This is a genomic window from Micromonospora sp. MH99 (genome assembly GCF_021442385.1).
Classification (GTDB): domain Bacteria; phylum Actinomycetota; class Actinomycetes; order Mycobacteriales; family Micromonosporaceae; genus Micromonospora.
This window is the reverse complement of sequence record NZ_MUZA01000008.1, coordinates 1-54835: the sequence shown is the minus strand read 5'-3', so window position 1 is coordinate 54835 and position 54835 is coordinate 1. Positions and strand designations below refer to the sequence as shown.

At 72.1% G+C, this 54835-nt stretch carries 61 protein-coding genes and 2 pseudogenes (1 of these 63 cut by a window edge); 31 read left to right on the top strand and 32 right to left on the bottom strand.

Going from position 1 to position 54835, the window contains the following annotated elements:
- Positions 1–128, top strand: the 3' end of a protein-coding gene (locus tag B0E54_RS06590; protein ID WP_234582361.1) for a LamG-like jellyroll fold domain-containing protein. Its footprint begins 4321 nt before the window's first position; the window shows 128 of its 4449 coding nt (coding positions 4322–4449); its start codon lies off the left edge, out of view; the stop codon is at positions 126–128.
- Between the two features lie 142 nt (positions 129–270).
- On the opposite strand, the gene B0E54_RS06585 is transcribed toward B0E54_RS06590, so the two are convergent.
- The 4 genes from B0E54_RS06585 to B0E54_RS06570 form a co-directional block, all read right to left on the bottom strand.
- Entirely contained in the window at positions 271–1560 is a 1290-nt protein-coding gene (locus B0E54_RS06585) for a hypothetical protein (RefSeq protein ID WP_234582360.1), read from the bottom strand.
- Between the two features lie 62 nt (positions 1561–1622).
- Positions 1623–2198, bottom strand: a complete 576-nt coding sequence (locus B0E54_RS32735; protein WP_234582359.1) for a TetR/AcrR family transcriptional regulator — start codon at positions 2196–2198, stop codon at positions 1623–1625.
- Positions 2191–2991 carry an alpha/beta fold hydrolase gene (locus B0E54_RS06575; RefSeq protein WP_234582358.1) on the bottom strand — a complete coding sequence of 267 codons (801 nt, stop codon included), beginning with the start codon at positions 2989–2991 and terminating at the stop codon, positions 2191–2193. Before B0E54_RS06575 ends, B0E54_RS32735 begins: the two co-directional genes overlap by 8 nt.
- A gap of 42 nt (positions 2992–3033) precedes the next feature.
- On the bottom strand, positions 3034–3954 hold the full coding sequence (locus B0E54_RS06570) for a proline dehydrogenase family protein (RefSeq protein WP_234582357.1): 921 nt from the start codon (positions 3952–3954) through the stop codon (positions 3034–3036).
- On the opposite strand from B0E54_RS06570, the gene B0E54_RS06565 reads away from it, so the two are divergent.
- Genes B0E54_RS06565 through B0E54_RS06555 form a run of 3 tightly spaced genes read left to right on the top strand, consistent with a single transcriptional unit; the run spans position 3953 to position 6084 of the window.
- Positions 3953–4309, top strand: coding sequence for a hypothetical protein (locus tag B0E54_RS06565; protein WP_234582356.1), 357 nt, complete (start codon positions 3953–3955; stop codon positions 4307–4309). The genes B0E54_RS06570 and B0E54_RS06565 overlap by 2 nt on opposite strands.
- A 1-nt stretch (position 4310) precedes the next feature.
- The gene (locus tag B0E54_RS06560; RefSeq protein ID WP_234582355.1) at positions 4311–5477 is read left to right on the top strand and encodes a glutathionylspermidine synthase family protein; all 1167 of its coding nucleotides are present in this window, start codon (positions 4311–4313) and stop codon (positions 5475–5477) included.
- Positions 5478–5496: 19 nt separating this feature from the next.
- Entirely contained in the window at positions 5497–6084 is a 588-nt protein-coding gene (locus B0E54_RS06555; RefSeq protein WP_234582354.1) for a CGNR zinc finger domain-containing protein, read from the top strand.
- Between the two features lie 18 nt (positions 6085–6102).
- On the opposite strand, the gene B0E54_RS06550 is transcribed toward B0E54_RS06555, so the two are convergent.
- Positions 6103–6909, bottom strand: coding sequence for a sugar phosphate isomerase/epimerase (locus B0E54_RS06550; RefSeq protein WP_234582353.1), 807 nt, complete (start codon positions 6907–6909; stop codon positions 6103–6105).
- Between the two features lie 76 nt (positions 6910–6985).
- The gene (locus B0E54_RS06545; protein WP_234582352.1) at positions 6986–7930 is read right to left on the bottom strand and encodes a Ppx/GppA phosphatase family protein; all 945 of its coding nucleotides are present in this window, start codon (positions 7928–7930) and stop codon (positions 6986–6988) included.
- Positions 7931–8010: 80 nt separating this feature from the next.
- Between B0E54_RS06545 and B0E54_RS06540 the strand changes: the two genes are divergently transcribed.
- Genes B0E54_RS06540 through B0E54_RS06530 form a run of 3 tightly spaced genes read left to right on the top strand, consistent with a single transcriptional unit; the run spans position 8011 to position 9426 of the window.
- Positions 8011–8808 (top strand): hypothetical protein, encoded by a 798-nt coding sequence (locus tag B0E54_RS06540; RefSeq protein ID WP_234582433.1) that lies wholly within the window; start codon positions 8011–8013, stop codon positions 8806–8808.
- 34 nt (positions 8809–8842) lie between these two features.
- Complete coding sequence (locus tag B0E54_RS06535) at positions 8843–9043, top strand: ribbon-helix-helix domain-containing protein (RefSeq protein WP_234582351.1); 201 nt, start codon at positions 8843–8845, stop codon at positions 9041–9043.
- Entirely contained in the window at positions 9043–9426 is a 384-nt protein-coding gene (locus tag B0E54_RS06530) for a type II toxin-antitoxin system death-on-curing family toxin (protein ID WP_234582350.1), read from the top strand. The genes B0E54_RS06535 and B0E54_RS06530 overlap by 1 nt, the downstream gene beginning before the upstream one ends.
- Positions 9427–9438: 12 nt before the next feature.
- On the opposite strand, the gene B0E54_RS06525 is transcribed toward B0E54_RS06530, so the two are convergent.
- Positions 9439–10017 (bottom strand): TetR/AcrR family transcriptional regulator, encoded by a 579-nt coding sequence (locus B0E54_RS06525; RefSeq protein ID WP_234582349.1) that lies wholly within the window; start codon positions 10015–10017, stop codon positions 9439–9441.
- 455 nt (positions 10018–10472) lie between these two features.
- Here B0E54_RS06525 and B0E54_RS06520 point away from each other — a divergent pair, with 455 nt between their 5' ends.
- Entirely contained in the window at positions 10473–11126 is a 654-nt protein-coding gene (locus B0E54_RS06520; protein ID WP_234582348.1) for an NADPH-dependent F420 reductase, read from the top strand.
- Positions 11127–11187: 61 nt separating this feature from the next.
- Here B0E54_RS06520 and B0E54_RS06515 read toward each other — a convergent pair whose 3' ends face one another.
- Positions 11188–11871: a response regulator transcription factor gene (locus tag B0E54_RS06515; protein ID WP_039906992.1), complete on the bottom strand. Its 684-nt coding sequence runs from the start codon at positions 11869–11871 to the stop codon at positions 11188–11190.
- A 23-nt stretch (positions 11872–11894) separates the two neighbouring features.
- Positions 11895–13154 carry a sensor histidine kinase gene (locus tag B0E54_RS06510; protein ID WP_374109251.1) on the bottom strand — a complete coding sequence of 420 codons (1260 nt, stop codon included), beginning with the start codon at positions 13152–13154 and terminating at the stop codon, positions 11895–11897.
- Positions 13155–13378: 224 nt separating this feature from the next.
- On the opposite strand from B0E54_RS06510, the gene phoU reads away from it, so the two are divergent.
- A complete protein-coding gene (phoU, locus tag B0E54_RS06505; protein ID WP_234582346.1) occupies positions 13379–14032 on the top strand; it encodes a phosphate signaling complex protein PhoU in 654 nt (217 codons plus the stop codon).
- 50 nt (positions 14033–14082) lie between these two features.
- Here phoU and B0E54_RS06500 read toward each other — a convergent pair whose 3' ends face one another.
- Complete coding sequence (locus B0E54_RS06500; protein ID WP_007465667.1) at positions 14083–14850, bottom strand: phosphoglyceromutase; 768 nt, start codon at positions 14848–14850, stop codon at positions 14083–14085.
- 153 nt (positions 14851–15003) lie between these two features.
- On the opposite strand from B0E54_RS06500, the gene B0E54_RS06495 reads away from it, so the two are divergent.
- Positions 15004–16287: an MFS transporter gene (locus B0E54_RS06495; RefSeq protein WP_234582345.1), complete on the top strand. Its 1284-nt coding sequence runs from the start codon at positions 15004–15006 to the stop codon at positions 16285–16287.
- 149 nt (positions 16288–16436) lie between these two features.
- Positions 16437–17726, top strand: a complete 1290-nt coding sequence (locus B0E54_RS06490) for an MFS transporter (protein ID WP_234582344.1) — start codon at positions 16437–16439, stop codon at positions 17724–17726.
- A 371-nt stretch (positions 17727–18097) separates the two neighbouring features.
- Here B0E54_RS06490 and B0E54_RS32730 read toward each other — a convergent pair.
- The 3 genes and pseudogenes from B0E54_RS32730 to mshA form a co-directional block, all read right to left on the bottom strand.
- A pseudogene (locus B0E54_RS32730) lies at positions 18098–18523 on the bottom strand (hypothetical protein); the annotation flags it as partial.
- A gap of 913 nt (positions 18524–19436) precedes the next feature.
- Positions 19437–19958 (bottom strand): YbjN domain-containing protein, encoded by a 522-nt coding sequence (locus tag B0E54_RS06475; RefSeq protein ID WP_234582341.1) that lies wholly within the window; start codon positions 19956–19958, stop codon positions 19437–19439.
- A gap of 105 nt (positions 19959–20063) precedes the next feature.
- Positions 20064–21428, bottom strand: coding sequence for a D-inositol-3-phosphate glycosyltransferase (gene mshA / locus B0E54_RS06470; protein ID WP_234582340.1), 1365 nt, complete (start codon positions 21426–21428; stop codon positions 20064–20066).
- A 205-nt stretch (positions 21429–21633) separates the two neighbouring features.
- On the opposite strand from mshA, the gene B0E54_RS06465 reads away from it, so the two are divergent.
- Together B0E54_RS06465 and B0E54_RS06460 are read left to right on the top strand one after the other, a co-directional pair.
- Entirely contained in the window at positions 21634–22398 is a 765-nt protein-coding gene (locus tag B0E54_RS06465; RefSeq protein WP_234582339.1) for an SDR family oxidoreductase, read from the top strand.
- Positions 22399–22414: 16 nt separating this feature from the next.
- Positions 22415–23215 (top strand): class I SAM-dependent methyltransferase, encoded by an 801-nt coding sequence (locus B0E54_RS06460; RefSeq protein WP_234582338.1) that lies wholly within the window; start codon positions 22415–22417, stop codon positions 23213–23215.
- A gap of 94 nt (positions 23216–23309) precedes the next feature.
- Here B0E54_RS06460 and B0E54_RS06455 read toward each other — a convergent pair whose 3' ends face one another.
- On the bottom strand, positions 23310–24392 hold the full coding sequence (locus B0E54_RS06455) for a UDP-N-acetylmuramate dehydrogenase (RefSeq protein ID WP_308195339.1): 1083 nt from the start codon (positions 24390–24392) through the stop codon (positions 23310–23312).
- Positions 24393–24461: 69 nt separating this feature from the next.
- Between B0E54_RS06455 and B0E54_RS06450 the strand changes: the two genes are divergently transcribed.
- The 8 genes from B0E54_RS06450 to B0E54_RS06415 all read left to right on the top strand — a co-directional run bounded on the left by B0E54_RS06450 (position 24462) and on the right by B0E54_RS06415 (position 32440).
- Positions 24462–25223 (top strand): maleylpyruvate isomerase family mycothiol-dependent enzyme, encoded by a 762-nt coding sequence (locus tag B0E54_RS06450; RefSeq protein ID WP_234582337.1) that lies wholly within the window; start codon positions 24462–24464, stop codon positions 25221–25223.
- Between the two features lie 200 nt (positions 25224–25423).
- A complete protein-coding gene (locus B0E54_RS06445) occupies positions 25424–26731 on the top strand; it encodes an ABC transporter substrate-binding protein (RefSeq protein ID WP_234582336.1) in 1308 nt (435 codons plus the stop codon).
- 73 nt (positions 26732–26804) lie between these two features.
- Positions 26805–27797 (top strand): carbohydrate ABC transporter permease, encoded by a 993-nt coding sequence (locus tag B0E54_RS06440; RefSeq protein ID WP_234582335.1) that lies wholly within the window; start codon positions 26805–26807, stop codon positions 27795–27797.
- Positions 27794–28627: a carbohydrate ABC transporter permease gene (locus B0E54_RS06435; RefSeq protein ID WP_234582334.1), complete on the top strand. Its 834-nt coding sequence runs from the start codon at positions 27794–27796 to the stop codon at positions 28625–28627. The genes B0E54_RS06440 and B0E54_RS06435 overlap by 4 nt, the downstream gene beginning before the upstream one ends.
- Positions 28624–30003 (top strand): GH1 family beta-glucosidase, encoded by a 1380-nt coding sequence (locus tag B0E54_RS06430; protein ID WP_234582333.1) that lies wholly within the window; start codon positions 28624–28626, stop codon positions 30001–30003. The genes B0E54_RS06435 and B0E54_RS06430 overlap by 4 nt, the downstream gene beginning before the upstream one ends.
- Before the next feature lie 19 nt (positions 30004–30022).
- Complete coding sequence (locus tag B0E54_RS06425) at positions 30023–31030, top strand: LacI family DNA-binding transcriptional regulator (RefSeq protein WP_234582332.1); 1008 nt, start codon at positions 30023–30025, stop codon at positions 31028–31030.
- A 98-nt stretch (positions 31031–31128) separates the two neighbouring features.
- On the top strand, positions 31129–31542 hold the full coding sequence (locus B0E54_RS06420; protein WP_234582331.1) for a RidA family protein: 414 nt from the start codon (positions 31129–31131) through the stop codon (positions 31540–31542).
- A 1-nt stretch (position 31543) separates the two neighbouring features.
- Positions 31544–32440 (top strand): GNAT family N-acetyltransferase, encoded by an 897-nt coding sequence (locus tag B0E54_RS06415; RefSeq protein ID WP_234582330.1) that lies wholly within the window; start codon positions 31544–31546, stop codon positions 32438–32440.
- Positions 32441–32458: 18 nt separating this feature from the next.
- Here B0E54_RS06415 and B0E54_RS06410 read toward each other — a convergent pair whose 3' ends face one another.
- From B0E54_RS06410 to B0E54_RS06390, 5 genes are all read right to left on the bottom strand, one after another.
- Positions 32459–33043, bottom strand: a complete 585-nt coding sequence (locus B0E54_RS06410) for a TetR/AcrR family transcriptional regulator (protein ID WP_234582329.1) — start codon at positions 33041–33043, stop codon at positions 32459–32461.
- 69 nt (positions 33044–33112) lie between these two features.
- Positions 33113–33844: an ABC transporter ATP-binding protein gene (locus B0E54_RS06405; protein WP_234582328.1), complete on the bottom strand. Its 732-nt coding sequence runs from the start codon at positions 33842–33844 to the stop codon at positions 33113–33115.
- Positions 33841–34971, bottom strand: coding sequence for an FtsX-like permease family protein (locus B0E54_RS06400; RefSeq protein ID WP_234582327.1), 1131 nt, complete (start codon positions 34969–34971; stop codon positions 33841–33843). The genes B0E54_RS06405 and B0E54_RS06400 overlap by 4 nt, the downstream gene beginning before the upstream one ends.
- Positions 34972–35085: 114 nt before the next feature.
- The gene (locus tag B0E54_RS06395) at positions 35086–35601 is read right to left on the bottom strand and encodes an O-acetyl-ADP-ribose deacetylase (protein WP_234582326.1); all 516 of its coding nucleotides are present in this window, start codon (positions 35599–35601) and stop codon (positions 35086–35088) included.
- A gap of 1 nt (position 35602) precedes the next feature.
- Positions 35603–36394: an EI24 domain-containing protein gene (locus tag B0E54_RS06390; protein ID WP_234582325.1), complete on the bottom strand. Its 792-nt coding sequence runs from the start codon at positions 36392–36394 to the stop codon at positions 35603–35605.
- Between the two features lie 200 nt (positions 36395–36594).
- Between B0E54_RS06390 and B0E54_RS06385 the strand changes: the two genes are divergently transcribed.
- The 5 genes from B0E54_RS06385 to B0E54_RS06365 are packed head-to-tail and all read left to right on the top strand — an operon-like array spanning position 36595 to position 41176.
- Positions 36595–37503 carry an ABC transporter ATP-binding protein gene (locus B0E54_RS06385; protein WP_234582324.1) on the top strand — a complete coding sequence of 303 codons (909 nt, stop codon included), beginning with the start codon at positions 36595–36597 and terminating at the stop codon, positions 37501–37503.
- Positions 37504–37515: 12 nt separating this feature from the next.
- On the top strand, positions 37516–38250 hold the full coding sequence (locus B0E54_RS06380; protein WP_234582323.1) for an ABC transporter permease: 735 nt from the start codon (positions 37516–37518) through the stop codon (positions 38248–38250).
- Positions 38251–38261: 11 nt separating this feature from the next.
- Positions 38262–39530, top strand: a complete 1269-nt coding sequence (locus B0E54_RS06375) for a sensor histidine kinase (RefSeq protein ID WP_234582322.1) — start codon at positions 38262–38264, stop codon at positions 39528–39530.
- Positions 39527–40168, top strand: coding sequence for a response regulator transcription factor (locus B0E54_RS06370; protein WP_255786558.1), 642 nt, complete (start codon positions 39527–39529; stop codon positions 40166–40168). The genes B0E54_RS06375 and B0E54_RS06370 overlap by 4 nt, the downstream gene beginning before the upstream one ends.
- A gap of 24 nt (positions 40169–40192) precedes the next feature.
- Complete coding sequence (locus B0E54_RS06365) at positions 40193–41176, top strand: YafY family protein (protein WP_234582321.1); 984 nt, start codon at positions 40193–40195, stop codon at positions 41174–41176.
- Between the two features lie 22 nt (positions 41177–41198).
- On the opposite strand, the gene B0E54_RS06360 is transcribed toward B0E54_RS06365, so the two are convergent.
- The 6 genes from B0E54_RS06360 to B0E54_RS06335 all read right to left on the bottom strand — a co-directional run bounded on the left by B0E54_RS06360 (position 41199) and on the right by B0E54_RS06335 (position 45521).
- Positions 41199–42113: an SDR family oxidoreductase gene (locus B0E54_RS06360; RefSeq protein WP_234582320.1), complete on the bottom strand. Its 915-nt coding sequence runs from the start codon at positions 42111–42113 to the stop codon at positions 41199–41201.
- Between the two features lie 46 nt (positions 42114–42159).
- Positions 42160–42897: an alanyl-tRNA editing protein gene (locus B0E54_RS06355; protein WP_234582319.1), complete on the bottom strand. Its 738-nt coding sequence runs from the start codon at positions 42895–42897 to the stop codon at positions 42160–42162.
- An 11-nt stretch (positions 42898–42908) separates the two neighbouring features.
- Entirely contained in the window at positions 42909–43796 is an 888-nt protein-coding gene (locus B0E54_RS06350; protein WP_234582318.1) for an alpha/beta fold hydrolase, read from the bottom strand.
- Entirely contained in the window at positions 43793–44107 is a 315-nt protein-coding gene (locus B0E54_RS06345; protein WP_234582317.1) for a DUF2516 family protein, read from the bottom strand. Before B0E54_RS06345 ends, B0E54_RS06350 begins: the two co-directional genes overlap by 4 nt.
- 71 nt (positions 44108–44178) lie before the next feature.
- Complete coding sequence (locus tag B0E54_RS06340) at positions 44179–44898, bottom strand: hypothetical protein (RefSeq protein WP_234582316.1); 720 nt, start codon at positions 44896–44898, stop codon at positions 44179–44181.
- Positions 44895–45521: a helix-turn-helix domain-containing protein gene (locus B0E54_RS06335; protein ID WP_234582315.1), complete on the bottom strand. Its 627-nt coding sequence runs from the start codon at positions 45519–45521 to the stop codon at positions 44895–44897. Before B0E54_RS06335 ends, B0E54_RS06340 begins: the two co-directional genes overlap by 4 nt.
- Before the next feature lie 112 nt (positions 45522–45633).
- On the opposite strand from B0E54_RS06335, the gene B0E54_RS06330 reads away from it, so the two are divergent.
- Positions 45634–46431 (top strand): alpha/beta fold hydrolase, encoded by a 798-nt coding sequence (locus B0E54_RS06330; RefSeq protein ID WP_234582314.1) that lies wholly within the window; start codon positions 45634–45636, stop codon positions 46429–46431.
- Between the two features lie 112 nt (positions 46432–46543).
- Here B0E54_RS06330 and B0E54_RS06325 read toward each other — a convergent pair whose 3' ends face one another.
- The 4 genes from B0E54_RS06325 to B0E54_RS06310 form a co-directional block, all read right to left on the bottom strand.
- Positions 46544–47503 (bottom strand): asparaginase, encoded by a 960-nt coding sequence (locus tag B0E54_RS06325; RefSeq protein WP_234582313.1) that lies wholly within the window; start codon positions 47501–47503, stop codon positions 46544–46546.
- A gap of 94 nt (positions 47504–47597) precedes the next feature.
- On the bottom strand, positions 47598–48425 hold the full coding sequence (locus B0E54_RS06320) for a 3-keto-5-aminohexanoate cleavage protein (RefSeq protein ID WP_234582312.1): 828 nt from the start codon (positions 48423–48425) through the stop codon (positions 47598–47600).
- A gap of 23 nt (positions 48426–48448) precedes the next feature.
- The gene (locus tag B0E54_RS06315; RefSeq protein WP_234582311.1) at positions 48449–49561 is read right to left on the bottom strand and encodes a folate-binding protein YgfZ; all 1113 of its coding nucleotides are present in this window, start codon (positions 49559–49561) and stop codon (positions 48449–48451) included.
- Positions 49558–49986 (bottom strand): Fur family transcriptional regulator, encoded by a 429-nt coding sequence (locus B0E54_RS06310; RefSeq protein ID WP_234582310.1) that lies wholly within the window; start codon positions 49984–49986, stop codon positions 49558–49560. The genes B0E54_RS06315 and B0E54_RS06310 overlap by 4 nt, the downstream gene beginning before the upstream one ends.
- 69 nt (positions 49987–50055) lie before the next feature.
- Between B0E54_RS06310 and B0E54_RS06305 the strand changes: the two genes are divergently transcribed.
- Positions 50056–50934, top strand: coding sequence for an aminotransferase class IV (locus B0E54_RS06305; protein WP_234582309.1), 879 nt, complete (start codon positions 50056–50058; stop codon positions 50932–50934).
- A 4-nt stretch (positions 50935–50938) separates the two neighbouring features.
- Here the strand turns inward: B0E54_RS06305 and B0E54_RS06300 are convergent, their stop codons facing one another.
- Complete coding sequence (locus tag B0E54_RS06300; protein ID WP_234582308.1) at positions 50939–51529, bottom strand: FABP family protein; 591 nt, start codon at positions 51527–51529, stop codon at positions 50939–50941.
- 55 nt (positions 51530–51584) lie between these two features.
- Positions 51585–51689 carry a small membrane protein MtfM gene (gene mtfM / locus B0E54_RS32605; RefSeq protein WP_305076120.1) on the bottom strand — a complete coding sequence of 35 codons (105 nt, stop codon included), beginning with the start codon at positions 51687–51689 and terminating at the stop codon, positions 51585–51587.
- A 12-nt stretch (positions 51690–51701) separates the two neighbouring features.
- On the opposite strand from mtfM, the gene B0E54_RS06295 reads away from it, so the two are divergent.
- The 3 genes from B0E54_RS06295 (at position 51702) to B0E54_RS06285 (ending at position 54590) form a co-directional block, all read left to right on the top strand.
- The gene (locus B0E54_RS06295; RefSeq protein WP_234582307.1) at positions 51702–52076 is read left to right on the top strand and encodes a DsrE family protein; all 375 of its coding nucleotides are present in this window, start codon (positions 51702–51704) and stop codon (positions 52074–52076) included.
- An 82-nt stretch (positions 52077–52158) separates the two neighbouring features.
- A complete protein-coding gene (locus B0E54_RS06290; protein WP_234582306.1) occupies positions 52159–52539 on the top strand; it encodes an SCP2 sterol-binding domain-containing protein in 381 nt (126 codons plus the stop codon).
- The gene (locus B0E54_RS06285; protein WP_234582305.1) at positions 52536–54590 is read left to right on the top strand and encodes a glycogen debranching N-terminal domain-containing protein; all 2055 of its coding nucleotides are present in this window, start codon (positions 52536–52538) and stop codon (positions 54588–54590) included. The genes B0E54_RS06290 and B0E54_RS06285 overlap by 4 nt, the downstream gene beginning before the upstream one ends.
- Before the next feature lie 19 nt (positions 54591–54609).
- Here the strand turns inward: B0E54_RS06285 and B0E54_RS06280 are convergent.
- Positions 54610–54835 (bottom strand): annotated as a pseudogene (locus B0E54_RS06280) (hypothetical protein); the annotation flags it as partial.

Below are 54835 nucleotides of genomic sequence, written 5' to 3'. Positions count from 1 at the left end.
CCGACTTCAACCGGGACGGCAAGCCGGACGTGATCGCCCGGGAGAACTCGACCGGGATCCTGTGGATGTATCCGGGAATCGCGGGTGGCATGCTCGGCGCCCGTAGCCAGATCTCCTCCGCCTGGTGAGCTGAGCACGGCGGCGGGCGGCTCCTCCGGGGCCCGCCCGCCGCCGTCCGGGCGCCCAGCCGCCCGCCAGTCCCCGGGAACAGGTCAGCCGGGCACGCCGCGCCACGTGCTGGTGACCGGGTCCCAGGCCACCGGCAGCCTTTCAGGCGCTGGTGGCGCGGACGTACGCCACGCACTCGTCGTGCAGTGTCGACCACTGCTCGCCGAACGCCTGCTCGGCGGCGACGTCGGCGGTCTTGCGCTCGTGCACCATGGCCTTGAAGAAGGCGAGCAGCCGCTCCGGTCCGAACCTGTCGACGAGGTGGCGGACGGCGAGGTAGCCGACCCCGTAGCTGCCGCCGACCCGCTCGGCGGGCGCGTCGTCGGCGGGCGTGACGCCCTCCAGCCGGCCGTCCCAACCGGCCCGGACCAGCTTGCGCACCTCGGCGAGCCCCTCGTACCTGTCGACCGGCTGGCCGCCCGAGCCGGCGAACTCGGCCAGCCCCTCGACGAGCCACCAGGTCGTCTTGCCCGGGTAGCCGCGTTCCGGCAGCGAGGCGGCGTGGGTCAGCTCGTGCCGGAGCAGGTCGTCGGTGCCGCTGCTGGTCAACCCGTCGGCGTTGAGCACCACCTCGTGATGGCCGCCGCCCACGGTCACCGCGTAGCCGCCGGTCCACTGTGGGCGTCCGCCGCCGTACCAGCGCTGCCACTCCGCCCGACCGGCGTAGAAGATCCGGTAGCGGTCCGGCGGCGAGCCGGTCACCGCGTAGGTGTCGGCGACCGCGGCGGCCGCCTCCGCCTGGGTCAGCAGGCCGGCCAGTTTCCCGCGCAGCGCCGGTGTGGTGGCGACGATGGTCCGGGCGCCGACCGCCACGGCCAGCTCGCTGATCTCCCATGGTCGGGTGCCGGTCTCGGCGGACTTCGACTCCTCCAGCGCGATCAGTCGCGGCTGGTCGCCGTTCTCCCGCCAGCGGGTGCCGATCAGCACGGGGCTCGGTCGGCAGCCGGGCGCCACGAAGCAGTATTGGAAGCGCACCAGCAGCCGCCACTCGCCGGGCTTGCCGACGACAGGTACGGGCAGGCCGCTCGGCTCGGCCCGCCACACCGTCACCTTCAGGGCGCGCAGCGCGGCGAAGCGACGGCGCAGGTCGGAATGCGCGGCGGGGTCGGCGACGGCGAGGAAGCCGGCCCGGTCGCCGCCGAGCAGCGCCGTGGACTGCCGCTGGAGTTGCGCTGTCATCCGGTCGGACAGAGCACGGGCGACGGCGGTGGCCGGGTCGTCGGTCGCGGCGGCGCCGGCCCGGCTGATCGTGGCCCGGCCGCCGGCCTCGCGGACCGCACCGACGATCAACGCCGCCGGAAGGCCGCAGCCCAGCAGCAGGACCATCACGACGAGCACGGTCCACAGCGGCCAGAGCCGCCGCGGTGCTGGCTGCTGCACCCCGTCAGTCACCCGCCGAAGGGTACGACCAAAGGGCGGATCGGGCGAGGCCGACCCGGGCCGATCGGACCGGGTCAGGCTCCCCGAGCCGGCCAGGAGCGGAATGCCACGTCCAAGCCGGCGACCAACTGGTGGTACGACCTGTCGACCTCGCGCGGCAGGCCGAAGCCACCGGCGGCCTCCAGGGCGACGAAACCGTGCAGGGCGCTGCGCAGCGCCCGGGTCGCGTCCACCGCGTCGTCGCCGGTGAGTCCGTAGCCGCGCAGCACCGCGAAGATGGCGCCTACCGCGCGTTCGCCCGCCTCGACGTGTTCCGGGTCGGACGGGTCGGGCACCCGCTGGGTGGCGGGGTAGCGCCCGGGGTGCCGGTGGGCGTACGCGCGGTAGGCGTCCGCCATCGCCCGCAGCGCGTCCCCACCGGAGCGGCCGGCGGCCGCCGTGGTCAGCTCGGTGGCCAGCTCGGCGCTGGCCAGCGCGGCGAGCTTCTGGCTCAGCGCGTCCGCCCCTTTGATGTGCTTGTAGAGGCTGGGCAGCGCGACTCCGAGCCGGCTGGCGAGCGCGGCGAGGGTGAGCTGGTGGTAGCCGACCTCGTCGGCCAGCCGGGCGGCCTCGCGCACCACGGTCTGCTGGTTGAGCCCGGCCCTAGGCACCGGCACACACCGCCAGGAAAGCCACCAGCTCGTCGGCGGTGGCCCGCGGCCGGTCGGCGTGCGGGTAGTGCCCGGCCTCCTCGATCATCCGGGCCTCGGCGACGCGGAACAGCCGGCGGGCCGCCCGCGCCTCGGCGCCCGGGTCGGGGAAGTCCGGGTCCTTCGCGCCCATCAGCACCAGCACCGGTTGGCGTACCTGCGGCGCGCGGGCGGTCCAGTGCGGCTCGACCGGCGCGATCACACCGCGGGTCGCGGCCATCCGGCCGGGCTCGCGCAGGTTGGCCACCATCGACCGGCGGTACGACGCGTCGTCGGCCGGCCGGTGCACGGGGAAGAGTGTGTTGTGGAACATCCCGAACAGTCGTGGACTGCGCAGCACAGCTCCCATCGCCAGCCGCAGCAGCGGGTTGAGTTTGGGCTGACCGACGAACGCGCCGATCTGCACGATGCCGGAGACCAGCTCGGGCGCGTCGGTCGCGGCGAAGACCACCGCCGCGGCGGCGGACGAGCTGCCGACCAGCACGGCCGGCCCGGCGTCGAGGTCACTGACGACGGCCAGCAGGTCGGCGCCGACCTCCGCCGGGGCGTACGTGGGCCAGCCGACGCTGGACTCCCCGTGCCCGCGTACGTCGACCGAGGCGACCCGGTGACCGGCGGCCACGAGCAGCGGCACGAGGTGTCGGAAGCTCGCCCTGTTCTCGCCCATGCCGTGGGCGAGGACGACGAGTGGGCCGTCGCCGTGCACCTCGTACGCGATGTGTCCGCCGTCGCACCGCACCTGGCTAACTGTCATAGCTTGAAGCTAAGGCAATTAGCCAGGCGCGTCAAGCGGCTCCTACTTCTTGGAGATCAGGGCCCGGCCGAAGAAGACCAGGTTCGCCGGACGCTCGGCGAGCCGACGCATCAGGTAGCCGTACCACTCGTCGCCGTACGGCACGTAGGTGCGCACCGTGTAGCCCTCGCCGGCCAGCCGGGCCTGCTCCTCGGGCCGGATGCCGTAGAGCATCTGGAACTCGAAGCGATCGGGCCCCCGGTCGAACCAGCGCGCCCGGTCCTCGCCGATCGCGATCATCCGCGGATCGTGGGTCGCCAGCATCGGGTAGCCGTCGCCGGACATCAGGATGTTGAGGCAGCGGACGTAGGACTTGTCCACCTCGCGGGCCGACTGGTACGCCACCGACTCCGGCTCCCGGTACGCGCCCTTGCACAGACGCACCCGCGACCCGGCGGAGGACAACTCCCGGCAGTCCGACTCGGTCCGCCGCAGGTACGCCTGGAGCACCGCGCCTGTCGACGGGAAGTCCTTGCGCAGCTTGGCCAGCACCTCCAGCGTCGAGTCGGTGGTGGTGTGGTCCTCCATGTCCAGGGTGACGGTGGTGCCCGCCGCGTCGGCGGCCGCGCAGATCGCCCGCACGTTGTCGTACGCCAACTGCTCGTCGAACATCTGGCCGAGCGCGGAGAGCTTCACGCTCACCTCGGCGGCCGGCGTCAGCCCGGCCCCGGAGAGCATCTTCAGCAGCTTCAGGTACTCGTCCCGGGTGGCCGTGGCCTGCTCGGGGGTGACGGTGTCCTCGCCCAGATGGTCGAGGGTGACGGCCAGACCGTCGTCGACGAGCCCGCGGGTCGCGCGCAACGCGTCGTCGGTGGCGGCGCCGGCGACGAACCGGCGAACGACGTCCCGAGTGTACGGGGCGGTCGCGACGAGCCGCTCGACCTGGGATGACCGGGAGGCGGCGAGGATGACGGAACGGAGCATGAGCCGAGCGTATCGCCCCTGCCAGGACCCCCGCCGAGGGGCGGCCGGGGCTGCGGTACTGGCGTCGATCGACTACAACGATGCCGTGGACCAACGCCCCCGCCGCCGACTCCGGTCGGCCTCCGTGCAGCTCGGCGCGCTCACCGCTCTCGCGCTCGCCCTCTCCGGCTGCAACATGACCTCGGACGACGACGATGACGACTGTGCCCTCGGGCCGGTCGGCGGCGGCGACACGGTCGCGCTGGCGATGCGGGTCACCGCGCCCGCCGCGGGGCGGACCGCCGGGGAGCCGACGACGGCCGCCCTGCCCGAGCGCGGCGGATTCGGCACCCACCTCGCCTCCTGCGGCGGCTGACGTGCGCCGCGAGTCCGTGCCACCCCGGCCCGACTGGGACGCCACCATCCGCGCGCAGGGGCTGGTCTACGTCGACACCGAACTGCCCGACGGCGGGATCATGTCGTACTGGGACGAGACCGCCGCGTACGCCTTCGACCTCGACGAGGTGCTGCGGCTGGAGGAGGCCACGGAGGAGCTGCACCGGATGTCGGTGGCCGCCGCCGAGCACGTGGTGGCGCAGCGCCGGTACGCCGAGTTCGGCATTCCCGCCTGGGCGGCCGACGCGGTGGCCCGGTCACTGCGCGAGGCGCCACCCACCCTCTACGGGCGCTTCGACCTGGCGTACGACGGCACCTGGCCGCCGAAGATGCTGGAGTACAACGCCGACACACCTACGGCGCTTGTCGAGGCGAGCATCATCCAGTGGTACTGGCTGGAGCAGACCCGCCCCGAGCTGGACCAGTGGAACAGCCTGCACGAGCGGCTGGTCGGCGCCTGGGCCAAGATCGGCGCCGGGCTGCACGACCCACTGGTGCACGTGCTCTGGTCGAACGAGGAGGAGTCGGGCGAGGACCACATGACGGCCGGCTACCTCGCCGAGACCGCCCGGCAGGCCGGCCTGAGCGTCGAGCTGCAGCCCATCCAGGAGATCGGCTGGGACGGCCGGCGCTTCGTCGACGCCGCCGACCGCCCGGTGACCACCTGCTTCAAGCTCTACCCCTGGGAGTGGATGCTGGCCGAGCCGTACGGGCCGCCCGCCCTGGCACCGGGCACCCCGACCACCTGGATCGAGCCGGCGTGGAAGCTACTGCTGTCCAACAAGGCGCTGCTCGCGATCCTCTGGGAGCTGTACCCCGACCACGAGTACCTGCTCCCGGCGTACCTCGACTCGCCGCGGGGCATGCCCGAGTACGTGGCCAAGCCGCTGCTCGGCCGGGAGGGCGGCTCGGTACGCATCGTGACCGCCGCCGAGGAGATCACCAATCCGGGGATCTACGGCGACGAGGGCTGGTGCTACCAGGAGTTCCGGGCGCTGCCGCAGTTCGCCGGCAACCGGGTGGTGCTGGGCAGCTGGATCGTCGACGGCGAGTCGGCCGGGGTGGGCGTCCGGGAGAGCGCAAGTCTGATCACCGACGGTTACGCGCGGTTCCTGCCGCACTACATCGACGCGGCGCGCACCCCGTGAGTCGTCTACCGTTGGGGGCGTGAACTTCGACGCGTACGCCCGGACCGGCGTTGACCTGGTCAACGCCCGCCTGGACGACCTCGACGACCTGCGGGCCCTCTTCCCCGACGACAACGCCTGGATGCGCGACGAGGTCGCCGATCGTGACGTCGCGATCTTCCGGCGGGCGCAGAAGCGGCTCCGCGACGTCTTCGAGTACGGCACCTCGGGGCGCGACGCCCAGGCGGTGACCGAGCTGAACGCGCTGCTCGAGGCGTTCCCGGTCCAGCCGCGCATCTCCGGGCACGACTCCAGCGACTGGCACATGCACGTGACCAGCCGGGGCGCGTCGGTCAGCGCCGAATACCTGGCCGGCGCGGTCTGGGGGCTGTCGGTCTGGCTCTGCGAGTACGGCAGCGCCCGCTTCGGGGTGTGCGCCGACGAGCGGTGCGGCAACGTCTACCTGGACACGTCGTCCAACTGCTGCCGGCGGTTCTGCTCGGAGCGCTGCGCCACCCGCTCGCACGTGGCGGCACACCGGGCCCGCAAGCGGGCCGCCATCGGTGAGCAGCTGCCGGTCGCCCCGCAGCCGACCTCGACCACCGAGTCGCTCACCCCGGTCAGCTGACGCCGGGCCCCGCCGGGGTCAGACGTCGACAGGTGACTGGGCGGGCAGGTGCTGGCGGGCGAACTCCAGCGCGGCGCGCAGGTCCGCCTCGCGCACCGCGCGGCTCTTCGCGCCCCGGGTCGCCACCTCGACGGCCACCGAGCCGGTGAAGCCCCGCGCCGCCAGCGAGGAGAGCAGCTCTCCGCAGGGCTGGGTGCCGCGCCCGGGCACCAGATGCTCGTCGCGGCCCTCGCCGGTGCCGTCGCCGAGGTGCACGTGGGCCAGGCCCGCGCCCATCCGGTCGGCCATCTCCAGCGGGTCGCTGTGCGAGGCCGCGCAGTGCGACAGATCCAGCGTGTACGACGGGTAGCCGGTGTCGGTGGGATCCCACCCGGGGACGTATGGGACGAACTGCCGGCCCGCCATCCGCACCGGGTACATGTTCTCCACCGCGAAACGCAGGCCGTTGAACCGGTCCGCGACAGTGGCCAGCCCCTCGGCGAAGTTGCGCGCGTAGTCCCGCTGCCAGGAGAACGGCGGGTGCACCACCACCGTCGGCGCTCCCAGCGTCTCGGCCAGCTCGGCGGCCCGGCGCAGCCGCTGCCACGGGTCGGGGCTCCACACCCGCTGGGTGACCAGCAGGCAGGGCGCGTGCACCGACAGCACCGGCACGTCGTAGTGCGCCGACAGGCCGCGCAGCGCGCCCGCGTCCTGGCTGACGACGTCGGTCCAGACCATCACCTCGACGCCGTCGTAGCCGAGCGCCGCGGCCAGTTGGAACGCCGCCGCGGTCGGCTCGGGGAAGACCGACGAGCTGGACAGGAGCACCGGAACGCGGGAAGTCACATCAGCCAGCGTAGCCCGGCTGTCGCGGGGCCATCAGGACGAGCACTGGCAAACCACTCGTAACCCGGCACCCTGGTCAGATCGGCTCCAGTTGATCGAGTCGACGGAGGATGACCCCCTCCCGCAGGGCCCACGGGCAGATGTCCAGCGTGTCCAGGTCGAGCCGGCGCATCACCGCCTCGGCGACCACCGCGCCCGCCAGCAACTGGTGGGCCCGACCGGCGCTGACCCCCTCCAGCTCCATCAACTGGGTCGGTGGAATGTGCCGGATGAAGCCGATGACCTGCCGCAGACCGCCACGGGTCAGGCTGCGCCGCGTCCAGAGCCCGGCCCCGGACGGCGCCGCGCCGGCCAGTCGGGCCAGGGTGCGGAACGTCTTCGAGGTGGCCACAGCCCGACCCCAGCCCACCTCGGTCAACTGGTCGACGACCTTGTCCAGCCGGCCGTCCACGTACTCCCGCAGCTTGTCGACGGTCTCGGCGGACGGCGGCGTCGCGCTGTCCGGGTCGACGCGCAGCCGCTCCCGGGTCAGCCGGCCGGCGCCGAGCGGCAGCGAGATCGCGACGTCCGGGTCCTCGTCGATCCCGGCGGCGATCTCCAGGGAGCCGCCACCGATGTCGAGCACCAGCAGACGCCCCGCCGACCAGCCGAACCAGCGCCGCACCGCCAGGAACGTCATCCGCGCCTCGTCCGCGCCGGAGAGCACCTCCAGGCGTACGCCTGTCTCGTCGCGGACCCGGGCGAGCACGTCGGCCGCGTTGGTGGCGTCGCGGACGGCGGACGTGGCGAACGCGATCAGGTCGTCCGCCTCCAAACCGGTGGCCGCTGCCTTGGCCATGCCGACCGCCTTGACCAGGCTGTCCGAGCCGGCCTCGGTCAACGCGCCGTCCGGGCCGATCTGCTCGGCGAGACGCAGGACGACCTTCTCCGAGTGCGCCGGCCAGGGGTGCGCGCCGTGGTGCGCGTCGACCACCAGCAGGTGCACCGTGTTGGATCCGACGTCGAGGACACCCAGTCGCATGGTGAAGACCCTAGGTGCAACACGTTCGTGCGGCTCGTCGGCCCACGGACGTCACCGCGCGTACGCTGGTCCGAGTGACGATGGAGCTCCGCGTGCTGGTGGACGACCCGGGCGACCCGCGCAGCCGCGAGGTGCCGCTGGACTTTCCCCGGGAGTGGATCGAGTTCGCCGACCCGGCCGACGAGACCCACCTGATCCGTGCCGACCTGACCTGGCTGCTCTCCCGCTGGACCTGCATCTTCGGTCGCGGTTGCCACGGCATCATCGCCGGCCGGTCCGCCGACGGCTGCTGCTCGCACGGGGCGTTCTTCACCGACTCGGACGACGAGAAGCGTGTCCGCAACGCCGTCAAACAGCTCACCCCGTCGACCTGGCAGCACTACCGGCGCGGTTTCAAGAACTGGACCGACGAGGACACGATCGACGGCAAGAACCCGGCACGCCGCACCGCCACCCAGGGCGCCGACGGGCCGTGCGTCTTCCTCAACGACGCCGACTTCGCCGGCGGGGGCGGATGCGCGCTGCACGCCCAGGCGCTGCGCGACGGGGTGCACCCGCTGGAATACAAGCCGGACGTCTGCTGGCAGCTGCCGATCCGGCGGGACCAGGACTGGGTCAAGCGACCCGACAACTCCAAAGTGCTGGTCTCCACCCTGTCCGAGTTCGACAGGCGCGGCTGGGGCGCCGGCGGGCACGATCTGGACTGGTGGTGCACCTCCTCGACGGACGCCCACGTGGGCGCCGAGCCGATGTACCTGTCGTACGGGCCGGAGCTGACCGCGCTGATCGGCGCCGCCGCGTACGAGCGGCTGGCCGAGCTGTGCGCCGCCCGGGTGCGGCAGGGCCTGGTCGCCCCGCACCCCGCCGACAATCTCTAGCCGATCTTGGTAGCAGCATTGCTACCATATGCGTATGGCAATGACCCTCCGGCTGGATGACGAACGCGAACGGCGACTCCGTCTCGTCGCGGACGAGGAGGGCCGATCCATGCACGCCGTCGTGGTAACCGCCATCGACGACTACCTGGCGCGACGGAACGCCAAGGAGTTCGGCGACCTCGCCGACGAGATCATCGAACGGCACGCCACGCTGCTCGCACGCCTGGCCGAGTGATGACAGAGGTCCGATATCCCACGCTCGTCGACGTCGCGGGCATCGCCCGCAAACTCGGCGTCGGCATCAGGGACGCCGGCCTCGTGGAGTCGGCAGTCGCTCGACCGCGGACAAGCGTCTTCGGCGAGGACGCCTACCCCGACCTGTGGACCAAGGCGGCGGCACTGCTGCACTCACTGGCCAACAACCATCCGTTCGTGGACGGCAACAAACGGATCAGCTGGATCGTGACGATCGCCTTCCTGCTGCAGAACCGCGCCGTCAGCATCGACCAGCTCGATGAGACCGACCAGAACGTCGCGTACGACATGGTCATCAGCGTGGCGGAGGGCCGCCTGACGGAGGTCGCCGAGATCGCGGCGGCGCTGCGCAAACTGTTCTGAGTTGAGCGCGCGTCAGCGCAACGCCGCGTCGACGAGCGTGCGGGCGCTGCGCCGGGCCGCGTCGGCGATCACCGGGTCGCCGTCCAGCACACCGCCGGCGAGCCCGCCGTCGAGCAGCAGGGTGAGCTGCCGGGCCAGCAGCTCGGGGTCGGCCGCGCCGGCCTGCCGGGCCAGCTCGGTCACCCAGGCCCGGACGACGGTCTTGTGCTCGACCGTCCGGGCGTGCACCGGGCCGCCGGCCGGCGACTCCGCGGCCGTGTTGATGAACGCGCAACCGTGGTAGCCGTCCCGCCGGCAGGCGCTGGCGAGCGCGTCGAACATCCCGACCAACTGGTCGCGCGGCTCGTCGCCGGCATCCCGGGCGGCGGCGCGCAGCGCACCGAACCACGCCTGGTCGACCCGGTCGAGGTACGCCAGCACCAGGTCGTCCTTGCGCGGAAAGTGCTTGTAGAGCGTCGCCTTGGCCACGCCCGACTCGGCGATGACCGTGTCCACCCCCACGCCGCGCGGGCCGTGGGCGTAGAAGAGCCGGAACGCGGTCTCCAGGATCCGGTCCCGGGCCGAGCCGGCCGGCGTGCGGTGGGCAGGCATCGGTACTCCCTCGACGTGCTGGTGGCGGGCCAATTCTACAGACAGTTCCGTCTGCTGCCGCACGTCGTCCCGCGGCGGGTGCCGATGGCGCCTTCGACTCCTGTCGAGCTGCCCCATGTGCGGGGCGGCGCCAATGGGGAGGAGCCGTCGGAGTGAGCCACCGGTGCCGCGCCGCGTTCGGCCTCGCGCCGGCCCTCGCCCAGCCCGCGTCCGGCCCTCGCCCAGCCCGCGTCCGGCCCCCGCCCAGCCCACGTTCGGCCCGCGCCCGGCCGGGCCCGGCCCCCCGCCCAGCCCACGTTCGGCCGCGCCCGGCCGCCCCATTTCTGGGGCAGCTCTACAGGCAATGAGAGACACCTGCCCTGTCGCCTCCCGAGAGGCAGCAGTAGACAGACCTGTCTGTTAGCCTACCGACAGGCGGCGCGAGGCCACCGCGCCCGAGTGGAGGATCGATCGACATGCGCATCGCAGTTCTCGGCACCGGCTCGGTCGGCAGGACCATCAGCGCCCGCGCGGCGGAGCTGGGCCACCAGGTCACCATCGGCACCCGCGACGTCGCGACCACCCTGGCCGGCGAGTACGCCACCTGGACCGCCGAGCACCCCGAGGTGGGCCTGGCGACCCACGCGGATGCGGCCGCGGACGCCGAACTGGTGGTCAACGCCACCAGTGGCAGCGGCTCCCTGCCGGCGCTCACCGCGGCCGGCGCGGCCAACCTGGCCGGCAAGGCCCTGCTCGACATCGCCAACCCGCTCGACTTCAGGGCGGGCTTCCCACCAACCCTGACCGTGCAGGACACCGACTCCCTCGCCGAGCAGATCCAGCGGGAGTTTCCGCAGGCCAAGGTGGTCAAATCGCTCAACACGCTGACCGCCGAGCTGATGGTGCGCCCGCGCCAGCTCGCCGACGGCGCGCACACGGTCTTCGTCTCCGGCGACGACGCGGAGGCCAAGCGGATCGTCACCGGGCTGCTCGTCAGCTTCGGCCACACCGACGTGATCGACCTCGGCGACCTCTCCACCGCCCGGGGCACCGAGATGCTCATGCCGCTGTGGTTGCGGCTCTACGGCCGGCTCGACACCGCCAACTTCAACATCAAGATCGTTCGCTGAGCGGACCCGGACCGGCCGAAGGGGGCCCACGCCGAGCGTGGACCCCCTTCGGGTCGGCCGATCACGGCTCGAACTTGTACCCCAGGCCCCGCACCGTGACGATGAAGCGCGGCGCCGACGGCTCCGGCTCGATCTTGGAGCGCAGCCGCTTGACGTGCACGTCAAGCGTCTTGGTGTCGCCCACGTAGTCGGCGCCCCAGACCCGGTCGATGAGCTGACCGCGGGTCAGCACCCGGCCCGCGTTGCGCAGCAGCAGCTCCAGCAACTCGAACTCCTTGAGCGGCAGCTGCACGGCCCCGCCCTCGACGGTCACCACGTGCCGCTCGATGTCCATCCGGACCGGGCCGGCGGCCAGCGTCGGGGCGCCCGCCTCGGCCACCTCCGGGCTCTGCCGGCGCAGCACCGCGCGGATCCGCGCGACCAGCTCCCGGGGAGAGTACGGCTTGGTGACGTAGTCGTCGGCGCCGATCTCCAAGCCGACCACCTTGTCGATCTCGCTGTCCCGCGCGGTGACCATGATGATCGGCACGGCCGAGCGCTGCCGGAGCTGCCGGCACACCTCGGTCCCGGACATCTCGGGCAACATCAGGTCGAGCAGCACGATGTCGGCGCCGGTTCGGTCGAACTCGGTGAGGGCATCGGTACCGGTCGCGGCGACCGAAACCTCGAAGCCCTCCTTACGGAGCATGTACGACAGGGCGTCGGAGAACGACTCCTCGTCCTCGACCACCAGAACGCGGCTCAACGGGGATTTCCTTTCCATTGCTGTCAGACCTGCCGTAGCTCGGCCGGACCGGCCTCGATCCCAACCGGCGGCAGTGTCGCCAGCAGGTCGTCAGGTGGACTGGCGGGCAACCGTAGGGTGAACGTCGATCCACCCCCAAGAGTGCTCGACACCTCCACCCGACCGCCATGGTTGCTCGCGATGTGTTTCACGATGGCCAGGCCGAGCCCGGTGCCACCTGTCGAACGCGAGCGGGCCTGGTCGGCCCGGTAGAACCGCTCGAAGATCCGGTCCACGTCCGTCGGGGCGATGCCGATGCCCTGGTCAGCGACCGCGACCTCGACATGTTCGCCGTCACCGCGGAGGGTGACCCGCACCGTGGTGTCCTCGCCCGAGTAGTTGATGGCGTTCTCCACCAGGTTCGCCACCGCCGTGGCGAGCTGACTGTCGCTGCCGTACGCGGTGAGACCGCGTTCGCCGTCGACAGTGACCTCGACCCCCCGGGCGGAAGCCGTGGTGCGGGTGCGGTCGACCACCTCGGCGATCACCCAGTCGAGCGCGACGGGCTCCGGTGGCGGCTGCGGTTCGGCGCCCTGGAGCCGGGTCAGCTCCAGCAACTCCTGCACCAGCCGGCCCAGCCGGGTCGACTCGTGCTGGATCCGTTCGGCGAACCGGCGGGCGGCGACCAGGTCCTCGGAGAGGTCGGGCACCGCGGCGTCGGCCGGCTCGGTGGCGTCCAGCAGCGCCTCGGCGAGCAGTTGGAGCGCGCCGATCGGGGTCTTGAGCTCGTGGCTCACGTTCGCCACGAAGTCACGCCGGACCCGGGTCAGCCGGTGCGACTCGGTCACGTCGACCGCCTCCACGGCGATGAAGCCGTTCCCGAGGCCCATGGCCCGCAGGTGCACGCCCAGCGGGTTCTCCCCCGCGCTGTCGCGACCCCGCGGCAGGTCCAGCTCGATCTCGCGCCGCACGCCGGTGCGCCGCACCTGGCCGGCGAGCGTACGGATCAACGGGTGCGCGGCGATCGAGCCCGGGGTGCTGCCGGTACGCAGCAGACCCATCGCACGGGCGGCCGGGTTGATCAGCACGGGGACGTCGTCGTCGTCCAGTACCACGACACCGGCCCGGAGCGAATCGATCGTCCGGCGGCCGAGCCCGGCCTGCTGCTCGTCGGCTATAGCGGGCCTCCCCCTGCTCCAGCGGGAGCTCGCGCTGCCCGTCGACGTGGAGCGACCGCGCGCCGGCAGGAACCGGGGCAGCAGGAGGCCGACGACCAGTCCGGTCGCCAACGCCACGGCCACCACGACCGCCACCGCCCACTCCACCCGGCGATCGTAGGGTCATTGTTAACCTGGCTACCACACAGAACGGGACGAACCACCCGCACTTCGGAAAGTGTTCACCCCCACGTCTGGCGTCGTTCACCGTCGTTCATCCGGGATCCGTTCAGCCGCCCTACCGTTGGCGTCGCACCTGCTCAACCCCTGCGCCGGCACCCGCCGGCGGCGACCGACCACAGGACGTGATGATGCGCGACGAGTTCCGGGCCGACCTCCAGATCGTCAGCCAACTGCTGGTGGACATGGCGGAGGGCGTCCGCGCTGCCATGCGCCAGGCCACCCGGGCCCTGCTCACCGCCGACCGGCAGGCCGCCGAGACGGTCATCGAGCGGGACGCCGAGATCGACGACCTCTACCGGCACGTCGAGGAGCGGGTGTGTGACCTGCTCGCCCGGCAGGCGCCGGTCGCCTCCGACCTGCGTGCCATGATCACCGCGCTGCACGTGGCGGCCGACCTGGAGCGGATGGGCGACCTGGCCGACCACGTGGCGAAGACGGCGCTGCGGCGGCACCCCTCGCCCGCCGTACCTGCCGAGCTGCGGTCGATCTTCACCGAGATGGCCGACATCGCCGACCGGATGGCGGTGAAGATCGGTTCGGTGCTGGCCAAGCCCGACGTCGACCTGGCCGGCGAGTTGGACCGGGACGACGACGCCATGGACGAGCTGCACAAGAGCCTGTTCTCGGTGCTGCTCGGCGACGACTGGCCGTACGGGGTGGAGACCGCCATCGACGCCACCCTGCTGGGCCGCTTCTACGAGCGTTTCGCCGACCACGCGGTGAACGCCGGCGAGCACGTGATCTACCTGATCACGGGGGAGAACAGCCCGGCCGCCAGCTGACGTACACGAAAAGGGGCCCCCGCACCGCGCGGGGGCCCCTTTTCCTGTGCTCAGCGGCCCTGGTTGGCGACCGCGGCGGCGGCTTCCTTCGCTGCCGTCGGGTCGAGGTAGGTGCCGCCCAGGGTGAGCGGGCGCAGTTGCGGGTCGAGGTCGTAGCGCAGCGGGATGCCGGTCGGGATGTTCAGCTTGGCGATCGCCTCGTCGGAGATCTGGTCGAGGTGCTTGACCAGGGCGCGCAGCGAGTTGCCGTGCGCCGCCACCAGCACCGTCCGGCCGGCCAGGATGTCCGGCACGATCGAGTCGTACCAGTAGGGCAGCATCCGCTCGACGACGTCCTTGAGGCACTCGGTACGCGGCATCAGCTCGGTCGGCAGCAGCGCGTAGCGCGGGTCGCCCACCTGCGACCACTCGTCGTCGTCCGCGATCGGCGGCGGCGGCGTGTCGTACGAGCGGCGCCAGAGCATGAACTGCTCCTCGCCGTACTCGTCAAGGGTCTGCTTCTTGTTCTTGCCCTGTAGGGCGCCGTAGTGCCGCTCGTTGAGCCGCCACGACCGGCGCACCGCGATCCAGTGCCGGTCGGCGGCGTTCAGCGCCAACTCGGCGGTGCGGATCGCCCGGCGCATCACGCTGGTGTGCACGACGTCCGGCAGCAGGCTGTGCTCGCGCAGCAGCTCGCCGCCGCGCCGCGCCTCGCCCTCGCCCTTCTCGGTCAGGTCGACGTCCACCCAGCCGGTGAAGAGGTTCTTGGCGTTCCAGTCACTTTCGCCGTGCCGCAGCAGGACCAGCGTCCCGACGGTGGGCCCCTCGCTCGCAGTCATGCCGATCATCCTGCCTCAACCCCGTACCGGACACGCGGGCACCCGTCGTGACGACCACCACGTGAAAAAGCGGATGACCTGCGAATCCGGCCGCCACTAGGGTTGTAAGGCGCTGTAGTCACATCGGTCATTACTTGCAAGCGGGGGCACCACGTGCGGACGATGCGGAGCTGGTTCCGGGACACCACCGGCGGCCTGCCGGCCACCTTCTGGTACCTGTGGTCGGGCACCCTGATCAACCGGCTCGGCTCGTTCGTCCTCGTCTTCCTCGCCATCTACCTGACCCAGGAACGCGGCTTCTCCCCCTCCCAGGCCGGCCTGGTGCTCGGCCTGTGGGGTGTCGGCGGCGCGGTCGGCACCACCGCCGGCGGCACCCTGGCCGACCGGTGGGGTCGCCGACCGACGCTGCTCACCGCGCATGTCGGCGCGGCGGCCATGATGCTCGCCCTCGGGCTGGCCCGTGACCTCTGGGCGGTGGCGCTGGGTGCGCTGCTGCTGGGCATGTTCGCCGAGGCGGCCCGGCCGGCGTTCGGCGCCATGATGATCGACGTGGTGCCGGCCAAGGACCGCCTGCGCGCCTTCTCGCTCAACTACTGGGCCATCAACCTGGGCTTCGCCTGCGCCGCCATCCTCGCCGGTCTCGCCGCGCAGGCCGACTACCTGCTGCTGTTCGTGGTCGACGCGGGCACGATGCTGATCACTGCGCTGATCATCTTCGTCCGGGTGCCGGAGACGCGCCACGGCGGATTCACCGTCGCGGCGACCACGGCCCCGCGCGGCGCGCTGCGCACCATCCTCAGCGACCGGGTCTACCTCGGCTTCGTGGCTCTGAACCTGTTCGCCGCGATGGTCTTCCTCCAGCACATCTCGATGCTGCCGATCGCCATGGGGGACTCCGGCCTGAGCCCGGCCACCTACGGCTCGGTGATCGCGCTCAACGGCCTGCTCATCGTCGTCGGCCAACTCTTCGTGCCCCGACTGATCCGGGGTCGGAACCGTTCGCAGGTGCTCGCCCTCGCCGCCGTGGTGATGGGTGTCGGGTTCGGACTGACCGCGTTCGCCAGCAGCGCCTGGTTCTACGGACTGACGGTGCTGATCTGGACGGTCGGCGAGATGTTGAACTCGCCCTCCAACTCCACGCTGATCGCCGAGCTCTCCCCGGCCGAACTGCGCGGTCGCTACCAGGGCGTGTTCGGGCTCTCCTGGCAGATCGCCGGGGCGAGCGCGCCGATCCTCGGCGGCCTGGTGCGCGAGCACGTCGGCAACGCCGCGCTCTGGTTCGGCTGCGCCGTGATCGGCGTGCTGACGGCGGTGGCCCACCTCGCGTCCGGTCCCGCCCGGGAGCGGCGTGCCGTCGCGCTACGCCACGCCGCCGAAGCGTCCACGCCGGTCGGCACCCGCGCCGCAACGGCGCAGCCCGCCGAGGCGACAGCCTGAGCCCCTGCGCGAACGCTGAGGCGACAGCCTCAGCCCGGTGTGACCGCTGAAACGAACGGCTCATGATCAGGAAACCGACTGGCGCAACCCGGCCCGACTTCCTACCGTCCAGGAGAAACGGTTAAGAAACTGAACTGTCGGGAGGTCGGATGCACGCCCTGCGGCGCTGGTGGCACGACACCGCGGGCGGCCTACCCGCCACCTTCTGGTACCTCTGGGCGGGATTGCTGATCAACCGCGCCGGCGCGTTCGCCATGCTCTTCCTGTCGCTCTACCTCACCGACGCCCGGGGAGCCAGCGAATCGGTGGCCGGCACCGTGGTCGGGGCGTACGGGGCCGGCGGGGCGGCCGGCGCGCTGCTCGGCGGGGTACTGGCTGACCGGTGGGGTCGCCGGGCCACCCTGCTCGCCGCCCACCTGGCCACCGCCGCCCTGATGGTGGCACTGGCCTTCAGCCGGCCCCTGCTGCTGATCGCGGCGCTCTCCGCGCTGGTCGGCGTGGTGCACTCGATGCCCAGCCCCGCCTTCGTGGCGGCGATCGTCGACGTGGTGCCCGCGCAACGCCGCTCACGCGCGTTCAACCTCCAGTTCTGGGCGTTCAACCTGGGCATGGCCGTCGCGTCGCTGCTCGCCGGGGTGCTTGCCGAGGCGAGCTTCACCGCGCTGTTCCTGGTCGACGCCGCCGCCACGCTGACCGCTGCGGCCGTCATCGCCTGGAAGGTGCCGGAGACCCTGCGCCGGGCCGGCCCGGCCGCGCCCCTCCCGCCCGCTGACCAGCAGGGGGTCGGCCGCTCCCGTCGACAGGGGCTGCACACCGCGCTCACCGACCGGAACTTCCTGATCTTCGTCGGGCTCACCTTCGTGCTGGCCGTCCTCACCCTGCAGACCTCGACGATCATGCCGCTGGCGATGCGCGCCGACGGTCTGGGACCGTCCGCGTACGGGGTGGTGGTGGCACTCGGGGGCGCGCTGATCGTGCTGGGGCAACTGTTCGTGCCCCGACTGATCGACAGGCACCGCAAGGACGTCGTACTGGCCGTCTCCACGGCCCTGCTGGCGGTCGGCTTCGGCGTGCTCACCGTCGCCGACGGCCTGGGCGTCTACCTCGGCGCGGCGGTGGTCTGGACGGTCGGTTCGATGCTCGCCGCGCCGCCCAACGCGCAGATCAACGCGGACCTGGCACCGCCCCAGCTGCGCGCGCGGTACCAGTCGGTCTTCTACCTGACGTTCCCGGCCGCGGCGTTCGTCGCACCCACACTGGGCGGGGTGAGCCTGCAGCACCTCGGCGACCGGCACTGGCTGATCGTGGGCGGGCTGGGCCTGCTGGCCGCGCTCGGGCACCTGCTGGCCGGGCCGCCCCGCGACCGGCACGTCGACGCGTTGCGCCGGGCCGCCGACCGGGAGCCGGCGCCGCGCGGGGACCGCGTCCAGACCGGCTGACCCATCCGACGGCAAAGCGCCCACCATGACCCGAAGGTCACGGTGGGCGCTCGCCGGTGGGGCCGGCGGCGGCGGGCAACACTCACCCCCGTAAGCATCGCCCGCTCGCGCCGCCGGTCCAAACAGGTGGGCACCGTCCCCCAACGGTTGATCCACCCGTCCCCTCGCACCTCGCCTGGTGCGCGGATCTGATTGATCCGCCGCTCCCCCGAACGTTTCCAAGCGTGGCGCGGTGCAATAAAGCTAGTTCGGCCGGATTCTGGATTCAACCCAGATGGGCTGTCTCGCCGGTCACAACTGACGAGTATCCCCAGCTCGCGCCTCGGTCTCTGGCAACAGCCGCGTACCCGTCGGGCATTCCCGCAAACACCTCAGCCGTCCTCACGATCGGGTGACTCCGTCCGGAAGAAGTTGCTCTGCCGGCCGTCACGCATCTGCTCCTGATAGATCAGGTTGAGCCGGCGCAGATCGAACGTGTAGAACCAGTCATCCCAGGTGATCTCGCGAATCCGGCTACTTTCCCGGTATCCGGGGATGTTGAAGGTCAACACTCCGGCCCGACCGTCCCGCTCGGTGCCCGCGATGGTCGCCGGCTTCGCGCCGCGCTCCATCGCCCAACGTCGGATCACCTCGTGATTCGCGGTGATCAGGCTCCGTCCCGGCCGCTCCGGCCGGTCGGCCGTCGACGAGATCACCTGCGAGCTGCGGACCGACCGTCCGCTGCCCCGTCCGGTCCGGATCCCGCCGGCCGTCGTGCCACCGGCCGACGGTCGGCTGGCCGTGGCCCGCTTGGCCGGCGTCGCCCGCTTCGCCGTGGCCCGCTTGGCGGGCGCCGCCCGCTTCGCCGGCGCGGCCTTCGCAGTGGCCCGCTTGGCGGCCGGTCGCGACGGCGCCTTCTTCGCGGGCGCCTTGCGCGCTGGCGCGGTACGCGCGGTCGTCGACGTCCTGCGTGCGGCGGTCGACCTGGCCGCTGTCGTCTTCTTCGCCGCGGCCGTCTTACGGGCCGCCGTCGACGTCCGTGCGCTGGTCGTCCGCTTCGCCGCGGTCGACCTGCTCGCGGCGCTGGTCCGCTTCGCAGCTGTCGTCTTCTTCGCGGGGCTCGTCTTCTTCGCCGCGGCCCGCTTCGCGGGAGCGCTCTTGTTCGCGGGCGCCGCCTTCGCGCGACTCGGTGCCGCCCTCGACGCCGACTTCTTCGTCGCGGCGGCCCGACCGGCCGACGCCCTGGTGCCGGCGGCCCGACCTGCCGGTCCGGTGCTGCGTCGTCCCGCCCCACCGGCGTCGGAACGCATCGAGCGCACCAACTGTTTCACCAGGTCAGGCTTGCGCAACGCGGAGATCCCAGAGACCCCGCGTTTGCGCAACTGCCCGCGGATGTCGTCCACCCGCATCCGGGAGATCTCCGACTCGGAGACCCCGGGAGTAGCCGGGCTCTGGTTGCCGGCCTGCCGTTTGGTCCTGGTCGCAGTCCCGCCGCGACCTGAGCTGTTCCGCTGAGCCATGAAACGCTCCGCTCCTCGACACTCCGTCATCGGCGCGCGGGGGTCCCTCTGCCGCACCGCGCGGTGCGGCATACCCGTCAGGAGCAGTCCGAACCTCCAGCGACGAACCGGCTCGATCCGAAGCGGTCGGACCCCGCCGCAAGCCGGTCACCGGGGGACGCAGCGCCCGTCGGCCTCCGTGGAGCGGGATGGAGCGACGCGGGGTCGGCCGTCAGGCGGGGTCGGTGTCGGGACCCGCGCCGGACGGCTCGAAGAGGTGGGCGAAGGCGGCCAGGTTCGCGGTCGACTCACCGCGCTTGACCCGCCACTCGTACTCGCGCCGGATCGAGCTGCCGAAGCCGATCTCCAGCATCGTGTCGAAGGACTCGTCGGAGTAGGTGAGCACCGAACCGAGCAACCGGTCCAGCTCGTCGGCGTCCACGCCGGCCGGGTTGACCCGCCCGGTCAGGTACACGTCGCCGACCGCGTCGGTGGAGAAGGAGACCCCGTACATCCGGGCGTTGCGCTGCAACAGCCAGGCCCACAGCTCCTCGCGCCGCTCGTCGGGCTGGCGCATGACGAACGCCTCGATCCGCAGGGCGTGCTCACCGACGATCAGGTTGCAGATCGTCTTGAGCTTGTGGGTGCCCGGCAGGGTGACCGCGTACGCGCCGGGCCCGGTCGACTCCCAGGCCAGGTCACGTTCGGCACAGACCGACTCGATCAGAGTCGCAAGATCGCTCTTCGGGCTCACCGGACCCACTCTACGACCGCCCCGGCCCACGTGCCGGATGACGACGAGCCGGCGGACACCCCGACCGGCGTGCGGTCACCACCGGCCGGGCGGCCGGACCCCTGGTCACCAGGAGCAGGAGAGGGCGGGATCCGCGGCCAGGTCGGCGGCGAGGCGGGCCCGGCGGGCGGCGATCGCCTCGCCGTAGACGTCGAGCAGGCCCGAGACCGTGCGGTCCCAGGAGAAGTGCCGGGCGTGCTGCGCGGCGCCGCGGGACAACCTGGCCCGCAGGGCACGGTCCGGCAGGAGGCGGCCCAGGGCGCGGGCCCAGTCCACCGGGTCGTGCCCGTCGATGAGCACCCCACTGGCGTGGTCGCGCACGGCCGTGACCAACCCGCCGACGGCGGCGGCCAGCACCGGCGTACCGCAGGCCTGCGCCTCCAGGGCGACGAGCCCGAAGGATTCGTTGTGCGACGGCACCGCGACCAGATCGGCGGCCCGGTACAGGGCCGGCAGGTCGTCGCCGGTGCGCGGCGGCAGGAAACGGACCCGGTCGGCGACTCCGAGCGTCGCGGCCAGCTCGATCAGGGCGGTCGGCCGGTCCAGCCCACTGCCGCTGGGCCCGCCGCAGATCACCACTGTCACCTCGTCGGCCAGGACCGGATCACGCTGGCGCAGGGCGGCGATCGCGCGGATGAGCACGTCCGGCGCCTTGAGTGGTTGGATCCGACCGACGAAGGCCACCACGTACCCGTCGACCGGCAGACCCAGCCGGCGGCGGGCGGCGCGGGCGGCCACGAACCGGTCGCCCGACGCGGGCCGGAACCGGGCCAGGTCGACGCCCGGCTGTACGACGGAAACCTGGTCGGGGGCGGCGTCGTACCGCTCGACGAGGTCGCGGGCCTCCACCCTGGTGTTGGCGACCAGCCGGTCGGCCTCGGCGACGACCTGCTCCTCGCCGATCACCCGAGCCTTCGGTTCCGGTCGGTCGTCGGCGGCGAGCTGGGCGTTCTTGACCTTCGCCAGGGTGTGCGCGGTGTGCACCAGCGGCACTCCCCAGCGCTCCTTGGCCAGCCAACCGACCTGCCCCGACAACCAGTAGTGGGAGTGGATCAGGTCGTAGTGACCGGGTGGGCGGGACGCCTCGGCGCGCAGCACCCCGGCGGTGAAGGCGCAGAGCTGGCCGGGCAGCTCCTCCTTGGTCAGCCCTTCCAGCGGACCGGAGGTGATGTGCCGGACCTGCACGCCGGGGGCCATCTCGACCACCGGGGGAAGATCACCCGAGGTGGCCCGGGTGAAGATCTCCACCTCGACGTCGGCCTCGGCGAGCCGCCGGGCGACCTCCAGGATGTAGACGTTCATCCCGCCGGCGTCGCCCGTGCCGGGCTGGTGCAGCGGAGAGGTGTGCACGGACAGGGTGGCGATGCGGCGGGGCCGGGGCCACGGTCGGGCACCTCGCTGACGACCGACACCGGTGTGCAGTTCCGCCACGTCCGCTCCTTCAGTCACGGTTAATGCCGTCTCGCACGACCGGCGCTTCTCGGTCAACCTGTACGCCGGATGTCATCTTCCCCATCGGGCTACGGAAATGCGTCGGCGCGGCCGGCCGGGGTGACGGACCTCATCAACCGGCGGCCCGCGCGACGGAGCCCCGCCCGACCGCAGGGCTTCGGACGACCGGGGCGACAATGACGAGATGACCTCTGTCGCCATCGTCACCGGAGCGTCCAGCGGGATCGGAGCAGCCACCGCCCGCCGGCTCGCCGCCGAGGGTTTCCACGTGCTCGCCGCCGCCCGCCGCGCCGAACGGCTCGCCGGCCTGGTCGCCGACATCACCGCCGCCGGCGGGCAGGCCACCGCGGTGACCTGCGACGTCACCTCGGACGAGTCGGTGGCCGGGTTGGCCGAGGCCGCCGCCGGGGCGCCCGGGCCGGTCACTCTCCTGGTGAACAACGCAGGCGGAGCGCGCGGGCTGGACCCGGTGGAGTCCGGCTCGGTCGCCGACTGGCAGTGGATGTACGACGTGAACGTGCTCGGCACCCTGCGGGTCACCCAGGCGCTGCTGCCGGCGCTGGAGGCGTCCGGTTCCGGCACCATCGTGGTGGTCTCCTCCACCGCCGGCCTGACCGTGTACGAGGGCGGCGGCGGCTACACCGCGGCGAAGCACGCGCAGACCGCCATCGCCGGCACGCTCCGCCTGGAGCTGTGCGGCAGGCCGCTGCGGGTCATCGAGATCGACCCCGGAATGGTGAAGACCGAGGAGTTCGGGCTGGTCCGCTTCGAGGGCGACGCCGAGCGGGCGGCCGCCGTCTACGCCGGGGTGCCGGGGCCGCTGGTCGCCGAGGACGTCGCCGACTGCATCGCCTGGTGCGCCACCCGCCCCGAGCACGTCAACATCGACCGGCTGGTGGTCCGGCCACGGGCGCAGGCGGCGCAGCACAAGGTGCACCGGGTCTCCTGAGTCGGGGACCGGACCCATGAGCGGGGCTCCACGACGCCGGCCGCTCGGCGTGGTCACCCGGGGCACGACCAACCCGAACCGGCTGCGCCGGGTGGACAACTGGATCGTCGCTACCTGCGCCGACCGGCTGCGGGCGGCGGTCGATCCGCTGGTGGTGGACCTCGGGTACGGCGCCACGCCGGTGACCGCCGTGGAGTTGCGGGCCCGGCTGGCCGCCGGGGTCCGTCGGGACGTACGCCTGGTCGGGCTGGAGATCGATCCGGCGCGGGTGGCCGCCGCGACGCCGGCCGCCGACCCGCCGGGCCTGACCTTCGCCCGGGGTGGCTTCGAGTTGGCCGGGCTCCGGCCGGTGCTGGTCCGCGCGTTCAACGTCCTGCGCCAGTACGACGAGAGCGAGGTGGCCGACGCCTGGCGCACGATGACCGCCGCGCTCGCTCCGGGTGGGGCGCTCGTCGAGGGCACCTGCGACGAGCTGGGCCGGCTGGCGAGCTGGCTGCTGGTCGACGCGGACGGGCCGCGGACGTTGACCCTGGCCGCGAAGCTCACCACGCTGGGGAGTCCCGCCGAGTTGGCCGAGCGGCTGCCCAAGGCGCTGATCCACCGCAACGTCCCGGGTGAGGCGGTGCACGACCTGATCCGGGCTCTGGACGACGCCTGGCAGGCCGCGGCCCCGTACGCCACCTTCGGCCCCCGCCAGCGCTGGTTGCGGGCCGTGGGCAGGCTGCGGGACGACGGCTGGCCCGTGCGCGACGGCCCGCACCGCTGGCGGCACGGCGAGCTGACCCTCTCCTGGCCCCTCCCGCGCACGCACCCCTGACCCCGCGATCTTGCACTTTCGGTCGGCGCTTTGCCCGATTACGCCCGTTATGACGCGACAGAAACTGCAAGATCGCGGAGCGGTGTGGGGGGGGTTACAGGGCGCAGTTGATCAGGACTGGTTCGGGGTGCAGGGTTACACCGAGGCGGTTGTGCACCGTGTCGCGGATGGTGCTGGCGAGGGCCAGCAGGTCGCTGGTGCTGGCGGTGCCGCTGCGGTTGGTCAGGGCCAGGGTGTGCTTGCTGGAGATGGCCACCCCGCCCTCGCCGGGGTGGCCCTTGGTGAAGCCGGCCTTGTCGATCAGCCAGGCCGCGCTCACCTTGACCAGGCCGTCCGCCCCGGGCCAGGACGGGGGCTCGCCCAGGTCGGCGGAGCGTTCCAGGAGCTGGTCGTACGTCGCCCGGTCGAGCACCGGGTTGGTGAAGAAGGAGCCGACCGAGCGGGTGTCGGGATCGGCGGCGTCGAGCACCATGCCCTTGCCCGCGCGCAGCCGCAGCACCGCAGCCCGCGCGTCGGCCAGCGGCACCCGCTCGCCCACCTCGACTCCGAGCGCCCGGGCCAGCTCGGCGTAGCGCACCGGGCCGGACAGGGGCGAGCGGGTGAGCCGGAAGTCGACCGAGAGCACCACCCAGCGGTCCTGGTACTTGAAGATGCTGCCCCGGTAGGCGAACCCGCATTCGGCCGCGGGGACGACCCGACGGGTGCCGTCGAGCCGGTCGTACACCTCGACGCCGGTGATCGTCTCGGCGACCTCCTGGCCGTACGCGCCGACGTTCTGGATCGGGGTGGCGCCGGTGGAGCCGGGGATGCCAGAGAGGCACTCCAGGCCGGCCCAGCCGTTTCCGATGGTCGCGGCGACCAGGTCGTCCCACGGCTCGCCGGCCTCGACGCGTACGGTGACCGACCCGGCGTCCTCGGTGAGGATCCGCAGGCCACCCGAGCGCACCAGCACGACAGTGCCGGGGAAGCCGGCGTCGCCGATCACCACGTTGCTGCCGCCGGCCAGGACGAGGATCGGCTCGTCCGCGACCTGGACCGCCTGGATGATCTCGTCGGCGCTGGTCGCGGCCACGATCCGCCCGGCCGGCCCGCCCATCCGTAGCGTGGTGTAGCCGGCCAGTGGACCCGGAATGGCACGATCGACTTCGGTTGTCGGCTGGGCGGAGGCGTCTGACACGTCTTTCACCTTAGGCTGATGGGCAGCCGTGGCACCCACTGGTGGTCCGGCACCCCCGGGAGGATGGCGATGAGCAGATTGCAGGGCAGCAAGGACTTCTGGATCGGGGCACTGCGGGCCGAGGGCCCAGCGTTCGCCGCGGCGGTCGCCGAGGCGCCGCCCGAGACACCCGTGCTGTCCTGTCCGGGCTGGACAGTCAATGATCTCACCCTGCACCTCGCGGGCATCTACCACTGGGTTTATTCCTTCGCCGGCTCCGGGAAGAACGAGGTGCCGGCCCGCCGGGACACGTCCGTGGCGCCGCCCTCCGGGCTGAGCGCGCTCCAGCTCTGGCAGCAGGGGTACGACCAGCTGATGACCCTCTTCGACGGGCTCGACCCGGAGGCGCCGGCGTGGAACTGGGCGCCGCAGCCGAAGAAGGCCGGCTTCTGGCCGCGCCGGATGGCGCACGAGACGGCGGTGCACCGCTGGGACGCCCAGCTCGCCATCGCCGCCGGTGAACCGGTCGAGGCCAAGCTCGCCGCCGACGGAGTGAGCGAGGTGCTGGACACCTGGTTGCCGGCCGGCCGGCGGCAGGTGAAGGGCGACTGGCACGGGGTGGTGCAGCTCGCGGCGACGGACGCGGATCAGGAGTGGTATCTGCGGTTGCGCGGCGAGGGGGTGGCGCTGCTCGACACGGCGACCATCTTCGACCACGACGATCACCACGCCCGCGCACAGGTCAGCGGCACCGCGAGCGATCTGCTGCTGGCGCTCTGGGGGCGGGTGAGCTTCGAGACCCTCGACGTCACGGGTGACCGTGTGCTGCTCGACGGCCTGCGTACCGGCTGATTCGACACCGGGCGCGGCCCGGTCGACGTTGACGAGGGCGTCACCCCGACGGGGGTGGCGCCCTCGTCGTGCGTCGGGGTCGCCGACAGATTCGAGAGAGCGCTCTCTTGACAGTGCCCGGAGAACCCTCCACCCTGACGTGAGAGCGCTCTCTTGGCCTTCTGCCACCACCTGACCACCTTGAGAGAGGTCCATATCCGATGGCTGTCTTTCCGCGCCGCCGCCTCGCCGCGGTGGCCCTCGCCGCCACGACCGCCCTGCTCGTCACCGCCGGCTGCGGCGGCGGCGACGACGCCGAGGCGGACGGGCCGATCACGCTGACCGTCGACGTCTTCGGCCAGTTCGGCTACGACCAGCTCTACCAGGAGTACATGGCCGCGCACCCCGACGTGAAGATCGTCGAACGGGGCACCGGCAGCAACCTCGACGAGTACTCGCCGAAGTTGACCCAGTGGCTCGCCGCCGGCCGGGGCGCCGGTGACATCGTGGCCATCGAGGAGGGCCTGCTCGTCGAGTACAAGGCCAACCCCGGCAACTTCGTCAACCTGCTGGACCACGGCGCAGCCGACCTCAAGGGCAACTTCCTCGAATGGAAGTGGAACGCCGGCCTGACCCCCGACGGCAAGCAGCTCATCGGCCTCGGCACCGACGTCGGCGGCATCGCCATGTGCTACCGCAAGGACCTCTTCGAGAAGGCCGGTCTGCCCACCGAACGGGACGCGGTCTCGAAGCTCTGGCCGACCTGGCAGGACTACATCGCCACCGGCGAGAAGTTCGTCGCGGCCAAGACCGGCGCGTCCTTCCTCGACGCGGCCACCAACACGTTCAACACGATCCTGCTGCAGACCGCCGGCAACACCACCGGCTACAGCTACTACGACACCAACGGCAACGTCGTCGTCGACAGCAACCCGGCCGTACGGCAGTCCTGGGACACCACCATGGACATCATCGACTCGGGACTCTCCGGCAAGTACGGCTCGTGGTCCGAGGAGTGGGTGTCCGCCTTCAAGCAGACGAAGTTCGCCACCATCGCCTGCCCCGCCTGGATGACCGGTGTCATCGAGCAGAACTCCGGCCCGGCCGCCAAGGGCAAGTGGGACATCGCCCGGGTGCCCGGCAACGGCGGCAACTGGGGCGGGTCGCACCTCGCCGTGCCCAAGCAGAGCAAGCACCAGGCCGAGGCCATCGAGCTGGCCAAGTTCCTGACCAGCGCCAAGGGCCAGATCGGCGCGTTCAAGGCCAAGGGTCCGCTGCCGTCCTCGCCGCAGGCGCTCGACGACCCGGCGATCGCCGGCTCGACAAACGCGTACTTCTCCGGAGCGCCCGTCGGAGCGATCTTCGGCACCGGCGCGAAGAGCCTCAAGCCGGTCTACATGGGCCCCAAGAACCAGGCCGTCCGCACCGAGGTGGAGAACGCCGTACGGACCGTGGAGCTGGGCCAGCGCAGCCCGACGCAGGGCTGGACGGACGCGGTGACCAACGCGAAGAAGGCCGCCGCCAAGTAGCCCGAGCCAGCGTGCGGGCGGGCTCCTGGGAAACCGGGATCCCGCCCGCGCGACGGAAAGGAGTCCTGAGGGCATGACCGTCCAGCTCGACGCCCGCCCCCCGGTCGCACCGACGGCCGGGCAACCCCGCCGATCCTCGGGTCGGCTCAGCCGGCTCGACACCCGCTTCTCGCCGTACCTCTTCATCGCCCCGTTCTTTTTGATCTTCGGAGTCTTCGGGGCGTACCCGCTGGCGTACACCTTCTGGGTCTCGCTGCACGACTGGGACCTGCTCGGCACCGACCACCCGTTCGTCGGCGCGGAGAACTACACCCGGCTGCTGGCTGACGCCGACTTCTGGCACGCGCTGGTCAACACGATGGGCATCTTCGTCATCTCCACGGTGCCGCAGCTGCTCGCCGCGCTCTGGCTGGCCAACCTCCTGAATCGGGGGCTGCGGGCGCGTACGGGCTGGCGGATGGCGGTGCTCGTTCCCAACGTCACCTCCACCGCCGCCGTGGCGATCGTCTTCGGGGTGCTCTTCGGCCGCGAGTTCGGCATGATCAACTGGCTGCTCGACCTGGTCGGGATGGACGCGATCGACTGGAAGTCCAATCGGATCGCCTCCTGGGTGGCCATCTCCGCCATGGTCGACTGGCGGTGGACCGGCTACAACGCGCTGATCCTCCTGGCCGCGATGCAGGCCATCCCCCGCGACCTGTACGAGGCGGCGGCGATCGACGGCGCGAGCCGCGCCCGGCAGTTCTGGTCGGTCACCGTGCCACTGCTCAAACCGACGATCATCTTCTGCACGATCATCGCCACCATCGGCGGACTGCAACTCTTCACCGAACCCCGGATGTTCAACTCCGGCACCAACCCGATCCGCGGCGGACCGCTGCGCGAGTCGCAGACCCTGACCATGTACATGTTCGAGAACGCCTTCGCCCCGCACTACAACTTCGGGTACGGCTCGGCCGTGGCCTGGCTGCTCTTCGCGCTCATCGCGATCGTCGCGGCGGTCAACGTGCTGATCCTGCGCCGACTCGGCGGCGGGGCCGGCCCTCGAAAAGGAGCAACCCGATGAGCCGGCTCTGGCGGGCGAGCCCGCTCACCTACCTGGCCCTGATATTCGCCGCCGTCCTGTCGATCTTCCCAATCTGGTGGATGTTCGTCATCGCCAGTCGCAGCAACGACGCGATGGGCCAACTGCCACCCCCGGTCACACCCGGCGGCAACCTGGGCGCCAACATCGCCCGCCTGTTCGACAACACCGACGCGTACTTCCTGACCGGGCTGATCAACTCGACGATCGTGGCCACCACGGTCACCGTCTCGGTCGTGTTCTTCTCCAGCCTGGCCGGGTTCGCCTTCGCGAAGCTGCGCTTCCGGGGACGCAACGCGCTGCTGTTGGTGATCATCGCGACGATGATGGTGCCGACGCAGCTCGGCGTGATCCCGCTCTATCTCCTCATGACCAAGTTGCAGTGGAACGACCGGCTGCCCGCGGTGATCGTCCCGGTGCTGGTCACCGGCTTCGGGGTGTTCATGATGCGGCAGTACGCCGGCCAGGCCATCAGCGACGAGCTGATCGAGGCCGCCCGGATGGACGGCTGCGGCACCCCGCGGATCTGGTGGCACGTGGTGCTGCCGGCGCTGCGCCCGGCGGCCGCCGTGCTCGGCCTGCTCACGTTCATGACCACCTGGAACGACTTCCTGTGGCCGTACGCTGTGCTGAACGACCCGGCGAACCCGACCGTTCAGCTCTCCCTGCGAGCGCTGTCCGACGGGTATTACCAGGACATGTCGCAGGTGTTCACCGGGACGGCCATCGCGACGCTGCCCCTGTTGCTGGTCTTCGTGCTGTTTGGCCGCCAGATCATTGGCGGGATCATGGAAGGTGCGGTCAAGGCATGAGTGAACTCCGGTTTCCCGAGCACTTCCTCTGGGGTGCGGCCACCGCCGCGTACCAGATCGAGGGCGCGGCCCGCGACGACGGTCGCGGCCCGTCCATCTGGGACACCTTCTGCCGTACGCCAGGCAAGGTGTACCAGGGCCACACCGGTGACGTCGCCTGCGACCACTACCATCGGTATGCGGACGACGTCGCGCTGATGGCCGAGCTGGGCCTAAGGGCGTACCGGTTCTCGGTCGCCTGGCCCCGGATCCAGCCCGACGGCAGCGGCCCGGTCAACCCGCGCGGGCTGGACTTCTACGACCGGCTCACCGACACACTGCTCGACCGGGGCATCGACCCGATCGTCACCCTCTACCACTGGGACCTGCCGCAGAGCCTGGGCGACCGGGGCGGCTGGACCAACCGGGAGACCGCCGAGCACTTCGCCACGTACGCCACTGCCGTGTACGCCCGCCTCGGCGACCGGATCGACGTCTGGACCACGCTCAACGAGCCGTGGTGCTCGGCCTACCTCGGTTACGGCAACGGGGTGCACGCGCCGGGCGAGCAGGACGGGGCGGCGGCCTTCACCGCCGTACACCATCTGCTGCTCGGGCACGGCCTGGCGGCGCGGGCGCTGCGGGCGGCCGGCGCGCGCAGCGTCGGCATCACCGTCAACCCGGCCGATGTACGCCCGGCGGACCCGCAGAGCGCGGCCGACGCCGCAGCCGTCCGCCTGGTCGACGGCCTGCACAACCGGATCTTCCTGGACCCGCTGCTGGCCGGCGGCTATCCCGACGACGTACGCGAGCACATGGCCCGCATCGTCGAGCCGACGTTCATCCGCGACGGCGACGAGAAGCTGATCGCCGCCCCGATCGACCTGCTCGGCATCAACTACTACGCGCCCACCTACGTCGCCGGCCGCCCCGACGGCGACGGCGACGGCGCCTACCCGGGCACCGAGGGCGCGGTGCACTTCCTGCCGCCGGCCGGGCCGCTCACCGACATGGGCTGGATGATCGAGCCGTCCGGGCTGACCCGGTTGTTGGAGCGGATCGCCACCGACTATCCCGGTGTGCCGCTGTTGATCACCGAGAACGGCGCGGCGTTCCCCGACAAGGCGGGCAGCGACTCGCCGGCCGGGCCGGGCCAGGTGATCGACAACGACCGGATCGCCTACCTCGACGGGCACCTGCGGGCGGCGCACGAGGCGATCTCCCGGGGCGTTGATCTGCGCGGGTATCTCGTATGGTCATTCCTGGACAACTTCGAGTGGGCGGAGGGTTACCGCAAGCGGTTCGGGATCGTGCACGTCGACTACCTGACCCAGCGGCGCACACCGAAGGCCAGCGCCCGGTGGTACCAGGAGGTGATCTCCCGGAACGGGCTGTGACGAGCGGGGGAAAGTCGCGATGACCACGGCTCAGCGGCCGACGCTCGAGGCGGTGGCGGCACGGGCCGGGGTGTCCCGGGCCACCGTCTCGCGGGTCGTCAACGGCTCCACCACAGTCGCCGAACCCATCCGGGAGGCCGTCAACCGGGCGGTCGCCGAGCTGGGGTACGTGCCCAACCTGGCCGCCCGCAGCCTGGTCACCCAGCGGACCGACTCGATCGCCCTGGTCATGCCGGAGGCGGCCACCCGGGTCTTCTCCGACGACCAGGTCTTTCCCGGCATCATCCGGGGCGTCAGTCAGGAGTTGGAGGCCGCCGACAAGCAACTGGTGCTGATGCTGGCCGGCTCACCGGCCGGGCACCAGCGGGTCGAGCGGTACACCACAGGTCGCCACGTCGACGGGGTGCTCTTCGCCTCGCTGCACGGCGCCGATCCGCTGCCGGGCACGCTGGCCCGCCTCGGCATCCCCGTGGTGGTCAGCGGCCGGCCGCTCGGCGACGTACCAGTGCCGTACGTCGACGTGGACCACGTCGGTGGGGTCACCACCGCCGTGCGACACATGATCGACGGCGGTCGCCGGCGGATCGCCACCATCGCTGGCCCGCAGGACATGGTCGCCGGGATCGAACGGCTGATCGGCTACCGGGAGACGGTGGCCGCCGCCGGGCTGCCCGAGCTGATCGCCGTCGGCGACTTCACCCGCGAGTCCGGTGCGGCGGCGATGGACCGCCTGCTCACCGATCATCCCGACCTGGACGGGGTGTTCGCCGCCTCGGACCTGATGGCACACGCGGCCCTGCGCACGCTGCGTGCGGCCGGCCGACGGGTGCCGGAGGACGTGGCGGTGATCGGCTTCGACGACATCGAAACCGCCGCCTACACGGAACCGCCGCTGACCACCGTCCGGCAACCGATCGTGGAACTCGGCCGGCGGATGACCCAGCAACTGCTCCGCCTCGCCGCCGGCGAGGAGATCGAGCAGTCGCTGATGCTGCCGACCGAGCTGATCGTCCGCGCCTCGGCCTGACGGGGCTGCTGCCCCGCTTCAAGATCCGCACAATCTCCCCGGACGCCGGGGCGCTTAATGCGTCGCTGTGGCGGGCGATCGTCGTTAGCCTCGCCGGCATGCCGGATCCTGTCGCGTTGCTGCACGTGCCCGCACTCTCCGACGTCGCCGAGTACGCGTACGCCGCCACCGTCGATCCGCCCGCCCGGCTGGTGTTCACCGCTGGCGCGTGCCCCCTGGACGCCGAGGGCCGTACCGTCGCGCCAGGTGACCACGCCGCGCAGGCCCGGCAGGTGCTGACGAACCTCTCCACCGCCCTGGACGCGGCCGGCGCGCGGCTGACCGACGTCGTCAAGACCACCGTGTACGTGGCGTCGTCGCAGCAGAAGGACCTGGTGACCGTCTGGGAGGTGGTCCGGGACTTCTTCGGCGACCACGACCCGCCCAGCACCCTGCTCGGGGTGGCCGTGCTCGGCTACACCGACCAGCTCGTCGAGGTCGAGGCCGTCGCCGCCGTACGGACGGGGGCCTGACATGCGTATCCGTGTGGCGCAGCCGGACGACGCCCCGGACGTGGTGGCCCTGCGGGCGACCGTCCACCCGTACCTGGTGCGTGGGGTCGAGTCGACCCGCAAGATGATCGCCGAACCGCCGCCCGGGGAGGACTGGACGGCGTTCGTCGCCGAGGTGGACGGCCGCGTGGTGGGGTGGGTGTCCGCCGAACGCATCGGGACGACCTCGGCGGCGAACGTCGGTGGCATCAACCTGCTGCACGTGCACCCGGAGCACCGGCGGCGCGGCGTCGGGACGGCGTTGCTGACCGCCGCGACCGACTACCTGCGACCGTTGGGAATCCGCCGGGTACGTGCCATGGCACAGCCGGACGCGCTGCCGTTCGCCCGTCACCACGGGTACGAGCCCAGTCGGGAGGTGCGCTACTCGGCGCTCGACCTGAATCCGGCGCCAGCGCTGCCCGAGCCGCCCCCGGGCGTACGGCTGCATCCGATCGCCGGCCTGGACCCACACCTGCTGTACGTGGCGGACGTGGCCTCGGCGGCGGACGAACCGGGCGACGTGCCTGTCGACGCGAAGAGCTACGAGAGCTGGCAGTACGACGTGTGGGACAACCTCGGGCTGGACAAGACGTCCAGCACCGCCGCCGAGGTCGACGGTGTGGTGGTCGCCTTCAGCCTCGTGAAGCGCGATGGCGACCGGATGTGGTCGGACTACACCGGCTCCGTCCCCGCGTACCGGGGGCGTGGGCTGGCCCGGCTGGCCAAGGCGGCGGCGCTGCACCGGGCCGCCGCCAACGGCGTGCGGATCGCGTACACCTCGAACGACGAGGCCAACGCGCCGATGCTGGCGATCAACGCCCGACTGGGCTACCGGCCCGTGGGATCCCAGTGGTCCTGCCTGGCGGAGCTGACCTGACCAGCTCCGCCGGCAGCCTCAGCCGCTGTCGCGGTCGAGGTACGGGCTGAGTAGCTCGCGGGCGAGGTTGGTCGCCTCGTCCAGGGCGAGCCCTCCCTCGATCATGCGACTCAGGGCGTAGACGATCGACTGCACCAGTTCGGCCACCCGGACCGGGTCCGAGGAGCCGTGGTCGGTGAGGGCGGCGCGCAGCGGGGCTTCCAGGCGGTCGTGCATGAGTCGGCTGGAGCTGGCGAGTGTCTCGCTGCTGCCGGCCGACGCCAGCGCGCGGGCCAGCGCGTGGTCGCCGCGGGCAACCAGTTGCAGGTTGCTGTCCACGTACGCCTGGATCTTCTGGCCGGGGGTGCCGGCCGCGTCCATCTGCTTCTCGACGTAGGCCGACCAGCGGGGGAACGTCTCGGTGACGAGGGCGTCGAACATGTCGGCCCGGGACTTGAAGTACGAGTAGACGCTGGACCGGGCCAGACCGGCGTGCTGGGCCACCTCGGCCAGACCAGGGATCTGCTCGGGGTGTCTCGACAGCAGGGTGCGTGCCGCGTCGAGCAGCGCGGCGCGTTGGGACGCCCGGTGCTCGGCGACGGTCGCGGCCTGGATCTTCGGCACGCCGCCCCCCTCGTTCCGGACGGGCGTGGCCGGCCGGCCTCTGCGGCCGTGCCCCACCCGTCGTCGTGGTCAGCTGCTGGCCGCGAGCTTGCCGTCGACCATCTCGTAGACGGTGTCACAGTATTGCAGGACGTCGTGGTCGTGAGTGACCATGACCACCGCCACCGACCGCTGCCGGGCCTCGTGGGCCAGCAGCTGCACGATCTCGTGACTGCGTGCCCGGTCCAGCGCCGCCGTCGGTTCGTCGACCAGCAGCACGCTGGGCTCGGTGACCAGTGCCCGCGCGATTCCGACGCGCTGGCGTTCGCCGCCCGACAGCTGGTGGGGGCGCCGGCCGGCCTTGTCCGCCATACCGACGTCCGCGAGCAGTTCCAGCGGGTCACGGCCGGACCGCTGCGACCGCGGCCCCAGCCGCAGGGGCAGCCGCAACTGGTCGGCGGCGGTCAACGCGGGCAGCAGGTTGCCCGACTGGAACACGAACCCCACATGCCGGCGGCGCAGCTCCGTACGCGTACGGCGACTCGGAACTGTCATGTCCTGACCGGCCACGGTGACGGTTCCGTGGTCGGGCCGGGCCAGGCCGCCAGCGACGGCGAGCAGGCTGGACTTGCCCGCACCGGACGGACCCACGACCGCGGCGAGTTCACCCGGTCGCACCGTCAGGTCGACGTCGTCGAGCGCCTGCACGGTCTCAGCGGCGTTGCCGTGCCGCAGGGACACCGCACGCATCACCAACCCCAGCCGCTCGGGTGCGTCGTCGGCGGATGCGGTCGAAGCGGTCGGAGCGGGACGGCTGCTCATCGGTTTCCTCCCAGAGCGGTGGCCGGGTCGACAGAGGTGATGCGGATGACCGCCGCGCCGGCTCCGATCAGGCCGAGGACGACGAGGCCGACCCCGGCCGCGGAGATGCTCGGCATGCTCAGCGCGAACGGGATACCGCTGCCGGTGATGAGGGCGCCGAGCGCGAGCCCGATCCCCACGCCGACGGCGACAGCGGCCGCCAGCAGCACGAGGGCCTGCGTCAGCGCGTCGCGCAACACCCAGCCGGTCGAGGCGCCCAGCGCCCGCAGGACGGCCACCTCGGGCTTGCGCTGGATCGCCCACACCGCGAAGAACGCTCCGGCGACCAGCGCCGAGATCGCGTACAGGAATCCCTGGATCAGTTGCAGCGTGGTCGTCTCGGCGGTGTATCCCGGCGAGGCGCCGTAGGACTCCTTCAGGGTCAGGCTCTCGGTGCCCGCCGCGGTGTCCCCGGCGGAAAGGTCGACGGACTTACCGTCGTCCGCGCGGACCGCCACCGCAGTGATCTCCGTTGCGGCGCGCTGCGGCAGCGCCGTGCCGGGTGCGGTGCCGGACTTGATGGCCTGCCACGCGGCCAGCGGCACGTACGCCACGTCCACGTGCCCGAAGGTGTCCTGCTGCTCGGTGACGCCGACGACCCGCAGCCGCGTGCCGAGCCGATCGATGGTGACCGTGTCGCCCATCCGCAGGCCCGCGTCCAGCGCCGTGGGGCTGACCACGATCCCGTCCTCGGTTCCCAGTCGCTCACCCTGACTGACCGACGGCGACAGGAACGAGTCGGGCTGGACTCCGAACAGCGCCAGGTCGATCTCCGTTCCCCGGTCCGTACGCGTGTTCACCAGCGTGTTGCCGAAGGGTGCCGCCTCCGCGACGCCCGGCTGGGCAGACCACTCGTCCACCGCCGACAGGTCCACCACGCTGCGGGAGAACGCCGAGTCACGCTGGACGTCGTGCGCGAAGGCGAATGAGGTGACCGGCAGGTTCTGCAGCCCGGACACCCCGTCGCGGACCAGCCCGACCGACAGGCCCGACAGCATCACCATCAGCACGGCGATCAGGGCGATCACCGCGCCCATCAGCGCGAAGCGCAGGCGGGCAAAGCTCAGCTCACGAATGGCGAGGAACATCAGCGCCCGCCCGCAGGGGTTATCGACATCATGTCGATATGTTATCAACAGGATGTTGGCAAAGTCGGCGTGCTCCGCTGTGACGAGGCGGACAGGGCCGGCCCGGCGTAGTGATCAGGCGGTGTCGAGGACGCGGCGGGCGGTGGCGTGGGTGTCGGCGCCGAAGAGCACCAGGCGGGCCTCGGTGACGGTGGCCGGCGCGGCCGACCGCAGCACCGACAGCGCCTGACGGACGGCGTCGTCGACAGGCCACCCGTAGATGCCGGCGGAGATCAGCGGGAACGCCACGGTCGCCGCGCCCAACTCGTCGGCCACCCGCAGGCTGTTGGCGTAGCAGTCGCGCAGCAGCGGCGAGCGGTCCTCGGTGCCGGACCAGACCGGCCCGACGGTGTGGATCACCCAACGGGCGGGCAGCTCCCCGGCGGTGGTGGCCACCGCCTGACCGGTCGGCAGGCCCCTGCCGTACCGGGACGCCCGCAGCGCCCGGCACTCGGCCAGGATGGTTGGCCCGCCGCGCCGGTGGATGGCGCCGTCGACACCGCCGCCGCCGAACAGGGACGAGTTCGCGGCGTTCACGACGGCGTCGACCCGTTGGGCGGTGATGTCCCCCTCGACCAGGGTGATCTCCACGTCAGCTCTCCTCGATCGACTGGCCGAGTGACCGGCGGGCCAGCAGGGTGGCACCGGCGACCGCAGCCGGCATGACCAGCACTGCGCCGAGCGGAATGAGGAAGCAGAGGAACACCGCCACCCCGAAGCCGAGGGCCATGGGCCGGTCCGCCTTGAGGATCGTCCGGCGTTGCGGCAGCCGCATGCCACGTCGGTAGAACGGCGCTCCGACCAGCTCGACGGCGAGGAACCAGCCACCCACCGCCGCCCCGATCACCGGCACGACAGTCTGGCCGACCACCGGGATGAAACCGGCGAAGAAGAGCGGGATGCCGACCAACGCCGTGAGGGCCACCAGGCGTACCGAGTCGGCGAGGCTGCGGCGCAGCGACGACCAGAACGGCACGTCCACCGCGTCCGGGGTGCCGCCGAGCCGTTCCTCGACCCGCTCGGAGATCTTCTCGTAGAACGGATCGCCGATGACCAGGGTGACCGCCGTGAAGGCGAGGACACCGAGCAGGCCACCGAGCCCCAGGAAGGCCAGGCCGGCGATCACCCGGACCAGGCTGCGGCCGGTGCTCGACCAGTCGTCGGCGAACGGCGTGACAAGCGCGGCCAGGTCGTCCACGAAGTACACCAGGGTGGCGAGCAGGGCCACGAAGAGCGCACCGGAGATCAGCGCCGGCACGATGCCGAGCAGCATCAGCCCGGGGCTGCGGACGTACAGGCCCAGGCCGCGCAGGAGCAGCCGCACCCCGAGGAAGAAGCGTCCGACGGCCCCGGTCACCGGGCTGGCGATTCTGCTGGCGTCCACGATCGAGCAGCCTAACCAGCCGTGTCCGAAACCGCCGGGCGGAGCGCTAGCAGCGATGCCGCGCGTCCACATCAACCGATTGACGGACGGCGGCGATCCACCGGGATCGCCGGGGTCCGTCGCCGACCGGTCGATTCGCCGCCGGGCCAGCCCGACGACCCTTGAGGGGTACGAAGTCAGCGGCGGCGGAAGGCGGCACGATGCCGGTCATCGAGGTGACCCACCTGAAGAAGCGGTACGGCGATCTGGTGGCGGTGGACGACGTGTCACTCACCGTGGAGGCCGGTGAGATCTTCGGCGTTCTCGGTCCCAACGGCGCCGGCAAGACCACCACAGTGGAATGTGTCGCCGGGCTGCGCGTCCCGGACGGGGGCGGGGTGTCGGTCCTCGGGCTCGACCCGCGCCGGGACGCGGCCCAGCTCCGGCAGCGGGTCGGGGTGCAGCTCCAGGAGAGCCAGCTGCCCGACCGGCTCCGGGTCGCCGAGGCCCTGGAGCTGTACGCCTCGTTCTACCGCAACCCCGCCGACCCGGCCGCCCTGATCGACAAGCTGGGCCTGGGCGAGAAGCGGAACACCGCGTACAAGAAGCTCTCCGGCGGTCAGAAGCAGCGGCTCTCCATCGCGCTGGCCCTGGTCGGCAACCCGGAGATCGCGATCCTCGACGAGCTGACCACCGGGCTGGACCCGCAGGCCCGCCGGGACACCTGGGGTCTCATCGAGCAGGTCCGCGACAGCGGAGTGACGATCGTGCTGGTCACCCACTTCATGGAGGAGGCCGAGCGGCTCTGCGACCGGATCGCGGTGATCGACCGGGGCCGGGTCGTCGCCCTGGACACCCCGACGGGCCTGGTGTCGGCGGTGGCTCCGGAGCAGCGGGTCCGGTTCCGGCCCTCGGCGCCTGTCGACGACCGGCTCCTCACCGACCTGCCCGAGGTGTCCGACGTGCGGCGCACCGGCGGTCAGGTGGTGGTGACCGGCACCGGTGACCTGCTGCACGCCGTCACCTCGGTGCTCGCCCGCCACCAGATCGTCGCCGCGGACCTGCGGCTGGAGCAGTCCACCCTCGACGACGCCTTCGTCGAGCTGACCGGGCACCGGCCCGTCGACTGAAAAGGGGCAAGCATGCACGCCTTCCGTCAGATCCTGAGGATCGAGGCGCGGCTCTACCTGCGGGACCTGCCGACGCTGCTCACCATAGTCGGGCTACCCACGATGATCCTGGTGGTGCTCGGGTTGATCCCCTCGCTCCGCGAGCCGGATCCGAACTTCGACGGGCAGAACTTCGTCAACTACTTCGCCCCGTCGCTGCTCGTGGTCACCCTGGCCATGGTCGGGGTGAACACGATGCCCATGGCGCTGGCGACCTACCGGGAACGCGGCGTGCTGCGTCGGCTGGCGACCACTCCTGCGCACCCAGGCGCTCTGCTCGCCGCCCAGCTGGTGGTGGCCCTGGCCGCGATCCTGGCCAGCGCGCTGCTGCTCATCATCGTCGGCCGGTTGGCGTTCGGGGTGCCGCTCCCGGAGCACCCGCTCGGCTTCGCCCTGGCCTTCGTCCTCGGCACGGCGGCGCTGCTGGCGCTCGGGCTGCTGGTCGCCGCCGTGGCTCGGACGACGAAAGCGGCCCAGGCCCTGGCCGTGCCACTGTTCCTGCTCACCATGTTCTTCGGCGGGGTCTACCTGCCCCGGTTCCTGCTCCCGGACGCCGTGGCGCGGATCGGCGACTACACGCCGCCCGGGGTGCAGGCGCTCCTCGACGCCTGGACCGGCCCCTCGCCGCAGCCGCTGCACCTGGCGATAATGGCGGTGATCGCCGTGACGGCCGGGGCTGGCGCAGCGAAACTGTTCCGCTGGGAGTGAGCGGGGATCCGATGACCAGCAGCGGTGGGTACGACCGGCTGACCAGCTGGCGAAAGCGCGAGGCGAACGTCTATCGCGTGTTCCCGTACGGCGGGCTGGCGCTGGGCACCCTGCTGGCCCTCGTCGCACCGGCACCCGCCAGCCCCGGGGCGGCGCCCACCCTCGCCGTCGCCGTGGCTGCCGGCTGCTGGGTCGCCTGGTTCGTCACAGTGCACCCCGACTGGCAGAGTCGGCGCAAGCTGATGGCTGTCTACTACGCCGGGCTGCTCACGTTCGCGGCTGTGCTGGTGGCGGCCAGCCCGTGGTACGGCTTCTTCGCCTGGATCGGTTACATCCACGCCTTCCCGGTGCTGCCCGGACGTTGGCGGGTCGCCGGAATGGTCACCACTGCCACCCTCGTCGCCACCTCGCAGGGCGGCGGTCTGGCGGTGGTGACGTCGCACTGGCCACTCTGGCTGGTGCTGGTGCTCTTCAACCTGCTGGTGGCCGGCTCGGTGAGCTGGTTCGCGACGATGGCCGAGAAGGAGGACGCCAATCGCCGACGGCTGATGGCGGAACTCGGCGAGGCCAACCGTCAACTCACCGAGACGGTCCGGGAGAACGCCGGGCTGCACGCCCAACTGCTCACCCAGGCACGCGAGGCCGGCGTGCTGGACGAGCGCCAACGGATGGCGCGGGAGATCCACGACACCCTGGCCCAGGGGTTGACCGGGATCATCACGCAACTGGAGGCGGCCGAGCAGACCCGGGACCGCTCCGCCGACTGGCGCCGGCACGTCGACAACGCGCTCGCGCTGGCCCGGGAGAGCCTCACCGAGGCCCGCCGCTCGGTGCGGGCGGTCCGCCCGGAGCCGTTGGAGACGGCCCGACTGCCGGACGCGCTCGTCGAGCTGGGTGGGCGCTGGGCGGCCCTGCACGGGGTACGGGCCGACGTCGCCACCACCGGTACGCCCCGCCCCCTGCACCCGGAGGTCGAGGTGACCCTGCTGCGGGCCGCCCAGGAGGCGCTGGCCAACGTGGCCCGGCACGCCGCCGCGTCACGGGTCGGGCTGACCCTGTCGTACATGACGGACGTGGTCACCCTCGACGTCCGTGACGACGGGACGGGCTTCGACGCCACCGGCCAACCGGCGTCCCGCGAGCCGGGCGGCGGGTACGGGCTGACCGCGATGCGGCAGCGCGTGACCCGGGTCGGTGGCGAGTTGGCGGTCGAGTCCGAGCCGGGCAGCGGCACCGCCATTTCGGCGTCCGTCCCCGCGCTGCCGGGAGGTGCCGGTTGACCGCCCCGATCCGGCTGCTGATCGTCGACGACCATCCGGTGGTGCGCGACGGGTTGCGGGGCATGTTCACCGGCGACCCGGGATTCGAGGTCGTCGGTGAGGCGGCGGACGGCTCGGAGGCGTTGACCCTGGTCGCGACGGTGCGGCCGGACGTGGTGCTGATGGACCTGCGGATGCCCGGCATGGACGGGGTGACCGCCATCGGCACGTTGGCCCGTTCCGGCAGCACCGCCCGGGTGCTGGTGCTCACCACGTACGACACGGAGGCCGACGTGCTGCCGGCGATCGAGGCCGGCGCCACCGGCTACCTGCTCAAGGACACGCCCCGCGAGGAGTTGGTCCGCGCGGTACGGGCCGCCGCCCGGGGTGAGTCGGTGCTCGCGCCGAGCGTCGCCGGGCGACTGATGGGCCGTCTCCGTACGCCGGTCGAGGAGCCGCTCAGCCAGCGTGAGCTGGAGGTGCTCACCCTGGTGGCCCGGGGTGCCTCCAATCGGGAGGCCGCGGCCCGGCTGTTCATCAGCGAGGCCACCGTCAAGACACACCTGCTGCACCTGTACGCCAAGCTCGGGGTCAACGACCGGGCCGCCGCGGTGGCCACCGCGTACGACCGGGGGCTGCTGACCCCCGGCGGGCGGTGAGCGGGGGCCGGGCAGGATGGGCTGGTGCGCGCGTCCCGACTGATCTCGCTGCTGCTGCTGTTGCAGGCGCGCGGATCGATGACGGCGGGTGAGCTGGCGCGGGAGCTGGAGGTCTCCGAACGGACCGTCTACCGGGACGTGTTGGCGCTGTCCGCCGCCGGGGTGCCGGTGTACGCCGACCGGGGCCGTGCCGGCGGCTACCGGCTGCTCGGCGGATACCGGACGCGGCTGACCGGGCTGACCCGCGACGAGGCGGAGGCCCTCTTCCTCGCCGGGCTGCCCGGCCCGGCCGGCGACATGGGCCTGGCCGACGCGGTGGCCGCCGCCGAGCTGAAAGTGCTCGCCGCGCTGCCGCCGGCGCTGCGCGACGCGCCGGTCCGCGCGGGGCAGCGGTTCCACCTGGACGTGCCGGGCTGGTTCCGGGAAACACCGCCACCGCAGTGGTTGGCCGAGCTGGCGCGGGCGGTCTGGGGAGACCGGGTGGCGCAGCTGCGGTACCGGCGCGGCGCGCAGGAGGTGACCCGCCTGGTGCAGCCGTACGGGCTGGTCCTCAAGAACGGGGTCTGGTACCTGGTCGGCCGGGTCGGCGACGACACGCGCACCTACCGGGTGGACCGGGTGACCGGTGTCGAGGTGGGCGAGGAGCACTTCGAGCGGAACGAGGGCTTCGATCTGGCCGGGCACTGGCGGGAGCAGGCCGGGGAATTCCTGCGGACCATGCTGCGGGCCGAGGTGACCGTCCGGCTCACCCCCGCCGGCCTGCGCCAGCTCCGGCACCTTGTCGATGCCCCGCACGTGTACGACGAGGTGGTCGCCGCCGCCAGCGAGCCCGACGAGGAGGGCCGCGTGGTGACCCGGCTGCCCGTCGAGTCGGTAGATGTCGCGTACGCCCAGTTGCTGGCGCTGGGCCCGGAGGTGGAGGCGCTCGACCCGCCGGAGCTGCGCGCACGGATGGCGGACGCGGCACGCCGGGCCGCCGCACGCTACGACGGCCCGGCCGTGCCGTGACACCGGTCAGCGGGTCAGCGGGTCAGCGGTAGCCGGTGACGTCGGCCGGCTTGCCCGCGTCGACCACCTCGGTGATGTACCGGATGGCCTCCGGCTGGCTGCCGTCGACGTCGGTGAAGCCGTACACCTTCGACAGCGTCCCCGCGTCGACTGACTGACCGTTCCACCGGGCCTTCTCCTCGTCGGCGGCGAGCGCGGCCACCGCGCGGCCGACGAAGGCCGGGGTCTCCGAGATGAGGAAGTGCGGGTCGGTGGCGGCACCGTCGCGCCAGTTCTCCTCGGTGACGCCGAAGTGCTCCAGCATCGCCTCGGAGCGCAGCCAGCCGGGGGTGAGCGCGACAGCCGTGCCGCCGTGCGGCTTCAGCTCGTGCGCCTGGGTGAAGGCGAGCCGGTTGACCGAGACCTTGGCCAGGTCGTAGAAGACCGAGAGGCGGTAGTTCTCGTCGTTGTACGCCTTGGTGCCGTCGCCGATCTCCACGACCAGGCCACCGGGCTTGCGGATCAGCAGCGGCAGGGCGAAGTGGCTCGTGATGATGTGCGTGTCGACGGCCAGCCGCAGGGTGCGGAAACCCGCCTCCAGCGGCTGCTCCCAGACCGGCTTGTCCCAGGTCACCAGGGGGTCGCCGCCCCAGATGTCGTTGACCAGCACGTCGAGTCGACCCTGCTCGGCGTCGATCCGGGCGACCAGGTCGCGGACCTGTTCGGGCACCAGGTGGTCGACCCGCACGGCGATGCCGGTGCCACCGGCCGCGGTGACCAGCTCGGCGGTCTCCTCGATGGTCTCCGACCGGTCCATCTCCGAACGGCCGGCGCGGCTGCTGCGGCCGGTGGCGTACACGGTGGCGCCGGCGGCACCCAACTGGACCGCGATCTGTCGACCGGCGCCCCGCGTGGCACCGGCGACGAGCGCGATCTTTCCTGCGAGCGGTTGTGTCATGCCTCCGAGGCTGCCAGTGATACCTGACAGCCGCCGTCCGAATTTGTCAGTCCACCAGCCGGACGCGGACCCGACGGTTGGCCCGCCCCTTGCTCTCCACCTTGACCACCTGCACCTTGCCGATCTGGGCGGTGGACGCGACATGGGTGCCGCCGTCGGCCTGGACGTCCAGGCCGACGATGTCGACGATCCGGACCTCCTGCTCGTCCGGCGGAATGAGGTTGGACTGGGTACGGATGATGTCCGGAAGGGCCAACGCCTCGGTACGCGGCAGCACCCGCGTGGCGACCGAGCGGTCGGCCGCCACCTCGGCGTTGACCAGCTCCTCGATGCGGCTCTTGAAATCCGGGGGGACCTCGGGGAGGTTGAAGTCCATCCGGGCCTCGCCCGGCTCCATCGAGTTGCCGGTGACCAGCGCGCCGAAGTCGCGGAACACCACGCCGCAGAGCACGTGCAACCCCGAGTGCGTACGCATCAGACGGGTGCGGCGCTCGTCCTCCAGCGCGCCGACGACCTCGGTGCCGACCGGCGGCAGCGGGTCACCCTCGGCGGGGATCAGGTACGGGTCGTCGCCCTTGCGGGTGCCGACGATCCGGGTCTGCACGCCCTGCCAGAGCAGTACGCCGTGATCCGGCGGTTGACCGCCGCCGCCCGGGTAGAACGCCGAGCGGTCCAGGACGATGCCCTGCTCCGGGTCGGCGTGCAGGACCGTGCAGGTCCACTCCCGCAGGGTCGGGTCGGCGAGATCCAGCCGGTGCGTCCGGCCATGTTGTGTGACGCCCATGACAGGGCACGTTACTCGTTGAGGAAGCCGGAGATGCGCCCGCGCAGATCGGCGCGTTCCGACCAGAGAACGCCCGGCCGGTCGTACACGTGCAGGGTGGCCTGGGGCAGCGCGGCGGCGAGCTGCTCGGCGACCTCGACCGGGTGCAGGTCGTCGCCGGCGCAGCCGATCACCAGGGCCGGCGCGGTGACCGCCGCCAGGGCGGTGGCGTCGCTCAGTGGCACCTGATCCGCCAGGGTGGCCAGGCCGTCGGCCAGACCGTCGCGGAGCAGCTGGTCGAGCCGCTGCCGCAGGTACGCCCAGCCGGCCGGCGTGTTGCGGACCGCCACCGGTAGTTCCAGCGAGACGACGTCGGCGACGGCCGAGGCGTCACCGCTCTCGACGGCCTCCAGCAGGGCGCTGACACGTTCCCAGGCGACCGGACCACGGGGCTGATCGAGCACCGCCGGCAGGAAGAACACCAGTTTCTCGAAGCGCTCCGGGCTCTCGGCCAGCAGGGCGCAGAGCGCGCCCGCGCCGAGGCTCGCCCCGAACGCGCGGCTGGCGCCACCGAGATCGGCGATGGCCCGCAGGTCGCGGGCCAGGTCGAGGTAGGTCCACGGGCCGGGCGGCGCCTCGGAGCGGCCGTGCCCCCGGAACTGGAAGAACAGCCGACGACCGGCCACCCCGCTGCCGAACGGCCGCGTGGTGGCGATCCCGTTGCCCAGCCCGTGCGCGAAGACGGTGACCGGATCACCGACGCCGGTGACCAGGCGCTCCAACTGCACGCCGTGCGGGGTGGCGACCAGCTCCGTCTCCGGCTCCGGCAGAGCGGGCCGGCCGGTACGCGGCCCGCCCGGGCCCGGCCCCCAGGTGCGGGGGCCGCTGTCCGGTGGAGGGGGCCAGCGGAAACCTCTCACCAGAACCCTTTGCCGTCGCTGAGGTCGCGGAGACCGACCCGCACGTCGAGCAGGTAGATGAGCGCGGCGGCGATGCCGATCAGTCCGAAGAGGCTGATCGGACCGCGACTGAGCAGGATCAGCACGAGGCAGACCGCCAGGATGGCGATCCAGCCGCCCTTGGGCAGCGTCCCGATGGCGGAGAATGCGTCGGAGCGCTGCGTGATGGCATGCACCAACGCGACACCCTGGATGATCAACGCGAAGACGAGCAGGATCAGCTCGATCACGTAACGGACTTCGAACGCGAAGATCGGCGCGGCGGTGGCCATGCCGGCAAGTTTATGTCGGCGACCCCGACTACGTCCGTCAAGGACGCCGTCGGGATCGCCGACAGGACGAACTACTCGGCCGCCGGGCGGGTCCGCTTGGTGGCCCGGGGCAGCTTGGCCGACGGGGTCTCGGCTGCCGGCTTGGCGGCCTTCGCCCGGGCGGCCTTCTTGACGGCGGCCGGCTTGGCCTCGGCGATCTCGGCGACCTCGGCCGGGCTCGGCACCTCGGCCGGGGCCGGCGTCGCGGCCGGAGCCGTCGGGGCGGTCGCAGCCGTCGGGGCCGTCGCCTCGGCCGCGGCCGGCGCGGCCTGGGTGGCCTCGATGTCGGCGTTGACCGTCTCGGCGGCCTCCAGCACGCCGGCGCCGACGACCCGCTCGCCACGGGCGACCAGCGCGCCGTACGCGGCGAACGCCCGCTCCTGCGCGGCCTGGGCACCGGCGATCACCACGGCGGCGTTGCGGGTCGCGGCGGCCCGCAACTTGTCGATGTCGGCGACCTCGCGGAGCTTGGCCAGGTCGGCCGACTCGCGCAGCTTGGCGAGGTCCAGCTCGGCCTGCGCGCGACCGCGCAGGGTCTCGGCGGTCTCGTTGGCGGTACGCAGCGTCTCGGTGGCCTTCTGGCGCAGCTCGAAGCCGGTCAGCACCGCCCGGCCGCCGAGGTCGGCGACGACCCGGGTGCCGTGGAGGCCGACGGTCGCGGGCAGCTTGCGCAGCTGCTCGATGGCCAGTTCGGCGGCACCGGCGGCGGCGTAGATCGGGGCGGGGATGCGGTTGGTCTTCGGCTCGGTCATGACGTCTCCTCCTCGGCCGCCTCGGCGGCCTTGCGGACCGCCGGTCCGGCGGCCTTCTCTTCGGGGGTGCTGCGCTTCTCGGGGGTGCTGGTGCTGCTGCCCGGGGCGGGTGCGGTGCCCGCCTCGGTGACGGCGACCGACTCGAGCACGGCCTCGGTCGGGGTGCCGCCCGCGGTGGTGGGGCCGGTGGCTGCCAGGTTGGCCACGTCGGCCGGCTCGTCGGCGACGTCGGTCGGGGTGGTCGCGGCGGCGGCCTGGGCCTCGGCCTGGGCCTCGGAGAGCCGGGCGTTCTCCCGGCGGAACGTCTCGTAGATCTGGCTGAGCGACTGCTTCTGGGCCATCGTGAGGTCGGTGTCCACCGCGATGGCGGCGAGCACACCGTGGCCCTCCTTGTCGTCGAGCAGCCCGGCCCGCAGGTACATCGCCGGGGTCGAGACCCGCAGCGCGCTGGCCAGTTGCTGGAGCACCTCGGCGCTGGGCTTGCGCAGCCCGCGCTCGATCTGACTGAGGTACGGGTTGCTGACCCCCGCCTGCTCGGCGAGCTGACGCAGCGAGATCTTGGCGTTGCGCCGCAGATCGCGGATGAACCCGCCGACGTCGGGAAGGTCCTTGGGTGTGGCCATGGACCCGACGCTAGTGCCGCGTGCTAGCTCCTGCAAGCGAAACGCTTGCCAAAGTTAGCAAGGTCTCAGCATCACGTTTGCGCGCCGCTCGCCGGATCCGTACGGTCCGTTGGTGGACAAGATCACAGTCAACGGAGCACTTCTCGCGTACGACGAGGTCGGCACCGGTTCGCCAGTCGTACTGCTGCACGCCGGCATCGCCGACCGGCGGATGTGGCGGGGCGTCGTGCCCGCGCTCGCCGCCCGGCACCGGGTGATCGTCCCGGACCTGCGCGGGTACGGAGACTCCGAGCTGCCCCCGACGCCGTTCGCGCACCACGACGACGTGGCCGGCCTGCTGGACGCCCTCGACCTGCCCCGCGCCGCGCTGGTCGGCTGCTCCTTCGGTGGGTCGGTCGCCGTCGACACCGCGCTCGCGCATCCGGACCGGGTGAGCGCGCTGGCCCTGTTCGACACGGCGGTCTCCGGCAACGAGTGGTCCGATGAGGCCAACGACCTCTGGGACGACCTGGTCGGCGAGGTCGACCCGGACGACTTCGTCGCCGGGGCGGCCGGCGAGGTGCGGTTCTGGGTGGTCGGGCCGGGCCGCCAGCCGGCCGACGTCGACCCCGGACTGCTGGCGTTCGCGCAGGAGATGGACGAGCGCGCCCTGGCCGCCGAACTCGCGCTCGGCGCTGTGGAGGTGGGCGAGCTGACGCCTCCGGCGATCGGCCGCCTCGGCGAGCTGCGGGTGCCCGTCCTGGTCACCGCCGGCGCCGCCGACGTGCCGGACATCAGCCGCCTCGCCGACCGGATCGCCGCCGAGGTCCCCGGCGCGGTACGGCTGCCGGACGTGCCGGACGCCGCACACCTGTTGCCGCTGGAACGTCCGGAGCCGGTCAGCGCCGCCCTGCTCGCGTTCCTGACCTGAACACACAACCCCGACCGCGCCTGGCGCCACCCAGCCGGTTGATCATGAAGTTATTGCCACCCACGTCGGCGTGTCATGGCGATAACTTCATGATCAACGGGGTGGGGCCGGCTTACCAGAGCGGGCGGACCGCGCCTACCGGGAGGCCGCCGCCGAAGAGCGGGACCTCGGCGTACTCGGTCAGCACCGGGGCGTCCACGCCGAGCCGGCGCAGCGCGGAGACCAGCACCGGCATCCGGGCCCGGTCGGCCCCATCGTCGATCTTCAGAGCCACCGCGCCGACGCCCGGCAGCCCCACCGCGAACACGCCCTCGGCGCCGACCTTGGCCAGCAGGCCCGGGACACCGCGCATCAGCCGGGTGTCATCGGCCTGCGTGCCACCGACGATCTCCGGGTGCGCCCGCATCGCGTCGGCCACCGTGCGCGGCACCGATCCCGGCTCGGCATCGACCAGCCGGAGGAACGCCCCGGCCAGGCCGGTCAGCGACACCGCCAGCACCGGGGCACCACAGCCGTCGACCCCCACCGCCGCCGCCTGCTCACCGGTGAACTCCTCGATGGCGGCCCGCAACCCCTGCTGCAACGGGTGCTCCGGCCGCCAGTAGCCGTCCCGCGGCCACCCGGCGGCCTCGCAGGTCAGCAGCATTCCACTGTGCTTGCCGGAGCAGTTCATCTGCACCCGGCTCGGCCCGCCCCCGGCCCGCAGCACCGCCTCCCGGGCCGCCGCACCCACCGGCAGGTCGGGCGGGCAGTGCAGCGCCGAAGCGTCCAACCCGGCCCGCTCAAGGAGCGCGCCGACCCGGGCCAGGTGGAAATCCTCCCCCGCGTGGCTGGCCGAGACCAACGCCAGGTCGGCCGGATCGGTCAGCGGCAGGCCGGCGCGGAGCATCCCGATCGTCTGCATCGGCTTGCTGGCCGAGCGCGGAAAGATCGGCGCGGTCACGTCCCCGGCGGTCGCCAACGGCACCCCGGCGGCGTCCAGCACCACCACCGAGCCGCGGTGCGCGCCCTCCACGAACCCGGACCGAACCACCTCGGCGAGCGGCACGCCGCCCTCGTACGTCTTTCCCACGTGCTGGACGGTACCCAGGAGGCTGGACCGCCCGTCGGCGGGGTGACCAGGTCGTCCACCGCCCGGGTGACAGGGGCGCGGGAGGTTGCCGGCCTTACAGCCCGAGCAGCGCGCGGGCCTCGGTGGTGGTCAGCGGCGGACGCTGGGCGAGTTGCGCGAAGCCGACCGCGCGGGCGACCAACTGCATGTTGGACTCGACCGGCCGACCCTTGGCGTACGTCACCGTGTCCTCCATGCCGACCCGCAGGTGCCCGCCGGTCGACAGCGAGGCCAGCAGCACCGGGATCGTGCTCCGACCGATGCCGGTGGCCGAGAAGGTGGTGCCCGCCGGCAGGTCCGCCAGCATCCGGTGGGCGGCGACAAGCGTCTCGGTGGTGCCCGGCATGCCGCCCGGCACCCCCATCACGAAGTCGACGTGCACGTGCCCGCCCGCCGGCAGGCCGTACTTGGCAAGCAGCCGCTGCAACGCGGACAGGTGGCCGAGGTCGAAGATCTCGTACTCCGGCACGATGCCGCGCTCCTGCATCCGGGTGTGCAGGTCGACGATGAACTCCCAGCGGTTGAGGAAGACGTCGTCGCCGAAGTTGACGGTGCCCATGGTGCAGGAGGCCATGTCCGGACGCGCGTCGAGCACGGCGAGCCGGGACGCCTCCGGGTCGGTCACCGCGCCGCCCGAGGAGAGCTGCACGATCAGGTCGGTGCTCTCCCGCAGCGCCGCCACCGTCTCGGCCAGCCGGGCCGGGTCGAGGGTCGGCCGGGCCTCGTCGTCACGGATGTGGACGTGGATCACGGCGGCGCCGAGCGCCTCGCACTCCTTGGCGGTGAGCAGCAGCTCGTCCAGGGTCACCGGCAGCGCCGGCACCTCCGCCTTGGCCGACTCCGCGCCGGTCGGGGCCACCGTGATCAACGTCCCTGTCGTCATGCCGGCGATCCTAGACGCCCCGCTCAGGACGGGTCGATGGCCGCCGCGGTCTCGCCGATCATCAGCGGGGCGTCGTCCGGAACGTTCCGCTTCAGCACCGCGAGAGCGACCTGACCCAGTTCGTGGTGCAGCACGGCGGTCCCCACGAAGCCCACCGCCCGCCCGTCGAGGGTCACCGGCGTACCGGCTGTCGGCGGCTGGTCGGTGGTCACCCCGTCCAGGTGCAGCAGCACCAGGCGGCGCGGGGGCCGGCCCATGTTGTGTACGCGGGCCACCGTCTCCTGGCCCCGGTAGCAGCCCTTGTCCAGGTGCACCGCCGGGCCGATGAGGTCCACCTCTGCCGGGATGGTCCTGTGGTCGGTGTCCACCCCGACCCGCGGCTGCCGGGCGGCGACCCGGATCGCCTCGTACGCCCAGAGGCCGGCGACCGGCACGCCGGCCCCACGCAGTTCGGCGACCACCTGCTCCATTGCCGAACGGGGAACCAGCAGGTCCACCCCGAGGACGCCACGTCGGGCCCAGCCGCCCATCGGCAGCGGTCGGACGTCGTACCGGATGCCCGCTCGGGGCGGCACGGCCCCGGCGGCGAACTTCGGACCCGGCACCGGCACCAGGTCCGGCGCGGCCAGCCCGGTCACGCCGAGCGTGCCCAGGGCCTCGGACGCCGCCGGCCCGACCAGCGACAGCAGTGCCCGCTCGGCGGTGGCGTCGCGGGGGTCGACCTTGCTGAAGAACCGCATCTTCTCCAGGTACGCGAGCAGGCCCTCGGTCGCCCCCGGCTCGGTGTCCAGCCAGGTGGTCTCGCCGTCCTCGGCGACCAGGGCGTGCTGCTCGACGTGCCCGTGCGGGGAGAGCACCAGCAGCTCCGTGCCCTCGCCGGCGGCCAGCGTGCTCAGGTGCTGCGAGGTGATCGTGTGCAGCCAGCCGGCCCGCTCCTCGCCGGGCACCGCGATGATCCCCCGGTGCGACCTGTCGACCAGGCCGACCTCGGTGTCCAGGACGCGCTGCTCGCGCAGCGGGTCGCCGTAGTGCGCGGCCACCCCCCGCACCCCGGCCGCGACGTGCGCCGGGTCCGGCTGGTCACGGCTGGCCTCGTCGATGCTCTCGACGGCCACCGCGCCCGCGATGTCGATCATGTTTGATCCCCGTTCTCGCAGCGGTCGCAGACGCCGAAGAGTGACACGTGCCCGATGTCCACCCGGAAACCCCGCTGCTCGGCCAACTGCTCGGCCAGCGGTCGGAGCAGCTCCGGATCGATCTCGTCGATCGCGCCGCACTCCCGGCAGACGAGGTGGACGTGTTGGTGCTCGCCCGCCGCGTGGTAGGTCGGCGAACCGTGCGAGAGGTGGGTGTGGGTCACCAGGCCGAGCCGTTCCAGCAGCTCCAGCGTGCGGTAGATGGTGGTGATGTTGACGCCGGCGGCGACCTCCCGGACCGCGGTGTGCACCTGCTCCGGTGTGGCGTGGCCCAGATCGAGCACCGCCTGGAGGACGAGCTGCCGCTGGGCCGTCAGCCGCAGCCCACGGGCCCGGAGCATTTCCGCGAGGGAGGATTCGGACACCGTCCGATCATAGTTCGGCGATCGCGCCGACCTCCTGCGCGCGCCCGACCGCCGCTACGCTCGGCGGTCATGGTGACGTCGTCCGCCGGCAGTGTCCCGGCCAGGCCGAGCGCGCGGATCGCGGTGCTGGGGCGCGGCCTGATCCCGGCGGACGAACCCCTGCTGCGCGGCGACGACCTGGGCGTCCTGCACGGCGACGGGCTCTTCGAGTCGATGCACCTGCGGCAGGGACGGCCGTGGCTGCGCGACGAGCACCTGGCCCGGATGGCCAGGGCGGCGGCGGCCGTCGACCTGGACCTGCCCCCCACCGACGCACTTACCGATCTGCTCGACTCGGCGCTCGCGGGCTGGCCGGCGCAGGTGGAAGGCGCGCTGCGGCTGGTCTGCACCCGCGGCTCGGAGGCCGGTGGCCCGCCGACCGTCTACGCCACGCTGACCGCGGTGCCGGCGTCGTCGCTGGCGGCCCGACGGAACGGGATCGCCGTGGCACTCCTGCCGCTGGGGGTGCCCGCCGACGCGCGTACCGGCCTGGACTGGCTGCCGGCCGGGATCAAATCCACGTCGTACGCGGTCAACAGCGCCGCCCGCCGCTGGGCGCGCGCCAACGGGGTGGACGACGTGCTCTGGGTCTCGTCCGACGGGTACGCCCTGGAGGGGCCCATCGCCAACGTGGTGTGGCTCACCGGGGACACGATCTGCACGGTGCCCGCCACCACCGGCATCCTGCCCGGCACGACCGTCGCCTGGCTGCTCGCCCACGCGCACGAGCTGGGCCTCAACGGCGTCGAACGGATGGTGACCCCGGCGGAGCTGCACGCCGCCGACGGCGTCTGGTTCAGCTCGTCGGTACGCGGACTCGCCGAGGTCCGGATGCTGGACGGGGTACGCCGGGACCGCTGCCCGCGTACCCCCGCCCTGCACGAACTGCTGGGTTTCCCCGTCGACTGAAGCGTCAGCCGCCCACCCGGACGAGCCGGGCGGAGAGGTGCGGGCTGAGGGGGTGACCCATCGCCGCCATCTCCTGGGCGTACAGCAGCGCGCCCTCGACGATGCCGAAGAGGCGGTGCCCGCCGGTGACCTCCTTGGCGGTCGCCGTCCGAATCACCGCGTCGGTGGCGAACTCGACCTGGGTGCCGGTGCGCTTGCCGAGGTGCAGCTCCATCACCCCGGTCGGCGTGCTCAGCAGCGCCTCCAGCTCGTCGGTGGCCCGGCCGTCCACCATGACCGGCCGCCACCAGCCGACCTCACGCCCGGCGGGGCGGACGGGCCGGCTCTGCTCGTCGAGGATCCAGGCGCGCGACTCGTAGTGCAGGAACGGCCGGCCGTCGTGGCTGATCCGGATCTCCTGCGCGTAGTCGAAGTCCTCGATCGTGGGGAAACCACCCTTGCCCCGGCCGCGCCACAGACCGATGTACGGCAACAGGCCGTCCAGCGCCGGGTGCAGCTTCGGGCCGACCCGCAGGTCGTGACTCTCCTCGAACGGGTACTCCTCGACCGGCGGCGCGTTCAGCCACGGCGGCTGCAGCGGGTTCTCGTCGCTCACCGTTCCACCTTCGTTCGCGACTGCGGGGCTCGCAGGCCCGGCTCACTCCTCGCGCTCACCAACGTCCCCTCGAAATCTTCACTGCCAGGTAGACCAGGCCGCCAGCGAGCCCGCCCAGGCCGGCAACCAGCAGGCTGACGAACCCGATCTCGGTAACCATCGTGACCATCCTATGCTGGGCCCCATGGCCCGCTCTCTCGTCGTCAAGGTCACCGCTGGGACGGACGCCCCGGAACGGTGCGCGCAGGCGTTCACGGTCGCCGCCACGGCGGTCGCGGCCGGCGTGGACGTGTCGCTCTGGCTGACCGGGGAGTCGACCTGGTTCGCGCTGCCCGGCCGCGCCCAGGAGTTCGAGCTGCCGCACTCCGCGCCGCTGGCCGAGCTGCTGCACGTCATCCTGACCAGTGGTCGGGTGACCGCCTGCACCCAGTGCGCGGCCCGGCGGGAGATCGGCCCGGACGACGTACTGCCCGGTGTGCGGATCGCGGGCGCCGCGGTCTTCGTCGAGGAGGCGTTGGCCGAGGGCGCGCAGGCGCTCGTCTACTGACCACCGGCACGCCTCGGGGCAAGGGCATGGGCGGACTCCGGATACCGACCCGACATCTCGGACAGCTGCCTACGATTCGACTGTGACCGAGGCGACGGAGAGGTTCTTCGAATCGCTGCCGACGCGTGCGCCCACGATCCTGGGCGGCCTGGCCACGGGGACCCTGCAGATCGATCTCGGCATCGACCACCGGACCGAACACTGGCTGGTCCGGATGCGGCCGGGAGCGGTCCAGGCCAGCCGGGAGCGGGGCCCGGCCGACGCCATCTGGTACAGCAGCGCGGCCCTGTTCGACAGGCTGATCACCGGCGAGGCACAGGGACTCGCCGCGGTCCTGCGCAACGAGAGCACCTTCAGCGGTGACGTGGTGCTCTTCCTGGCCTTCCGCCGCTTCTTCCCGAACCCGCCGGGCACCCGTGACCCGCGCGAGGTGGCCCGACAGGCAGCCGGACGACGGTCGTGAAGGATCTCGTCAGCATCCTGGACGGCAACACCTTCCTGGTCACCGACCACCGCGGAGACATCGAACCGTCCTTCGACTTCCCGACCGGCCTGTTCTCCTTCGACACGCGATTCCTGTCGAGCTGGGTGCTCACCCTCGACGGCGAGCGGCTGCACGCACTCTCCGTGGACGACAGCGAGTCGTACCGGACCACGTTCTTTCTCGCGCCCGGCGAACCCACCCACTACCTCGACGCCAAGGTGTCGATGATCCGTCGGCGGGAGATCGGAGGTGGCTTCGAGGAGGAGCTGACCGTCCTCAACTACTCCGGCGCGGAGGCCGAGTTCACCGTCCGGGTCGAGATGGGCAGCGACTTCGCCGACCTGTTCGAGATCAAGCACGCCCAGCAGAAGGTCGGCCGGACGACGATCGGGGTGACCAACGACGAGCTGCGGTTGACGTACCGGCGGGAGGCCTTCCACCGCGAGACAGTGGTCCGCTCGACGGTGCCGGCGCAGGTCGACGCCGCCGGGATGACCTTCCGGGTCCGGATCGGCCGCAACAGCGAGTGGACGACCCGGCTGCACGTCTCCACTGTCGTCTACGGGGCGCGGGGCGAGGACATCCGGGCCACCCTGCCGTACGCGGGCAACCGCGGCGCGGATGCCATCCGCGCCGAGCAGCAGGAGCTGATCGACCGGGCGCCCACGCTCGGCTGTGACTGCGAGCCGCTGGCCGGGGCGTACCGGCGCAGCCTCAACGACCTGGCGGCGCTCCGCTATGAGTCGATCGCCCTGGGCGCGCGGCTGATCGCCGCCGGGCTGCCGTGGTTCATGACCCTGTTCGGTCGGGACAGCATCATCACCTCGTTGCAGGTGCTGCCGTTCCTGCCGGAGCTGATCCCGGCGACCATCCTCATGCTCGCCGGTCTCCAGGGGCACCGGGTGGACGACTTCCGCGACGAGGAACCCGGCAAGATCCTGCACGAGCTGCGGTACGGCGAGACCGCCGGTTTCGAGGAACAGCCGCACTCGCCGTACTACGGGTCGGCCGACTCGACGCCGCTGTTCGTCATCCTGATCGACGAGTACGAGCGCTGGACCGGCGACACCGCGCTGGTCAAGCGGCTGGAGCCACACGTCCGGGCGGCCCTTGAGTGGATCGACACGTACGGCGACCTGCTCGGCACCGGCTACCTCTGGTACCGCACCCGCAACCCCGAGACCGGGCTGCAGAACCAGTGCTGGAAGGACTCCTGGGACGCCATCTCGTACGCCGACGGCCGGCTGCCCGGCTTCCCCCGGGCCACCTGCGAGCTGCAGGGCTACGCGTACGACGCGAAGATCCGGGCCGCGCGGCTGGCCCGGAAGATCTGGAACGACCCGGCGTACGCCGACCGCCTGGAGCGGGAGGCGGCGGCGCTCAAGCAGCGGTTCAACCACGACTTCTGGATCGCCGACCGGGAGTACTACGCGCTCGCCCTGGACGCCGACGGTCGGCAGGTGGACGCGCTCACGTCGAACATCGGGCACCTGTTGTGGAGCGGGATCGTGGACGAGCCCCGAGCCGGCAAGGTGGTCGGCCACCTGCTCGGGCCTCGGCTCTTCTCCGGCTGGGGCGTGCGGACCCTGGCCGAGGGCGAGGGTAGGTACAACCCGATCGGCTACCACGTGGGCACCGTGTGGCCGTTCGACAACTCGATCATCGCCTGGGGCCTGGGCCGGTACGGCTACCGGGAGGAGGCCGGGCTGATCTGCGAGGCGATGCTCGCGGCGTCCCGCTACTTCGACGGGCGGCTGCCGGAGGCGTTCGCCGGCTACCCCCGCAGCCGCACCGGCTACCCGGTGGAGTACCCGACCGCGTGCAGCCCGCAGGCCTGGTCGAGCGGCACGCCGCTGCTGTTGCTGCGGGTCATGCTGGGGCTGGAACCGCAGGGCGAACACCTGATCATCGATCCGGCCGTGCCGCCGGGCATGGGCCGGGTGGAGCTGCTGGACATTCCCGGCCGCTGGGGCCGCGTGGACGCGTTGGGTCGAAGCCGAGGCCCGCAGGACCAGCAGACGGGCCGCTGATCCGGGCCGGACATCCGGCTCAGGCGGGGCAGCCGACGGTGGCGGCGACCCGGGCGGTGTCCGGGCCGAGTTCGGCCAGCACTGTGACGTCCCCGGCGCGGTACACGTACACCGGGGGGTTGTCCAGCAGTGGGGCGTCCCCGGCCAGCGGGGCGAGCGCGCCGGCGGTGGCCGGGCCCGGCCCGGCGGCGGACCGTGCGGTACGGGCCACGGCGCCGTCCGGGCACGGCGCGGTGACCAGGTCC

What these genes read in the sequence shown, in the direction of transcription:
- B0E54_RS06345 (WP_234582317.1), bottom strand. Translation starts at nt 44,107, where the DNA reads ATGGCCACCGCCGCGCCGATCTTCGCGTTCGAAGTCCGTTACGTGATC.
- B0E54_RS06385 (WP_234582324.1), top strand. Translation starts at nt 36,595, where the DNA reads ATGCCGGTCATCGAGGTGACCCACCTGAAGAAGCGGTACGGCGATCTG.
- B0E54_RS06405 (WP_234582328.1), bottom strand. Translation starts at nt 33,844, where the DNA reads ATGAGCAGCCGTCCCGCTCCGACCGCTTCGACCGCATCCGCCGACGAC.
- B0E54_RS06420 (WP_234582331.1), top strand. Translation starts at nt 31,129, where the DNA reads ATGCCGGATCCTGTCGCGTTGCTGCACGTGCCCGCACTCTCCGACGTC.
- B0E54_RS06435 (WP_234582334.1), top strand. Translation starts at nt 27,794, where the DNA reads ATGAGCCGGCTCTGGCGGGCGAGCCCGCTCACCTACCTGGCCCTGATA.
- B0E54_RS06565 (WP_234582356.1), top strand. Translation starts at nt 3,953, where the DNA reads ATGAGCCGAGCGTATCGCCCCTGCCAGGACCCCCGCCGAGGGGCGGCC.
- B0E54_RS06525 (WP_234582349.1), bottom strand. Translation starts at nt 10,017, where the DNA reads ATGCCTGCCCACCGCACGCCGGCCGGCTCGGCCCGGGACCGGATCCTG.
- B0E54_RS06465 (WP_234582339.1), top strand. Translation starts at nt 21,634, where the DNA reads ATGACCTCTGTCGCCATCGTCACCGGAGCGTCCAGCGGGATCGGAGCA.
- B0E54_RS06535 (WP_234582351.1), top strand. Translation starts at nt 8,843, where the DNA reads ATGGCAATGACCCTCCGGCTGGATGACGAACGCGAACGGCGACTCCGT.
- B0E54_RS06570 (WP_234582357.1), bottom strand. Translation starts at nt 3,954, where the DNA reads ATGCTCCGTTCCGTCATCCTCGCCGCCTCCCGGTCATCCCAGGTCGAG.
- B0E54_RS06460 (WP_234582338.1), top strand. Translation starts at nt 22,415, where the DNA reads ATGAGCGGGGCTCCACGACGCCGGCCGCTCGGCGTGGTCACCCGGGGC.
- B0E54_RS06320 (WP_234582312.1), bottom strand. Translation starts at nt 48,425, where the DNA reads ATGACGACAGGGACGTTGATCACGGTGGCCCCGACCGGCGCGGAGTCG.
- B0E54_RS06315 (WP_234582311.1), bottom strand. Translation starts at nt 49,561, where the DNA reads ATGATCGACATCGCGGGCGCGGTGGCCGTCGAGAGCATCGACGAGGCC.
- B0E54_RS06425 (WP_234582332.1), top strand. Translation starts at nt 30,023, where the DNA reads ATGACCACGGCTCAGCGGCCGACGCTCGAGGCGGTGGCGGCACGGGCC.
- phoU (WP_234582346.1), top strand. Translation starts at nt 13,379, where the DNA reads ATGCGCGACGAGTTCCGGGCCGACCTCCAGATCGTCAGCCAACTGCTG.
- mtfM (WP_305076120.1), bottom strand. Translation starts at nt 51,689, where the DNA reads ATGGTTACCGAGATCGGGTTCGTCAGCCTGCTGGTTGCCGGCCTGGGC.
- B0E54_RS06500 (WP_007465667.1), bottom strand. Translation starts at nt 14,850, where the DNA reads ATGACTGCGAGCGAGGGGCCCACCGTCGGGACGCTGGTCCTGCTGCGG.
- B0E54_RS06375 (WP_234582322.1), top strand. Translation starts at nt 38,262, where the DNA reads ATGACCAGCAGCGGTGGGTACGACCGGCTGACCAGCTGGCGAAAGCGC.
- B0E54_RS06360 (WP_234582320.1), bottom strand. Translation starts at nt 42,113, where the DNA reads ATGACACAACCGCTCGCAGGAAAGATCGCGCTCGTCGCCGGTGCCACG.
- B0E54_RS06400 (WP_234582327.1), bottom strand. Translation starts at nt 34,971, where the DNA reads ATGTTCCTCGCCATTCGTGAGCTGAGCTTTGCCCGCCTGCGCTTCGCG.
- B0E54_RS06415 (WP_234582330.1), top strand. Translation starts at nt 31,544, where the DNA reads ATGCGTATCCGTGTGGCGCAGCCGGACGACGCCCCGGACGTGGTGGCC.
- B0E54_RS06355 (WP_234582319.1), bottom strand. Translation starts at nt 42,897, where the DNA reads ATGGGCGTCACACAACATGGCCGGACGCACCGGCTGGATCTCGCCGAC.
- B0E54_RS06335 (WP_234582315.1), bottom strand. Translation starts at nt 45,521, where the DNA reads ATGGCCACACCCAAGGACCTTCCCGACGTCGGCGGGTTCATCCGCGAT.
- B0E54_RS06440 (WP_234582335.1), top strand. Translation starts at nt 26,805, where the DNA reads ATGACCGTCCAGCTCGACGCCCGCCCCCCGGTCGCACCGACGGCCGGG.
- B0E54_RS06430 (WP_234582333.1), top strand. Translation starts at nt 28,624, where the DNA reads ATGAGTGAACTCCGGTTTCCCGAGCACTTCCTCTGGGGTGCGGCCACC.
- B0E54_RS06530 (WP_234582350.1), top strand. Translation starts at nt 9,043, where the DNA reads ATGACAGAGGTCCGATATCCCACGCTCGTCGACGTCGCGGGCATCGCC.
- B0E54_RS06520 (WP_234582348.1), top strand. Translation starts at nt 10,473, where the DNA reads ATGCGCATCGCAGTTCTCGGCACCGGCTCGGTCGGCAGGACCATCAGC.
- B0E54_RS06545 (WP_234582352.1), bottom strand. Translation starts at nt 7,930, where the DNA reads ATGCGACTGGGTGTCCTCGACGTCGGATCCAACACGGTGCACCTGCTG.
- B0E54_RS06490 (WP_234582344.1), top strand. Translation starts at nt 16,437, where the DNA reads ATGCACGCCCTGCGGCGCTGGTGGCACGACACCGCGGGCGGCCTACCC.
- B0E54_RS06450 (WP_234582337.1), top strand. Translation starts at nt 24,462, where the DNA reads ATGAGCAGATTGCAGGGCAGCAAGGACTTCTGGATCGGGGCACTGCGG.
- B0E54_RS06445 (WP_234582336.1), top strand. Translation starts at nt 25,424, where the DNA reads ATGGCTGTCTTTCCGCGCCGCCGCCTCGCCGCGGTGGCCCTCGCCGCC.
- B0E54_RS06305 (WP_234582309.1), top strand. Translation starts at nt 50,056, where the DNA reads ATGGTGACGTCGTCCGCCGGCAGTGTCCCGGCCAGGCCGAGCGCGCGG.
- B0E54_RS06575 (WP_234582358.1), bottom strand. Translation starts at nt 2,991, where the DNA reads ATGACAGTTAGCCAGGTGCGGTGCGACGGCGGACACATCGCGTACGAG.
- B0E54_RS06295 (WP_234582307.1), top strand. Translation starts at nt 51,702, where the DNA reads ATGCTGGGCCCCATGGCCCGCTCTCTCGTCGTCAAGGTCACCGCTGGG.
- B0E54_RS06540 (WP_234582433.1), top strand. Translation starts at nt 8,011, where the DNA reads ATGGAGCTCCGCGTGCTGGTGGACGACCCGGGCGACCCGCGCAGCCGC.
- B0E54_RS06380 (WP_234582323.1), top strand. Translation starts at nt 37,516, where the DNA reads ATGCACGCCTTCCGTCAGATCCTGAGGATCGAGGCGCGGCTCTACCTG.
- B0E54_RS06340 (WP_234582316.1), bottom strand. Translation starts at nt 44,898, where the DNA reads ATGACCGAGCCGAAGACCAACCGCATCCCCGCCCCGATCTACGCCGCC.